Consider the following 57,671-nt stretch of genomic DNA (forward strand, 5'->3'; position numbering starts at 1 on the left):
AGAGTAAGAACCCCACGCACCATTTCCTTCACCTTTTATCTTTTCGTCATTATGTCCAAATTCCACAAATAAATAATCTCCTTTTTTAATAAGTGAAAGAATCTTTTTTAATCGGTTTCCACCTTTAAAAGAACTCAGCGCTGAACCTGAAACCGCATAATTGGCTACCACAACCGTATCGTCAAAATAGTTGGTTATAAATTGTCCCCACGAAGCCCATGGTTCCAAATCCTGATCTGTTACAGTTGAATCTCCTGCTAAATAAACGACTGTGAGATTGTCTTTTTTGGTGATTTTTATACTTTGAATAGTAACATCTCCTAAAAACTCCAGTGTAAGTTTGTCATCCCAATTCAGAATATCTTTTTCTCTGTCTTTAAGGGAAACATTCTGGGTCTCATCAATTTTTGGAGTTCTCACATTTACATTAAAAATTTTGGTTACCGGTTTTCCTTTTTTTATCGAAAACTGATCCAGCATTAATCTTCGTGACTCCGCTTTAATAGTAATATTTGATGCTCTTTCATTACTTCCCATAACTACTTCAATCTGGTAATTTCCTTCTGGAAGTTTTACAGAAAAATAAGTTGGTTTAATCGCAGAAAATGTATTCGGGTTGATTTTTACATTCGATGCCGAATTAAGATCAAAACCATATCCTTTAGCAGCATCATATAGTAAAGGTGTGTTTACAGCTATTCCTTGTTTACTTTTTTGTGTAGTTCCAAAATTAAATAGTTGATTTTCGGTACTATCATTTGGATTAATTTCAGTTAAAGAATCACCATTTAAAGCAAATAAATTTATCTGTATTGCTAAGCAAAAAAATAGACAGAAGGAAGTTTTAAATTTTATCAAGTTTTTCTTTTTTAAAATTATTGTAAAATCAAAACTAACGGTTACTTATTTATATAGTATCCTGTACTATGATGTTAAAAAAATGAAAGAATATAAATTATGATATTGAAAAAATCAGGTAGGTACAGGATGCAATACCATAAAAAAACGAAGAAATTGCGTTTAAATTATCAAAATCATTAGGTGTTTGATAATGATTATGTGCCTCTGAATTATTAAATTTTATGAAAACCAAAAACAATACCATCCCGACTTTTATTGGCTTATTATTGCTGTGCCCTTTGCTAACTATAGGACAGGAAAAAGAAGCTGTGCGTAAAATTCATTATGCTCCTGAAGGGAATAGTTTTGTTTTAAAAAACGGTACGAGAAAATTCAACAGGGCACTTTATGGCTCGAATACAGGTTTTAGAGTTGAAACCGGGGATTTGCCTGAATTTGCGATGTACATGCCGGGAATGGGCGGGAATTTGAAATTTGGTTTAATCAATGGCAACGACAGTAAATGGATTACTGAAGCATCAAAAATCAGTACCAAATATATATTGGGAATGATGCAATATGAAATTCAGGACCCCATTTTAGATAACGGAAAACTGATTGTAAAAGTAGTTGCCTTAAAAGAAAAAGAAGGTTTTATAGTAAAAGTATCAGGCGAAAATGTATCCAAAAAGATAAATTTAGTCTGGGCATACGGCGGTGCAACGGGGAAAAAATTCAGTCGTGACGGCGATATTGGTGCCGACCCTGAGTCGGTGTTTTATTTACAGCCTGAATATTGTACCAATAATAAATATACGCTAAAAAAACAGTCTTTTTTACTGGAATACGGTTCTGAAAGCAATAAAGAGAAAACGGGTAATAACAAAAAACTAACAGGCTATTTTCCGGGTTCTGATATAAAGCTAGCCAATCCAAAACAGCAGAAAACACCTTTGGAATTATACAGTTCCAATCCTGAAAATCTGATGCTTGTTACAGGAAAAAATGCCATTTCAAAAAGCGACATGTTTTGGCTGTTTTCAAGCGAGGATTTAAAATCGGATGTTTCTCAAAAAGGATTATCGCAATTGTATGACAAATCGGTTCAGGAAACATATCTTTTGGCGAATAGAGTAAAGGTTGTAACTCCGGATCCTTACATTAATACATTAGGTTCAGCACTTTCAATAGCAGCCGACGGAATTTGGGAAAGCCCGGCTTATCTTCATGGTGCTATTGCATGGCGCATGTACCTGAATGCGTGGCGTGGCGCTTATACAGCTGATCCTTTAGGCTGGCATGATCGTGCGAAAACTCATTTTACAAGTTACAGTAAATCACAGGTTACGACTCCTGAAAACGGTCCAATTGTTTTGGATACGGTTCGAAATTTTGCACGCCAGAAAGAAGTTTTGGGAACTTCGATGTTTAGCAGTGGTTACATCAGCCGTAATCCGAATAAAAACTCCGTAGCACATCATTATGATATGAATCTGGTTTTTTTCGATCAGATGCTGAGGCATTTTAAGTGGACGGGAGATACTTCGTTTATGAAAGAAATGTGGCCCACAATCCAAAGGCATTTAAACTGGGAAAAAAGAAATTTCGATCCGGACAATGACGGACTTTATGATGCCTATGCAACCATATGGGCAAGTGATGCTTTGCAATACAGTGGTGGCGGTGTGATTCATTCTTCGGCTTATAATTTTTATGCAAATAAAACAGTTGCTGAAGTAGCCAAAAAAATCCAGCAGAATGAAAAGCCCTTCACTTATAAGGCTGATAAAATCTTAAAAGCTTCCAAAGACCAACTCTGGATTCCAAAAAAAGGAATTTTTGCAGAATATAAAGATGCATTAGGAAACAGATTATTGCATGATGTTCCGGGTGTCTGGAGTATTTATCACACTATTGATTCCGAATTATCGAATCCGTTTGAGAGTTATCAGATGCTGAGTTATGTGGATAAGCAAATTCCGCATATCCCTATTTCAGCAGAAGGACTTGATAAAACAGATCTTTATATGATCAGTACAACAAACTGGCAGCCTTATACGTGGTCTATTAATAATGTGGCTCTGGCAGAACAACTGCATACTTCTTTGGCTTTTTGGCAGGGCGGTCAATCTGAAAAAGCTTTTAAAATGTGGGAAAGTGCTTTAGTAGAAAGTATGTATCTTGGCGCTTCTCCGGGTGGTTTTGAACAGCTTATGTATCAGGATGCCATAAGAGGCGAATTGTACCGCGATTTTGCTGACCCGATTGGAATGGCGTCGAGAACTTTGGTAGAAGGACTGTTCGGAATCCAGCCCGATGCTTTGGCTGAAGTACTGACAATCCAACCGGGATTTCCTTCAAAATGGAATCACGCAGCTTTGGATATCCCGGATATTTCAATTGATTTTAAAAGAGAAAACAAAACAGACTCCTATTTCATAAAAAATCAGTTTACAGCAAAAATGAATCTGAAACTGGTTGTAAATGCACCTTTTGACGGAATTAAGGATGTAACAGTTAATGGAAAATCAGTTAGCTGGAAAAATATTCCGGAAAGTATCGGAGCTCCAAAAATTGCTGTTGAAGTACCGTATGATGCTTCTTATGATGTGAAAATTAACTGGAAAGGGGATGTTTTAGAAGATATCAAAACTGTTGCTTCATTAACTGCAGGAGAATCTTTTAGCATAACAACCACTAAAGCAGAAATAGTTTCAGTTTATGACCCCCAGTCTATTTTGAATGAAATTTCAAAAACAAATAAATCATTTCAGGCAATTGCATATGGCAACAAGGCTAAAACATTTTTTATTCAGTTAAAGCAAGGAGATGTAATCTGGTGGCAGTCTGTTGAAGTTGATTTGAAATCTAAAATTGAATCAGAAATTATTCAGTTAAAAAATAACAATGTAGAAATTACACTGAAAAATAATTCGGAAAGTAAAATTGAAGGAAATATAGTTTTTGATGCTTCCGCAAAAGACAATCAGCAAAAGATTTCTCTAGGTACAAATCAGAAAGAAAGTCTTGTTATCCCGTTTGAAAAATTAGTTCCGGGAACCAATAAATTTTCAGTTAACTCGGGTTCAAATACCATAAAAGAAGTAACTTTTACAAACTGGGATATTCCCTTCAGCAATTCAAAAAAACAGGAAAGCGTTTTGCTTTCTTCTTTTTTTAATTCGAAAGTAACAGATGTTTTCAGCGAGAAATACTTGTCTCCAAGACCGCAAACAGTAACCTTGCAGCTTCCAATAAACGGAATCGGAAATTGGTGTTACCCAAATGTTTCTGTAAAACTGGACGACTCAGGGCTGCGTCAAAAAGCAAAATCAAATGGAGAAATTACAACTCCTGAAGGAATTGTTTTCAAAACGTCTTCTGAGGAAAATCTAAAAAATATCATCTTTACATCACAGTGGGATAATTTTCCAAAAAGTGTCAACATCCCGTTAAGCGGAAAAGCTTCGCATATTTATTTTATGGTGGCCGGAACGACAAATCCGATGCAAAGCCGTATCGTAAATGGTGAAATCCAGGTTAATTACACAGACGGAACCTCGGAAATTTTACAGTTGAAAAACCCTGAAAACTGGTGGCCAATCGAGCAGGATTATTTTGTTGACGGACTGGCCTTTACAACAGATGCTCCAAAACCACCAAGAGTCTATTTGAAATCAGGTGAAATTTCAAGAACTTTTAATGATTTCAAAAGTATAAAAGGATATTCAAATTATGGAGTCGATGGTGGAGCCGCAACGATTTTGGATTTACCTTTAAACAAAAATAAAACCTTGAAAAATCTTACTCTGAAAGCAATTGCCAACGATGTGGTTATTGGGCTGATGAGTGCTACACTAATTAGATAAAAAGAATTCAATGTCAATATCAATTTCAAAAATCAATATCAATTTCAAGATTTAATTCAACTCACTCAAAATAATTAACTGCTTTATGAAAAAAATATTCTCCCTGTCTTTTTTGATGTTGTCGATTTCTTTGTTTTCACAACAAAAAATAGACAGGAAAGCATTGGTAACAAGACACAATGTTCACATTACTGCAATAGATACTTTAGCTTCTTTAACTGTAGGTAACGGTACTTTTGCTTTTACAGTTGATGCTACGGGACTGCAAAGTTTTCCAGAGAAATACCAAAACGGGATTCCGCTTGGAACACAGTCTGAATGGGGTTGGGACAGTTATAAAAATACTGAGAATTATAAGTTTTCTGAGACTCTAAAAGACGTAGATCAGTATGGTCGTAAGATTTCGTATTCAACACAAATTAAAGAACCTGCACGAAAAAAAGAAGCAGTCGAATGGTTTCGTCAAAACCCGCATTTATTACAATTGGGAAATATAGGTTTTGAAATCATCAAGAAAGATGGCAGTTTAGTAAAACCGGATGATATTAAAGCTATTAATCAAAAGCTGAATTTATGGTCAGGAAAAATTGAGAGTTATTTTGAGGTGGAAGGCACTTCCGTGAAAGTGATAACGGCTTGCGATCAGACAAAAGATGCTTTAGGCTTTAAAGTAGAATCAGATTTAATTCAGCAAGGGCGTTTGAAAATTCGTGTCCGAATCCCTTTTCCAACAGGACTATGGGGTGATATGGGTACGAAATGGGAAGAAAAACAGGATGTAAGCATTTCAGCCGTTGCTATTGCGGGGACTGAGATGGGGAAAAAATGGGGTGGAAAACAAGATTATAAAAGTAATCTGAAAATCAAAAATAAATCAGAAGCTACCATTACACACGTAATGGACAGTATTTCGTATGATATTAATTTGAAATGGAAAGGCACTGCATCGATTAAAGAAAAAGCAAAACATTATTTTGTTGTAGAGCCTTCAAAAAGCAATATAATTGAATTGAGTTGTTCGTTCATCCAAACAGATAAAAATAAATCTGTAATTCCTTCTTTTGAAGCGATTGAAAAAAGCAGTATCGGTGGTTGGGAATCCTTTTGGGAAAGCGGGGCAGCAGTAGATTTTTCTGAAAGTACAGACAAACGTGCACATGAACTGGAGCGACGTGTGATTCTTTCGCAATACCTGACCAAATTACAATGTACAGGGAAAGTTCCGCCACAGGAAACGGGTTTGACTTATAACAGCTGGTACGGAAAACCACACTTAGAAATGCACTGGTGGCATGGTGTGCATTTTGCACTTTGGGACAGACCTGAATTACTGGAAAAAAGTCTTCCGTGGTATCAGAAAGTTTTTGAAAAGGCTAAAAATATCGCCAAAAGACAAGGTTTTGAAGGGGCAAGATGGCAGAAAATGACAGATTATGATGGTAATGAAAGTCCGTCTTCAGTAGGGGCATTCTTAATTTGGCAGCAGCCGCATTTTATTACCTATGCAGATTTGATCTATCAGGCAAAACCAACAGCATCAACTTTGAATTTATACAGCGAACGTGTTTTTGCAACCGCTGATTTTATGGCTTCATTCGCTAATTACGACAGTAAAAACGATCGTTACGTTTTAGGGCCGGGCGTGATTCCGGCGCAGGAAAGATTCAAAGCCATCGAAACTTTTAACCCAACCTATGAACTTGCATACTGGAACTGGGCATTGAAAACTGCTATTGCGTGGAAGAAAAAATTAAATCAAAAAGTACCTGAAAAATGGGAAGACGTTTTGAAAAAACTATCTCCTTTGCCAATTGCAAAAGATGTGTATCTGGCAACAGAAAGTGCTACAGATTCCTATACCAATCCAGAATTTAAAACGGATCATCCATCGGTTTTAGGAACTTTCGGAATGCTTCCGGAAACGTCTCTTCTGGATAAAAAAATCATGAAAAACACATTTGATTTAGTTTGGAATACCTGGACATGGGATAAAACCTGGGGTTGGGATTTCCCAATGACAGCGATGTCTGCAGCCCGTTTGCAAATGCCTGAAAAAGCGATTGATGCACTTTTTATGAATGTAGTAACCAATACGTATTTAAAAAACGGACATAATTACCAATCGCCAAGACTAACGCTGTATCTTCCGGGTAACGGAGGATTACTAACAGCTGTTGCGATGATGTGTGCAGGCTGGGAGGGAAATACTATCGAGAATCCGGGGTTTCCTAAAGACGGAACATGGAAAGTTAAAAGTGAAGGATTTAAGAAGATGTTTTAATTTTTTTAAAAGGTGCTAAGTTGCTAAGGTTCTGAGATACTAGGTCTTAGTTTTAAGTTCAGTTTGTCATTTCGAGGAACGAGAAATCTCCGTAAGAAACTCCGTAAAGTGAATCGTCAATCTTTGTAGAGCTACTTATGAAGATTTCTCGTTCCTCGAAATGACATAAATTGTGTCAAAAAATCTGCTTTTAGTCAAATAAAAAATAGTTTTTTTTACAATAAACCTTATCTGCTAAAATCAGTCTAAGTATGCATAAAACTTTATAAACCAAAACCAATTATGAAAAATAAAATTTTAGTAACGTTATTCCTTTTGTCGGGTTCAGTTTTGTTTGCCCAAAGACAAATGGAAAGTTTAGACCGTGGCGTAATTGCAATAAAAGATAAAAGTCAGTTTTTTATCAGCTGGCGTATTTTAGGAACAGATACAGATAATCTGGCTTTTAATTTATACCGAAAGAGCGGTTCAAAAAAAGCGATCAAACTAAATGAAAAGCCTATAACCGGGGCTACAAATTTTGTTGATTCCAAAGCAAATCCGAACGAAGAAAATACCTGGTTTGTAAAAACGGTTTTAAAAGGAAAAGAGGCAGAAGCCAAAGGAAGCTTTACGATTACTGCTTCAAGTCCGGACAAGGATTATTTGTCAATTGTGATAAAACCCGTTGAAGGTTACATTCCGAATGATCTTTCGACCGGTGATTTAGATGGCGACGGAAGATATGATCTAATTGTTCACATGACCGGAAAGGGACATGATAATTCGCATACCGGTATTACAGATCCGCCTATATTTCAGGCGTATACTTTAGAAGGAAAATTTTTATGGCAGATTAGTTTAGGGAAAAATATTCGCGAAGGAGCGCATTATACACAGTTCATGGTCTATGATCTCGATGGAGACGGAATTGCAGAACTGGTTTGCAAAACAGCTGACGGAACTACGGACAGTGAGGGAAATGTGGTTGGAGATGCTTCAAAAGACTGGGTAGAAAGAGATCCAAAATCGGGAACTTATGGAAAGATTTTAAAAGGGCCTGAATATCTTTCCATTTTCGACGGACGAACCGGAAAGCTGGTTACAACCACAGATTATATTCCGGAGCGTGGTGATTTGGCTGGCTGGGGCGGACATGGAGGTAGCGGAGGTAATGATACCAAAGGAAACAGAATCGATCGTTTTACAGCTTGTGTTGCTTATTTGGACGGCATTCATCCAAGTGTAGTGATGTGCCGTGGTTATTATGGCAGAACAGTTTTAGCAGCATTTGATTTTAAAAATAAAAGGCTGACTTCAAGATGGGTTTTTGACAGTAAAGACGCTGAAAATCCTTATTCTGGAATGGGAAATCATGGTCTTACAGTTGCTGATGTTGATAATGACGGAAAAGATGAAATCATTTACGGCTCGATGTGTGTAGATGATAATGGCAAAGGATTGTATACAACCGGTTTCAGGCACGGAGATGCACTGCATGTTTCTGATCTGGATTTAGATGTTCCAGGCTTGGAAGCGTTTGGAATCCATGAAATTGAAAATAAAACGACCGGTCCGGGTGTAGCCGTTTTTTCAGCAGCAGACGGAAAAGTTTTGTTTACCGATTCTTTAAATGAAGATGTGGGCAGGGGAGTGGCAGATAATATCGATCCGACAAGAAAAGGTGCACAATGCTGGTGGTCAGGCTCTCCGTTTTTATATGATATGAAAGGAAATAAAATAGGAGATGCACCAAAATCAATCAACTTCCTGATTTATTGGGATGGTGACACTTCAAGAGAAATTCTGAATTCAAATTATATTGACAAATATGGCAAGGGCAGATTGTTTACGGCAACTGGAGCAGTTTCGAATAACGGAACAAAATCAACTCCGGCACTTTCTGCAGATATTTTAGGCGACTGGCGAGAAGAACTGATTTTAAGAAACGAAGACAATACTGAATTACGAATTTATTCGACTACAATTCCAACTGATGTAAAACAATATACTTTAATGCATGATCCTCAGTACCGTTTGAGTATTGCCTGGCAAAATGTAGGGTATAATCAACCACCTCATACCGGTTTTTATTTTGGAAGCGGGATGAAGCCGGCACCAAAACCTAATATTGTTTTGGTGCCTAAGAAGTAATAGTTTCTATTAAATGAATAATAAAAAAGTCCGTTTCAAATTCATGAAACGGACTTTTTAGATTTGTGATTTATTGGGGCAAAAAACAAACCTTGTTTATTATTGAAAACTATTGATAATTATTTTAGATGTTGAAGTCTGGCTGTTTTTAGTCAGTTTTAAAATATACAAACCCGTTTTTAAATTTAAATGAAGTGAATTATCATTCGTTTTACCGGCAGCTTGTTTTTTACCTAATACATCAAACACTTCGTATTGTATAGTTTCATTATCAGCATTATTGATGAAGATATTTCCATCAGAAGGATTTGGATAAACGGCTACTGATTTTAATACATTGTTATCATCAACTGAAAGTACTGGTGGCGTGTAAGTAAAAAGTTCATTTCCAGTTGTACCATTATCACCTTTAAAAAATAATTTTCCGTTTAAAACAGCAATATTATCAATATCAAAAATAGTGTCATCAACTCGTTCAATGATTGTACCATTTGTTCTGTATAAATATTTTAAAGTACCATTTTGACCTGAATAGTATAAATAACTATTTAAAACAGTATAATCCGAAGGGTTGTGGTCGCCAGTTATATTGCTTAAATTTGTAATAGTATTAGCTGCGGGGTCGTAAACCCAAAGTTGATCGCCAGAAGTGCCGTTATCAGCTTCAAAATATAATTTACCATTCCAATTAAATAAACTTGTAGCACCAGTAAGTGATGCTGCAGCGGTTACAGCTACAGTGCCTGCAGTAGTTCCATCTGTTTTCCATAAAATACCAGCTCCGGCTTCAAAATATAATTCGCTACCTACTACGGTAAAGTTGCTAATGCCGGCATTAGTTCCATAATCTGTGATGTTCTTTATAAGCGTAAAGGTATCATTTGCTGGGTCATAAGCATATAACTTCAAACCTAAAGCATCAGTGGTATAACTCATATAGCAAAAGATTTTGTTATTAAAAGGCATAAATATTCCTCCTGTAACACTTTCGACACCTGTACCTACATCAGCTACCTTTACAGTTGTGGTTCCGTTAAATTCATACAATCTATTAAAATCTACAGTATTTACATAGTATACTAAACCATTGAATTCTGCAGGGTTAAATATAAAAGAATTACCTGTGGCTACCGTTCCAGATTCTGTACCATCGGTTTTAAATAAAACATTTCCTGAACCCGTATTCGCTGAAAAATATAAATTTGAATTGTAGCTAAAAAAGCCTGTTGGACTTGAATTGTTACTACCGGGTCTTAAATCTTTTACAAAGGTGGTTCCAGTGGTTGTACCATCGGTTACCCATAATTCTTTTCCTAAATCTACAGCACCAGGGCTATTTGTTCCAGTAGCATCATCGGCTCCAAAATATATTTTATTATTAAAGAATATTAAATTTTCTGGCGAAGAGTTTCCTGTTCCATTATTTATATCTTTTACCAGACTTATTTGCCCAAACGACAGGGCGGATATTAGTAATAAAAAAAAGTATTTGTTTTTCATATTTTATAGGTATTAATGTATTTATAAAGAATTCAATTTTTTTAATGAAATTATAAGAGAATTATATTTTTGTTTTTTTGACTTTAAGTGAAATTAGTAGGGGTATTGAGACTATAAAAGGAAATACTATTACAAGAAAAATTAAGATTGCAGGTTGTTTAAACCGATCCTGCTTTTTTAAGATCTGGAATATGGCAATAGGTGTAAGTATCAGATGTAATAAAACACAAAGTTGATATAGAAATAAGCCTGTTTCAAATTGGTTGATTAATTGATTCATAATAGTTATTGTTTAGGTTTTATTAAAAATTATTTAGGAAGATCCGGAGCCATAATTCTTCTCGTTGGTGTACTTAAGGTTTCAATAAAAGCCAATAAATCACTCATTTCTTCTTTGCTTAAGCTTAACTTTTTAAGCATGGGATCTACTTTTGGGATTAAAGAATCACGTGGGGTTCCCAGGTATTTTTTCTGAACAGGAGAAGGGTTTCCTAAATTGTAAAGTTCTACGACATCCAATAAAGTTGGAAAATGCCCGTGATGCATCCATGGTTTTGTATTGACTACTTCACGAAGCGTAGGCGTTCTGAATTTGCCGATATCTTTAACATCTTTTGTTACGTTGTAACGACCGAAATCTTCATTTTTTGTTCCGAATAAAACCTGTCCGTCATTATGAAACTGGTTGTCACTGAAATAAGGTGTATTGTGACAGTTGATGCATTGTGCTTTGGTTCTGAACAAATGCAGTCCTTTTACCTGCTGATCGGTATAAGCGTCTGATTTTCCGCTAACGAAATGATCGAATTTACTTTTCGGACTGTTGATGGATCTTTCGAATGTTGCAATCGCATACTGAATGCGTTCCAAAGTCACTTTTTTATCTCCAAATGCAGCTGAAAACAAAGGGTTATACCCTTTAATTTTGCCAATTTTACCGACAGCAATTGTTAGTTTTTCATTCATTTCTAAAGGATCACTCACAGGAAACTGTGCCTGATCTTCTAAACTCTTCGCACGGCCGTCCCAAAACAGGGAAGTAGCGTAGGCCGAATTTAAAATGGTCATAGAATTTCGTTTTCCAGTCTGGCGGTCATGACCAAAAGAACGGGTCAGGTTGTCGGTCCATCCTAATTCCGGATTATGGCAGGAAGCACAGGCAATTTGTCCGCTGACAGATAATCGTGGATCAAAAAACAATACTTTTCCCAGACTTTCTTTTTCTTTAGAATACGGATTGTAAGCAGGATAAGGCACAGCAGGAAGCACCCCGATATCCTGAAATTTGGACTTGTCTATGCTTTCATGCAATTCTGCAGTAGGCCATTTTGAGGCATCTCCGCTGGAGTATAGTTTTCGTAATTCCGGAATATCAATATAATCAGGTTCTTCGATGCCTTTGTATGCTGTTAAACTCAACAGTAATATTGCTGCAGGTATTATTATTTTTTTTGCGTTCATAATTTATAGATCTATTGCTGTTCTACAAGGTTCATCTAATGGCGCTACTGTTGGGAAAGTGTTTTTATTGTAAATTTTGTATTTACCGGTAACAGTTCCTCCAAATAGTTTCTCGTTGGTAAGTTTCAGTTCAAAAGAAATTTCAAATAAACCGGTGCTTATTTCTTTATAAGTTCCTTCGCCTTCAATAGAAATAGTGTGGCTATTCCCGTTCGTTCCTGCAATTTTAATGTATTGCGGAATAACGAGTACGGTTCCATTGGTTTTGCTGTTTCCATTTTCCGGGAAAAATTCAAGGGCAGGGTTTATATTAAAACCAGGAGAATTGGCTGCAGTACTGCTAGGATTAATAAACCATCTTTTTAAATTAAAAGAGTTCACTGTATTAGTTCCGGATGGGGGGCGAAAACCTATTTTGAAAGCATCGTGATAAATATCATCATTAGGATTTGCGGTACCTTTATCACTATATAAAACAGCATTTGGATTATCTTTGGTAACCACAACCGGATAAGTCTGTGCATTAAAAGCCTGCCATACACAGGTTCCGCTTCTGTCAAGCCAGTTTACACCATATGTTAAAAAATTTGAAATATTTAAATCATAAAATTTGGAAGCAGGATTCGCTAAAACATCACGAGGTGTTTTTATAGGTTTTTTTATCGTTAAAATAGTATTTCCGTTTGCTATATAATTTGAGCCAGTTTTTAATGTAATTTCAGTTTTATATTCTGCATCATCATTCTGAATATCTTCCAAAAGAGTCAAATGATAGGTAATAAAACTTCTATTATCACCATATTCATCGTGAGTTAAAGAATAATCGAATCCATTCAGAAAACTGAATATTTCAAGATTTTCAATTTCTGACGGAATAAATCCATTAGGAAAGTTTACTTTAAAATCTACTTTTTCACCAACTTCACCTTTAATGGTAAATTGATTTTCAGGAAATGTATAGCTTGTAGCTGCTTCTCCCAAATTAATGGTAAAAATATTGTGGGGAGCCTGAGTGTTTAAATTTCCAATATGAACCAAAGGGTCAGATGCATTTTCTAATTTCAGGGTAATAGTTTGCTTATCTTTCCATCTTTTGTCAAAAGAAACAAAAATAGTATCCGTTAGTTTATTTCCTTCAAAAACTAATTCATTTTCAGGAACCATACTGTAACTGTTTATATCTCCTGATGTTACTGAACTAAATTTAACTGTTACTGGAGATTTTAAAGTTGTAGAAGTTAAAGTAACGGGTACTTTTAGGGTTTTGACCGATTTGTTTTCAAATGTACTTACCGGAAGCAAACCTGTATTTACTGTGGGATATTCCAGAGGTATTCCTGCAGAAGTGGTTAAAAAATTGAAACGTACAAACGGGTCAACGTTTTTAGAATCTAACCTGTAATCATCTTTTGAACAGGAATGAAATAACATTATAATAATACTTAATACAGCTATAATTTTACTAATACGATTCATTTTGTTTCAGATTTGTGTTAATATTAGTGTTGTTGCGGGGGATAGGTAATACAAATTTGAGTGATGGATAATCCATACTGCAATTAAGTGATTGACAGCCATCGTTTCTTGAAATGTTCTTATGGTTTCTGGTTGTATCAAAAAATAAATGTCCCTCAAAACAAAGTTCTTTTCGTCTTTCTAAAAATATAGCATCTTCTAAATTTTCAGAATCGGTTAGCAAGGTTGCATTTGCTCTTTCTCTTATTGTATTGATATCCGTTTTAGCCTGAACGGTGTTATTCAGTTTTAAAGCTGCTTCAGCCCGAATTAAATATTGTTCACTCATTCTAAAAGCAACATACCCCGGATTACCCTGAAATTTTTTAGTGAAATAATAATTTCTGTCTACTAATTGTAAATTAATCAGGGTTTGTAATGGCTGTACCAAAAACAGCTGTTTTCGAAGGTCGTCTGTTTCATATAGATTTATCAAATCTTCTGAAGCAACATAATCACTATAAACAGTTGGAGATGTATATCCAAAATAGAATGATAAAGAAATGTTTGCTGTTCCCTCCAGATTTCTTGGTATTGAAAATTCGAGTAAAATTTCAGAAATAGGTAAATCCGGTTTTTCCCATTGGACAATAAGATTAGCAGAGTTCATTAATGTTACTCCTGAGTTTGTTATAACATCATTAGCTGTTTCATATGCATTTTGCCAGTCATTTTTAGATAAATAAACTCTGGATAACAAAGCTTTTGCATTTATCTTATTAAAATACGAATAAACAGGTCCGTTTTGAAGTAGATTATCTGAATAAAGATCTAATGCTTTTTTTATATCATTTATGATATAGTTGTAAGTATTTGCAGCACTCTCTCTTGATGGATATTGAAGCCCGTTCTTAATAGACTTCTGATTGTAAACAATTCCAGGATGTGAAGCATCATTTGTGTAACTGTAATTCTGGCTGTATAATTGACTCAATAAAAAATGCACATAAGCTCTTGCTGTTAAAGCTTCAGCCTTAATCTGATTTTTTTCGGATTCTGTTGCGTCTGTCAAAGCATCTGTAAATTCTAAAATTAAATTGGCTTCATTTATGGCTTCATAGGCATAGCCATAAAAAGCAGAAAAGTTTGAATTATCAGCAGAATCATCAAAAGAATAGAAGTTTGTGATGGCAGTAGGAACACGAAATTGGCCTTTTATAGTACCGACAGCAGAAGGTGTAATTTTTAAATTACCACCCTGGATGTCAGAATAAACAATAAAAGCCGGAACATTTACAACATCCCTGATATCACCATACATGCCATTTAAAGCCTCTAGAACACCTTTTTTGGTTTTTAGCTGTTCCTCAATAGAAGTTTGTGTGCCTGGTTCCTGTTCTAAAAAATCACTACAGCTTTGTAACAAACAAATAATTCCCAGAAGTATCAGAAACTTAAATTGTTTTATATTTTTAAAATAGTTCATCTTTTTAAAATTTAGTATTAATTCCTAACGAAATAGTTCTCGCCTGAGGATAAGTATAATTAAGTTCCCGTATCCCATTCATTCCTGACGGGCTTTTCTCTTTGTACCAATAAAGTACATTAGACACATCACCAAAAATGGTTAAATTATCCAGAAAAGTATTTTTTACAGGTACGCTATAACTTAAGTTGATATTGTTAATTTTAATATAGGTAGCATCATAAACGTACTTACTCATATTAGGTATTATCGGATTGTCACCCGGGGAAGGCTGTGTAACGATATCTCCCTGATTTCTCCAATAATCATAAGCATTTACAGTCATGTTACGGTTTGATGTTGTTCTGTATTTTGCAATAATATCATCAGAAACAAATTTGTCGCCACCCCATTGAAAAGCACCATTTATAGATAAAGTTATATTATCGTTTAATGAAAACCTGTTACTGAAACCTCCAAATGCTTTTGGCTGGGTATCTCCAATGGGTTCCCAATCTGCTATAGTAAATAAGCTCATATAGGTTCTGGAATCGTAAACCTGGCCATTTTTTCGGATAAGATCCCTGCCTGTTGCCGGATCGATACCAATCCAGTTTACTCCCCAAATTGTGGTAGTACTGTAACAAACTTTTTGAGCAAGTGCCTTATTTGATTCGGAGAATTCACTACCTAAACCGATTAGTTCAGTTACTTTATTTTCAATTGTAGAGATGTTAAACGAGGTTGACCATTTAAATTTGCCTTTTTGAAACCATTTAATTCTGGTTGTAAACTCCAAACCTTTGTTGTACATACTTGCTGCATTTAATTCCAGTGTTCCATAACCATTTTCAGAAGGAATGTCTCTTGCAACAATTAAATCAGACAAATCATCGTAATAATATTCCAGCGATAATTCAATGGCTTTAAATACGTTAAAATCAATACCGGCATTAAATTTTACATTTTTTTCCCAGCTGAGCTGGCCATTTGGGGCATCAGCTACAGTTGCACCGATTCCGCCATTGTATCCATTTTGAGTAATATCATATAAACCTTTAGAGCGATAGGAACCAATTCTTGAATTACCTGTTGAACCATAGCTTACCTTGAATTTTAATAAATCAATCCAGGAGTTCGATATTAAGAAATCCTCATTACTGGTTATCCAGGACAGACCTGCTCCGCTGTTTAAAGCAACATTAGTATCATTACCAAAAACAGAACTTTGATCCCGTCTTAAATTTCCTAAGAAATAGTATTTCTTTTTATAGTTGTAATTGATTTGCGAGAACAAGGATACTCTTGAACCATAACTAATTTCATTTCTATAAGTCTGGTTTGCTTTTGTCTCATCAAAAGCTGTTAAAGGGTCATCATCTTGTATGGCATCTGCAACAGCATTTACAATATTAGGATTTACAAACCCGGTTGCAGAAGAATAATGAAATTTTCCGTTTTCTTCTGAAAGCTCAAATCCTAAAACACCATCTATTGTATGATCCTTATTAATTTTTTTATCAAACAGCATTTGTCCCTGCCAGTTCCATTTAGTAGAATTTCGTTCATTAACAGCTCTTCTTCCCCAATTAAAATGAGTGATTCCATCCAGAATAAAAGTTCCGCTGGTTCGTCCACTTTCATTTTCTCCTGAAAAATATCGATCCTGATTTTTATCTTTATAATCGATCCCAAAAAGAGTTGAGAATTTAAAAGTTTTATTCAATTGATATCCTAAATTTAAGCTTCCTAAAAGACCATAAGTATCTGTTTGATTTTTATTTTGGGCAATAGCGGCTAAAGGATTACCTCCGTTTACTCCTGTTACTCCGGTAATGGTGTAAGATCCATCCTCGTTAAATGGAGACAATGTTGGTATATAAGCATGCGTATAATAAATATTAGGAGCATTCTTTTTAATGTAACTAGGATTTAAGGATAAGTTAAGATCCCATTTAGATACTTTATAACCTAAATTTATTCCTGCATTTAATTGTTTAGTAATGTTTCCTAATTGAGGTTCATCAATATTTAAGTAGGCCAGGTTAGCCCGATAAGAAAACTTTGAATCAGCTCCTGAAACATTAAAATTGTATTTATTATAAATTCCGGAATTATTTAATAAGTCAAACCAATCTGTATTAATACCATTGTAAGGTACAATCGCAGGTGATGAAGAAGTATTTTTTAAATATTCATTTCTAACTTCTGTATATTGTTCTCCGTTTAAATATTTTATTTGGTTAATAGCAGTTGAAACCCCTAGCTGATTTGAAAAGCTAAATTTAGTTTTTCCGATTTTTCCTTTTTTTGTTGTAATCAGGATAACACCATTAGCACCATCAGCGCCATAAATACCAACGGCTGCGGCATCTTTAAGAAAGTTAACACTTTCAATGTTATCAGGTGATATTTGAGCCAAAGGATTTGATAATGCTTCAGAAAAAGCCGATTGTCCATTAAAAAAGGAACTATCAATATATGCTTCTTCAGCCATAATAACCCCATCAACTATAATAAGTGGCTGAGTTGAAGTTCCGGTAATATTACCATTTACAGCCTTTATAGTTCCCTGTCCGCGAATATTGATTTTTACAGGACCTCCAACTCCCGAAGTATTTTCAATCAAAACCCCTGCAATTTGTCCTTCCAGCATTTTGTCAATACTTTCAGATGCTTGTTGTACGGGTATGTCTTTTGCCGTTATAGTTGAAATACTCCCTACAATTTCCTCTTTTAGCTTTTTTGTCCCATAAGAAGATGTAATAATAACCGGATTTAGCTCATCTACAGCTTCTTCCATGTAAAAAGTAAAACTATTTTTATGTCCAACTTCCTGATTTTGAGTTACCATTCCCAGAAGCACAACCTGAAGTACAACATTATTAATGTCTTTTTCTCTTAACTGGTAGATAAATCGTCCGTCAAAATCGGTTATGGCACCTCTCCCGGTTCCTTTTACCATTACAGTAGCTCCTGATAGCGGCGAGCTATCTTTAGCACTTAGTACAACTCCTTTGATTGTTCTTTCTGTTTCGTCTGAACTATCTGCAGAGGCAGGAGCAGAGCTAGTTAATAAAACCTGTTTTTTCTGGATGTAAAATGAAATATTTCTGCCTTTGAATAATTTTGTTAAAACAGTTTCCAAGGAGGCATTATTCACATTGATACTGGCTTTTTGATCAGTATCTATCTTTTTTGCATTGTATATAATCCTAAAATCACTTTGTTCTTCAATAGATTTGATTATCAGATTTATAGGTTCATTATTTAGATGCAGTGTAATCGATTTTTTTTGCGAAAAACCTTTAAAACAGGATAAAAAAATGGCTAAGAAAAATATAATTTTTCTTGAATAATTTTTTGTAAACGTCATATTTTTAGTAAGTTATGGAAGGTTGTTAATGGTAATGGTATTTTGGTTAATTGTGTAATCAAACGGGGTATCACGTTTTAGGAGTTCTAAAATGTTTTCGACACTCGATTCACTAATTTTAATTGTCCCGGTGAAATTCTGTCTGGCTAAATCAGAATTTTTATTAATAATTTCAACATCATAGGTTCGCTGAATTATTTTCGCAATAGTTGAGAACGGGGTATCATGAAAAGTAAGCTCGCCTTTTGTCCATTTAGAATAAAAAGCAGAATCGACAGACTTTGTTGTGATTTTCTTCGTACTGTTTTGCCATGTAGCCATTTGGTTTGGTTTCAGCAATACAGAATTCGATGGATTTTGAGTTTCATACATCTGAATACTTCCTTCAACCAAAACACTATTAACAGAAGGATTTTCAGGATAAGCACTCACATTAAATTTAGTACCAAAAACCTCAATATCTACCTGATTTGAGTTTACTATAAAAGGATGTTCTTTGTCTTTGGCAACTTCAAAAAATGCTTCTCCGGTTAAAAAAACAGTCCTTTTTCCGTTAATACTAAATTGCTCAGGATATCGTAAAGTGGTTCCGGAATTCAAACTTACAACTGTTCCGTCTGAAAGTGTAAGTTTAAATGTCTTTCCATAGGGCACTTTAAGTGAGTTGTATACGACTTCTCTATTCTTTGTTTTTTCAAAGTATACAATTTGCCCCGGAAGTTTTTTTGCAATCAGTTCGCCTTTATCATTTACTAAATTTGTCTGATTATTTTTTGTGATGTATTCTGTTTGTCCGTTGCCTAATTCAAGAACAATTTCCTTTGAAGATTTTGTTTTTTGACTAAAATTATAAGCAATTCTTCCTAAACCAAGCAATACTAAAAATGCAGCAGCATATTGTAAATATTTAGCGGCTTTATTTTTTTGTTTAATTTTAATTACCGGAGTAGTATCAGCTGTAATATCTTCAGCAAGGCCATTAAGCGCCCATGTCTTCTTTATTGTAATAAACTGCTTTTTGTTTTCTTCAGAAGCATCAATCCATTCAAAAAGAGTTTGAATTTCCTGTTCTGAGGCTTCATTGGATAAATACTTATAAATGATTTCTGATGGCATAATTTGAGTTTTAAACTTCTCGTTATTATGAGTACACTTCAGAAATAAAAAACCCTATGGTCAATTTTTAATTATTACAAATAAGGATAAAAATAAGGAATAAATAATCAGATAATTTTGTTTTTAAAATCTTCAAAGCCTTTGTCATGTGGGCTTCAACGGCTTTTAGAGTAACTTGCATTTCTGCTGCAATTTCTGCGTTTTTTTTATTTTCAAAACGTTTTTTGATAAAAACTTCACGCGTTTTGGGAGGTAAATCGTTGATTGATTCGTTAATGATACGTTCTAATTCGGTTAATTCTAAAGTGTCAAACTGAATTGAATTTAAGATTTCAATATCGAGTTCTCTTTCTTTATGATTTAATAGGTCGTTTTTGAATTTGTCTTTAACTTTATTGTGTCTGATGAAGTTAAGACATTTCGATTTAGCGTAAGTATATAAAAAGGATTGTATTCCGTTTATAGAATCAATGTTTTCCCTGTTTTGCCATAAATTAATGAAAGCTTCCTGAGCAAGATTCTCGGCTTCATCCTTATCATAAATGAACTGAATGCCAAAGGATGTAATCCGGCAGAAATATTTATCATAAAAATAGGTAAATGCAGCTTCCTTTCCCTTTTTAAAAGATTCAAAAGTTTCGGATTCAAAGCTGGTGTTACTATTCATTTATATTTTATCTCTGGTAAAGGATTACAAATTATGATCCTAAAGTGGTATTAGGCCAGAAGCTGGTGACAAAGATAAAATATTATTTATATTAATTCTAAATAAAAGAAATAAGTTTTAAAAATTAACATTAAAGACCGTTATATAGTAGTGCTGTTAAATCGAGTTTCTGTCAATAAAATTGAAAGGCACTTTTACTTCTCCTTTTTCTTTGTTTAAAATCATTCTTGCTGCAATTTCTCCCATTTCATTAAAATCAGTAGACATAACAGTTATACCTAACAAGTCTTTTAACGGAGTATCATTGTAGGATATAATACCGATGTCGCTTCCTAATACATATTCTTCGTCCCTGATTTGTTTGACTAAATTAACCAAGTCAGATTCTTCTATAGTGATAAATAAATCTCCTTTTTTAAGGATCATATCATCGTAAACTTCACTTAGAATTTCAAAATTAATCTCGTGTTCTACACAAAATTTCCTGAAACCATGCAAAATTCTCCTTGGATAAGGATAAACAGCTTTTTCCGGATATATTAAAATTAACCTTTTGTATTTGTTGATTTTTGTAAGTCCTTCTTTTAAGGCATTGTAAATATCATTTTCAAAATCCTGATATATTTTGATAACCTCGCTTCCTAATCCAATTTTTATGTTATCCATAATTACCAGTTTGTCCTGTGGTATTCTCTGGATGGCTTTTGCCACTTCATCGGTAAAACTCAAATGTTTTAATTCATCTGTTTTAAAGTGTGTCGTAATAACATAATAATCGTATGCACCTTCAAATTTATCCAGCAGATTTAAAAATAAGGTTTCATCGCAATGGTATATATGTAAGTCAACATGTGCATTTGCTCCTAATGTATTAATAAAAGAGCTGTAGGTTTTCATTTTATACGCACTCAGTTTATTAAACAGGAACAAAATATTGACTTTAGATTCTAATTTCGTTCGGGTAATATAGTATCCTTTTCCTCTTATGGAAGAGATAATTTTACGCTCTTTTAAAATATTATAAGCTTTCTCAACAGTATCCCTTGACATGTAAAACTCTTCACTGAAGTTGTTTATAGAAGGAATCTTTTGATTTATTTTCAGGTTACCGTTGGCAATATTTTGCAGAATTGAATCTACAATTTGCTTGTATTTTGGAACCCTTGAATCTTCATCTATTTTAATTAATTTAATCATGGTTGATATAGTAAAGTCTCACTCAAATGTATTGAGAAGGTATTATAAATTGCATTATGTGTAATAATTTTCTTTAAAAAGTATTAAAAGATATTAATTACGCAGGCGTTTGCTAAAATATGAATTTTAAATTTAAAAAATCACAATAATTCGATTCTTATTGCAATAATTTATGATTTAAAATAAATATAAATTAAGGAAAGGACAGTACAGGATAGTTTTCTTTTTTACATTCTCTTATTTTACCAAACCAATAACTATCAACTTAAACCACAAAAAAAATTAAATGGAATCATTACTCGGAATTATTTTTCACTCCATTGGAGGATTTTCGTCAGGCAGTTTTTATATGCCTTTTAAAAAAGTTAAAGATTGGGCTTGGGAAAGCTACTGGTTAATAGGAGGTTTTTTCTCATGGTTAATTGTTCCGCCAATCGCTGCTTACTTAACAATTCCGAATTTTACAGATATTATTGCTAATGCAGCTCCAAACATAAAAGTGTTGGCATACACAATGGGATTGATCTGGGGAATCGGAGGATTGACTTACGGACTAGGTGTTCGCTATTTAGGAATGTCATTAGGTAACTCAATCACCTTAGGGTTTTGTTCTGCTTTCGGTGCTTTAATTCCGCCAATTTACTACAATTTCAGTCCAACAGAAGGTAAGGAATCAATTAGTGACATGTTTGCAAACACAGGAGGGCAAATGGTTTTGGGTGGAGTACTTATATGTATCATAGGTATTGCTATTTTAGGAAAGGCTGGGATGCTGAAAGAAAAAGATTTTGCAACAGGACACGAAGATAAAGACAAGGATTTCAGTTTAGTAAAAGGTTTAATTATCGCGATTGTATCCGGTATTCTAAGTTCGTTTTTTAATTTCGGAATTGAAGCAGGAAAACCAATGGCTGATGTGGCTAATGAGGCGTGGAAAACATTGAATCCAAATCAGGGCGAATTTTTATTTCAAAATAATGTTACCTATATAGTTATCCTTTGGGGCGGATTAACAACTAACTTTTTATGGTGTATCTATCTTAATTTTAAAAATAAAACTTTTAGTAATTATACAGATACTAAAACACCGATTTCAAAAAATGTACTTTTTTCAGCTATTGCAGGTACTATGTGGTTCCTTCAGTTTTTCTTCTACGGAATGGGAGAAAGTAAATTAGGAAACGGAGCAAGTTCATGGATTTTACATATGTCAACTATTATACTTACTGCCAACTTTTGGGGATTCTACCTTAAAGAATGGACAGGTGTAACTAAAAAAACGTTCAACACATTTTTGTTGGGCATCGGACTCATCATGTTATCTATTGTTGTAGTCGGAATTGGAAACTCTTTATAATAATCAATTAATATATTAAAATGTCAAATATAAACACAAACAATATGACTTTTCAGCATGTAAGCTATCTTTGGGACGATGCTAAAGCTGCAGCACTAGCAGGAGATGAAGTAGCTCTTTTTATCTATCGCTCTAATTTATTAGGAGCAGATTTAAGACTTACGAATTATGGAGGAGGAAATACTTCAGTTAAAATTACAGATAAAGACCCATTGACAGGCGCAAGCTCTGAAGTAATGTGGATTAAAGGTTCTGGTGGAGATATCGGAACATTGACAAAATCAGGTTGTGCAGCGCTATATTTAGACAGGTTACGCAATCTTGAAAATGTATACAGAGGTATTGAGTTTGAAGATGAGATGGTGGAGTTGTTCAATCACTGTATTTTTGATTTAGCTTCAAAAGCACCTTCTATTGATACACCTTTACACGGTTTCTTACCGTTTAAACATATCGATCACTTGCATCCTGATGCTGCTATTGCTATTGCTGCAGCAAAAGACGGAGCAAAAATCACTGAAGAATTATTCGACGGAGAAATCGGTTGGGTAGGATGGCAGCGTCCAGGTTTCGACTTAGGGCTTCAGTTAAGAAGCTGTCTTGAAGAAGCAGAGAAAAAAGGAAAAAAATTACGTGGTATTATGTTAGGTTCTCATGGTTTGTTTACATGGGGAGATACTGCTTATGAAAGTTATATCAACACACTTGAAGTAATCGAAAAGTGTGCTGACTATTTAGAAAGTAATTACGGAAAAAAACGTCCGGTTTTTGGAGGTAAAAAAATTGACAGCCTTCCGGAAGCTGACCGTAAATTAAAAGCGGCAAAAGTGGCTCCGATTTTAAGAGGTTTCTGTTCTTCAGAGCGTCAAATGATTGGTCATTATACAGATGATGCAAGAGTTTTGGAATTCATTAACTCTAATGATTTGTCAAAATTAGCTCCGTTAGGAACGTCTTGCCCGGATCACTTTTTACGTACTAAGATCAGTCCTTTGGTTTTAGAATTAGATCCAAACGAAGATTTGTCTGATGTAGCTGCAATCAAAGCAAAATTAACTCCTGCTTTTGAAGCTTACAGAGCAATGTACAAAGATTATTACAATGCTTGTAAAAAGTCTAATTCGCCAGCGATGCGTGATCCAAACCCGGTGGTGATTTTATATCCTGGAGTTGGTATGTTTACGTTTGCCAAAGATAAAACAATGGCTCGTTTAGCATCAGAATATTATGTGAATGCAGTAAACGTAATGAAAGGTGCAGAAGCTGTCTCTGAATATACTTCTTTGCCACATCAGGAAGCTTTTGATATCGAATACTGGTTGTTGGAAGAAGCAAAATTACAGCGTATGCCAAAACCAAAAGCACTTTCAGGAAGAGTTGCTTTAGTAACTGGTTCTGCCGGTGGAATTGGTAAAGCTATCGCTAAAAGATTTGCAGAAGAAGGAGCTTGTGTTGTTATTAACGATATCAATGAAGAGCGTTTAGAAGGTGCAAAAGCAGAATTCATCAAATCATTTGGTAAAGATGCTGTATCAAGTACTTTATTAAATGTTACTGACGAAGTAAGTACAGAAAAAGCATTAGATGCTGCTTGTTTAGCATTTGGTGGTGCTGATATTATTATCAACAATGCAGGTATCAGTATTTCAAAATCAATCGCTGAACATACTCTTGAAGAGTGGGACAGATTATATGATATTTTGGTAAAAGGACAGTTTATTGTTTCTAAAGCCGGAATCGAAGTAATGCGTAAACAAGGTTTTGGTGGAGACATCGTAAACATTGTTTCTAAAAATGCAGTGGTAGCAGGTCCAAATAATCCTGGTTACGGTTCTGCAAAAGCAGCTCAGGCACATTTAACACGTTTGATGGCTGCTGAGTTGGGTGCTGATAAAATCCGTGTAAACACAGTGAACCCTGATGCTGTTATATCAGATTCTAATATCTGGTCTGGCGGATGGGCTGAAGGACGTGCAAAAGCTTACGGAATTACCGTTGCAGAATTGCCTGCTTACTACGCGAAACGTACCTTATTAAATGAAATTATATTGCCTGATGATATTGCAAACGCATGTTTTGCATTCGTGGGAGGCCTGTTGAACAAATCAACAGGAAATGCCTTGAATGTAGATGGCGGAGTAACAATGGGCTTTTACCGATAAGTTGTTTAGTTTTTTTTAAGTTTATTTAACAAAGTGGTTTTTGTTTTCTAACGTTCGATTCTGTCGGACGTTAGATTTTTTATGACAATCGTATTTTATAAATAAATTTACTAAAACGGATTAAAGAACAAAAAAATATAGCATAAAAGTAAAGTAAAACAAGGTTGGCAATTATGGAAATAGTCCTATATTGTAGACCCTATTAAAAATAAATAAGTATGTTAATTCAATCAAACACAATAGCATCTCATAATGATGGTTTATTAAAAAAACATCAAAATAAATTAGTTTTTACAGCTTCAGAAATTGCTGAAACAGAATCGATTATTCAGAAATTAATCGACTTTCAAATCGCAATTCCATCTTGGGCATTGGGAACTGGAGGAACAAGATTTGGACGTTTCCCGGGTGGTGGAGAACCTCGTTCTATCGAAGAAAAAATTGAAGATGTAGGTTTGCTTCACGCTTTAAACAATGCTTCAGGAGCTATTTCTTTACATATTCCATGGGATATTCCAACAGATCATGCTGCTATCAAAAACCTGGCAGCTCAGCATAATTTAAAATTTGATGCTGTTAATTCAAACACTTTTCAGGATCAGGCAAATGCAGAGCAGACTTATAAGTTTGGTTCATTGCAAAACGTGAATAAAGCTGTTCGTAAACAAGCTATTGCTCACAATATTGAAGTAATCCAACAAGGAATTGCTTTAGGTTCAGAATCGTTAACAGTTTGGTTAGCAGACGGATCTTCTTTCCCTGGACAATTAAACTTCCGTAAAGCCTACCAAAATACATTAGAAAGTTTAGAAGAAATCTATGATGCATTGCCTTCAAACTGGAAATTATTTTTAGAATATAAATGTGCAGAACCTAATTTCTATTCCACTACAGTTGCAGATTGGGGACAATCTTATTCTTATGTAAAAAAATTAGGAGATAAAGCACAAACATTGGTTGATTTAGGTCACCATTTACCAAATGCAAATATTGAGCAAATTGTATCTATTTTGTTGATGGATAATAAATTAGGAGGTTTCCACTTTAATGATTCAAAATATGGAGATGACGATTTAACTGCAGGAGCTTTAAAACCATACCAATTATTCTTGATTTTCAATGAATTGGTTGAAGGAATGGATGCAAGAGGAATGAACCATGCCAAAGATTTAGGTTGGATGATTGACGCTTCACACAACGTAAAAGATCCATTAGAAGATTTATTGCAGTCTGTTGAAGCAATTATGATTGCTTATGCTCAGGCACTTTCAGTTGACAGAAAAGCATTAGAAATTGCTCAGGAAGAGAACGATGTTGTAAAAGCACAGGAAATTCTTCAGAATGCTTTCCGTACAGACGTTCGTGCATTAGTTGCTGAGGCTCGTTTGCGTTCAGGAGCAGCGCTAAACCCTGTTGCATTGTACCGTAGTCTTGACGTTAGAGGAAATCTAATCGGCGAAAGAGGATTAAAAACCGTAGCTACAGGATTGTAATAATTATAAGTTATGAATTATGAGTTGTAAGTTGATTAGTATTATTGCTTATTGATGTTTGATGTAAAAAAACAAAAGACTTAGCCAATAATATTCAACTTTTAAACCCAAAATTATAACTCATAACTCAGAACCCATAACTCAGAACTAAAACAAATGAATGTAGTTGCAATTTTTGATATTGGTAAAACCAACAAAAAGGTATTTTTATTTGATGAAAATTATAAAATCGTTTGGGAAAAATCAGTAAATCTGGACGAAACCGTTGATGAAGACGGTTTTCCCTGCGAAAATATTGATGTACTAAAAGAGTGGATTCTTGATCGATTATCAGAAATAAAAGAGCTAAATAACTATGTTCTGAAAGCTATTAATTTTAGTACTTACGGAGCTAGTTTTGTGTATGTTGATGAAAAAGGCAATTCATTAACGCCTCTGTACAATTATCTGAAAGATTATCCGGAAGAGCTGAAAAATGATTTTTATAAAAAATATAAAGGAGAAGAAGTTTTCGCAGTAAAAACAGCTTCTCCTGTTTTAGGAAGCCTGAACTCAGGAATGCAGATTTACAGGCTAAAAGAAGAAAGACCGGAATTATTTGAAAAAGTGAAATATTGCCTTCACTTACCACAATATCTAAGTTTTCTTTTAACTAATGAAGCTTACACTGATATTACAAGCATTGGATGCCATACAAATCTTTGGAATTTTAAAAAGATGAAGTATCACAAATGGCTTAAAAATGAAGGTATAAAAGAGAAACTTCCACCGATTCATCCCGGAAGAGATGTCATAAAAAAAGAAAATGATTTAGCTATCGGAATTGGTTTGCACGATAGTTCATCGGCAATTATTCCTTATACGATAAACTTTACAGAGCCTTTCGTTTTATTGTCAACAGGAACCTGGAGTATTTCCCTGAATCCTTTTAATAATAAATCTTTGACGTTTGAAGAGCTTAAAAATGACTGTTTGTGCTACATGCAATACACAGAAAAACCTGTAAAGGCGGCTCGTTTGTTTTCAGGCAACGAACATGAAATACAGGCAAAAAGACTGGCAGAACATTTCAACGTACCGTTTGATACTTTTAAAGAGGTTTATTTTGATAAAAAAATTGTATCGAATTTAAGAGCCGTAAATTTTCAAATTGTTTATCCGAAAAAGTATGATTTTGATATTCTTAAGGAATGTCCTTTTCAAAAAAGAGATCTATCTACTTTTAAAACCTATGAAATTGCTTATCATCAATTAATGCTGGATCTTGTCGAACAACAGGTTTTTTCAACTAATTTAGTGATTCATAACAGCCCTGTAAAGAAAATTTTTGTGGATGGTGGATTTAGCAAAAACTCCATTTTCATGAATTTACTGGCTGAAGCTTTTCCGGATGTAGAAGTTTATGCAGCATCAATGGCTCAGGCAAGTGCTTTAGGCGCAGCGTTGGCAATCCATCAAAACTGGAATCCTAAACCTATACAGAATGATTTAATTGATTTGAAATTTTATAAACATTAAGATAAAGTAGCAGATTAAAGGATTACAAAAAAATCTCCTAAATCTGCAAAATCTGCGGGAGATTTTTGTTTCTCGCAGATTTTGCAGATCAAGCAGATTTAATTTTAAAATAAACTGCGTAAAAAAAAGATTACAGCAGAAAAATATAGATTTTGTTTGACACTGATTCTGCAAATTATAGCAAATTAATTTTAAAATCTGCGTGAAAAAATTATAATTACCAAGAATATGAAAATTGGATTATTCATACCGTGCTACGTCGACCAATTTTATCCTAAAGTAGGAATTGCAACCTACGAATTACTAATTAAATTAGGATGCGATGTCCGTTTCCCGATGAAACAGACCTGCTGTGGGCAGCCTATGGCAAACAGCGGTTATGCACATTTAACCAAAGGCTGTGATGCTAATTTTATAGCCAATTTTTCAGAATTTGATTATATAGTTTGCCCCTCAGGAAGTTGTGTTTTGCATGTGAAAGATCATTTGCATGATGAAAAACAGGAAGAATTGGCGGCAGAAATGCGCAAAAAAGTTTTTGAATTAACAGAATTTATTACTGATGTACTTAAGGTAGACCATATTGAAGGCAATTTTCCGCACAAAGTAGGAATGCACCAAAGCTGTCATGGTCAACGGGGACTCAAGCTTTCACAGATGACTGAACTGAATGCGCCTTTTTTCTCCAAACCGGGACAATTATTAAACAAAATAGAAGGTCTGGAATTGGTTTCGTTAAGCAGAAAGGACGAATGCTGTGGTTTTGGAGGTACTTTTTGCGTAACGGAAGAAGCAGTTTCAGTAAAAATGGGGCTGGACAGAATCAAAGATCATGAAAAACACGATGTTGATTATATTACAGGTGGTGACATGTCTTGTTTAATGCATTTGGAAGGAATTCTGAAAAGACAAAAGAGCCATATTAAAACCATTCATATTGCTGAGATATTAAACTCTTCCACAATTAAAATTTAATATTTAAAAGGTATCTATTAGTGAGTTTTTAAATTTTAAAAGACAGTTTTACAATGAAAAAATTAACGCTCTGTTTTGCATTATTACTTTCGCTTATTTTTTTATCGTTTAAAAAAGATCCGTCTTTGGTAACTTTAGAAGAAGTAGTCGTAAAATCGCCTTTTGAAATGTCTTCCATAAAAATTCCAAATTTCAGCAAGTGCAAACAATATTCAATTGTTAATTTTGGAGCTGTTTCAGGCGATAAAAATAAAACTTCAGAAGCGATAAATAAAGCAATTTCCAAAGCGAATGAAGCTGGAGGCGGAATTGTCGTAATACCTGAAGGAGAATGGCTGACAAAAAAAATCCACTTTAAAAGCAATGTAAATCTGCACTTAGATAAAGGAGCGGTTTTACTTTTCTCAGAAGATCCAAACGATTATTTACCGGCTGTCCGTTCTACCTGGGAAGGATATGAATGTTATAATTATTCTCCTTTGATTTATGCGTATCAGTGTAAAAACATTGCCATTACCGGCGAAGGCGAACTGAAAGCTAAAATGGATATCTGGAAACAATGGTTTACCCGACCAAAGTCACACATGGAAAGCCTGAAAAAATTATACAATCTGGCTTCTTACAACAAACCGATGAAAGAGCGCCAAATGGCCAATGATACTGCTCGTTTTCGTCCTCAGTTTATACAGTTTAACCGATGTGAAAACATTTTGATGGATGGAGTTACGATTACTAATAGTCCATTTTGGACAATTCATCCTTTTTTGTCTAAACATGTTGTTCTTAGAAATCTTAAAGTATATGCTCACGGACATAACAATGACGGAGTCGATCCTGAAATGAGTCAGAATGTATTAATCGAAGATTGCGTTTTTGATCAGGGAGATGATGCTATTGCTATAAAATCAGGTTGTGGGAAAAACGCATGGGTATTAAATACACCTTCAAAAAACATTGTTATTCGGAATTGTACCGTAAAAAATGGTCATCAGTTAGTCGCCATTGGAAGTGAACTTTCAGGCGGAATAGAAAATGTTTTTATTGATAATTGTACGGTTGTGGATGGTGCAAAATTAAATCATCTTTTGTTTATAAAAACCAATGAACGCAGAGGCGGATTCGTGAAAAATATTTACATGAACAATATTGTTTCAGGTAAAATTGATGCAGGAATTCTGGGAATTGATACCGATGTTTTGTATCAATGGCGTACTTTAGTTCCAACGATTAAACGCAGGCTTACGCCAATAAACAACGTATATCTGGAGAATGTAAAAGCAACAAATGTGAAATTTATTTCGAAAATTTCAGGTCAGAAAGAACTTCCTGTAGAGAATATATTTCTAAAGAATGTAAGTGCTGATGCTGTTCAGGAAAATCAAAATATTCATGAAAATGTTTTGAATTTTGTAAATAAAAATTGATTCTAAATTTACCAACAGGTTTATTTTAAACTATTAAAAAATGTCTTCAAAAAAAACAATACCACATAGCGAAGCCTCAACACGTTTTAACAAAGATGTAGAACGAGTTAACTGGCATGATGAAACACTTTGGTTTGTTCGTGAAAAACGTGACAGGTCTGCGCATCAAATTCCGGATTGGGAATTGCTGAGAGAAACTGCTTCACAAATTAAAAATAATGTACTCTCGAATATTCATGATTACTTAGTTGAATTTGAAGCTAATGCTCAAAAAAACGGAATAATAGTGCATTGGGCTGCAGACGCCAAAGAGCACAATGAAATAGTGCATTCTATCATGGCGAAGAATAACATTAAGCAAATGGTGAAATCCAAATCCATGCTTACCGAAGAATGCCATCTGAATGATTATTTAGCCGAAAAAGGGATTGAAGTAATCGATTCTGACTTAGGAGAATTCATTGTTCAGCTTCGTAAAGAACCGCCAAGTCATATCGTTTTACCCGCTATTCACCTTAAAAAAGAAGATGTAAGTGAAACTTTCCACGAACATTTGGGTACTGAAAAAGGAAATTTTAATCCTCAATATTTAACCGAGTCTGCACGTCAGACTTTAAGAGATACTTTCCTAACACGTAAAGTAGCTTTGACAGGAGTTAATTTTGCCGTTGCAGAAACCGGTGAATTTGTAGTTTGTACCAACGAAGGAAATGCAGATATGGGTGCTCACCTTGCTGATGTACATATTGCCTGCATGGGATTCGAAAAACTGATTCCGCAGCGTAAACATTTAGGCGTTTTTCTTAGATTATTGGCGAGAAGTGCTACAGGACAGCCCATTACTACTTTTTCAAGTCATTTCAAAAAACCTAGAAAAGGTCAGGAGATGCATATTGTGATTGTTGACAATGGCAGAAGCACACAATTAGGAAGAGAAGATTTTAGAAATTCTCTAAAATGTATCCGTTGTGGTGCTTGTATGAATACTTGTCCTGTTTACAGACGAAGCGGAGGACACAGTTATCATAATGCGGTTGCAGGACCAATTGGTTCTATTTTGGCTCCTAATTTAGACATGAGCAAAAATGCTGATCTGCCTTTTGCCAGTACACTTTGCGGTTCTTGCACCAACGTATGTCCTGTAAAAATCGATATTCATGATCAGTTATACAAATGGCGTCAGGTCTTGGTAAAAGAAGGCCACACGCCGACTGCAAAAACTGTAGCAATGAAAACAATGGCAACTGTTTTGGCAAATCCCACTATTTTTAATATTGCCGGAAAATCAGGAAGATTTGTAATGAAAAACATTCCTGCGATGGTTAATAATAAAATGAATAAATGGTATGATCAGCGAGAAATGCCAGAAGTTCCCGAAGAGTCATTCAGAGAATGGTACAAGAAAAATTCAAGAGAATCTAAAGCTAAGGATAATGAGTAGTAAAGCTGAAATATTAAAGAAAATAAAACAAAATCAGCCGACTGTCATTACAGATTTGCCTGATTTGGATGTTATAAGTTCCGAAAATCCGAATGCTTTGGAAACGTATAAAACCGTTTTGAAAAACATTGGAGGAGAAAGCGTTGAAGTTTCTGGTTATCCCGAAATCTTAGATTTTATCAGAAATAATTACGCGCTTGACAGAAGAATTATTACTACTATTCCCGAGCTTTCGGAAGTTGCATCATTGGATTGGAAAAACGATGATCCACATACACTTCAAAATGTCGAATTAGCTATTGTAAGCGCCCACTTTGGTGTTGCTGAAAATAGTGCGCTTTGGGTTACAGATGATATTTTAGGTCAGCGTGTTGCCCCTTTTATTGCTCAATATTTGGCAATCATTGTAAAAAAAAGTGACATATTAGCAACGATGCACCAGGCTTACGAAAAAATTGGAAATCTGGAGTATGGTTTTGCCACTTTTATTGCAGGTCCTTCAAAAACAGCAGATATCGAACAATCTTTAGTGTTGGGCGCACACGGCGCAAGAGGATTAATTGTATTTTTGCTGGATTAAAAAACTAAATGATAAAAAATTGAAAACAGATTTTGAATTAAACGGGAAAGTAATTATTGTTACCGGTGCTACCGGAATATTAGGTGAAGCTTTTATCAACGGAATTGCTGCTGCAGGCGGAATCGTAGGTGTTTTAGGAAGAAACGAAAAAGTAGCTAATGAAAGAGCTGATTTAATTATAAAAAACGGTGGAGAAGCAATCGCTTTAATTGCAGATGTAACTATTGAAAGTGATCTGATTAAAGCACGTGACCTTGTTCTTTCAAAATACGGAAAAATTGATGGTTTAGTAAATGCTGCCGGTGGAAATATGCCGGATGCCGTAATTCAGTCAGATCAGGATATTTTTAAATTAAACATGGATGCTTTGCAAAAAGTGATGAACCTGAATTTATTCGGAACGCTTTTACCAACACAAATTTTTGGTGAGGTTATCAAAAATAACGAAAGTATTGGAAGCATCGTAAATATTTCGTCTGTAGCAACAGAACAGGCTATCACAAAAGTTCTAGGATACAGTCTGGCGAAATCAGCTATTGACTCTTATACAAAATGGTTTTCTGTGGAACTGGCAAAACGATATGGCGATAAAGTCAGAATGAATTCAATCGTTCCTGGGTTTTTCCTAACAGAACAAAACCGTACTTTATTAACGAACCCTGATGGTAGTTTAACAGAAAGAGGGAATTTAATCATTGCAAATACGCCTTACAAACGTTTTGGAAATCCGGATGAATTAATAGGAGCTTTGGTTTGGTTGCTTAGTGATGCATCAAAATTTGCAACAGGTTCAAAAGTGACAATAGATGGTGGTTTTACAATCTTTAGCGGTGTATAATTTTTAGAAAAGAATAGTATGAACAGAATGATACAAACCTGGAGATGGTTCGGACCAAATGACCCGGTAAGTTTACAACATATCAAACAAACCGGTGCTACCGGAATTGTAACAGCCCTGCACCACATTCCTCACGGAGACGTATGGACGGTTGAAGAAATCAATAAAAGAAAATCCGAAGTTGAAGCCTACGGACTGACGTGGGACGTTGTGGAAAGTATTACGGTTCACGAAGACATTAAAACCAAAACGGGCGACTACCAACTTTATATTGATAAATACAAAGAGAGCATTCGCAACGTTGCTGCCTGTGGAATCAAAATTATTACGTATAATTTCATGCCGGTAAATGACTGGACAAGAACGCAGCTGGATTTCGTAATGCCGGACGGTTCTGAAGCTTTATATTTTAACTGGGTGGATCTGGCGATTTTTGACATTTATATTTTAAAAAGAGAAAATGCAGAAAGCAGTTTCCCTGAAAACATCGCAGCTAAAGCAAAAGAGCGCTTTAATACCTTAAATGAAGAGCAATTACAAGCACTTTCAGACGTTGTTATGTTTGGAATTCCGGGAGAGAAAAAGATGACTGTTGCCGATATGCAGGCAAAGTTAAAACCTTATAAAAACATTGACAGAGCAGCTTTAAGAGAAAATCTGAGCTACTTCCTGAATGAAATTTGTCCTGTTGCTGATGAAGTTGGAGTAAAACTGGCTATTCATCCGGATGATCCTCCTTTTGATATTTTAGGATTGCCGCGTATTGTAAATTCAATGGAAGATTATGATTTTATTCTTTCAAAAGCGCCTTATAAATCGAACGGAATCTGTTTCTGTACCGGTTCTCTTGGAGCTTCAGAAAAGAATGATTTACCGCAAATAGCAAAAGCTCTTGGCGATAAAATACATTTTATCCACTTGAGAAATGTTCGCAGGGACGAAGAAGGAAATTTTTTCGAAGCAGATCACTTAGACGGAAATGTGGATATGTATGCCGTGGTAAAAGAATTATTGCTAATACAAAAAGATAATAATCTTTCTATTCCGTTCCGTCCTGATCATGGTCACCAAATGCTGGATGACTTAGGAAAAGTAAATAATCCGGGATATTCTGCCATTGGAAGATTGAGAGGGCTAGCCGAATTAAGAGGGCTTGAAGAAGGTATTATTCGATCGCTGTAATTGTTTTCAGTTTTGATAAAGTAAAAAATCTTCATTAGTTGTAGATTTTAGAATAAATAAGTCATATAGGTACATTTAAAAATAGATGAACTTATATGACTTATTTCATATATAGAAGATTGTAATTAAAATATAAAAAACATGAAAATTAAAAAAATACACTCTGCTTTAATGATGATTATTTTGGCTTTAAGTATCATTACGAATGTGAATGCACAAAAAGGCAATATCAAAAATGATGTTTTTTGGAATACAAAAGACGGACAGCCACTAAACAGCCAGGGTGGAGGTATTTTTAAATTTTCAAAACCGGTTGATGGAGTGCAGAAATATTACTGGTACGGCGTAAATTATGAAGAAGCGAATATCTACAGAAATGCTCCACATATCACTTTGCCGAATGCTACATTTAAATCGGTTACCTGTTATAGTTCTACAGATTTAGTTAATTGGACATTTGAAGGAGATGTTGTAACCAAAGACGATGTGAATAAGTCAGGTAAAACATGGGTAGGGCGTTTAGGTGTTGCTTATATTAAGGAAATGAATAAGTATGCCATGTTTGTTCAGCATGGTAATGAAGTATTGATTATGCTTTCGGATTCCCCAACAGGACAATTTAACTGGCATCAGAAAATCAATATGGAAAAAATGATTGGAACCAGTAATACCGGAGATCAGACTGTATTTACTGACGAAGATACCGGAAAATCGTATTTAATTTATTCTTACGGAAATGGAAGGAATAAAATATATGTTTCAGAAATTGGTATTAAAGAAGGTAAAGTAAATCTTTTAGACTGTACTCAGATTTTTAAGGGAGAAAGCCGTGAAGGGAACTGTATGTTTAAGCATCAAAATAAATATTACATGTTTGCTTCAAATATTTATGGCTGGGACGCATCGTTTGCATATTATCTGATTGCTGATGATATCAGAGGACCTTATTTACCTGCTAATGATATGTTGGTTACGAATGGAGCTTCAGAAGATTTTGCCCATATCTCACAAACTGGTTTTTTCTTTTCTGTAAAAGGAAGCAAACAGGAAACAATTGTGTATTGTGGAGACCGATGGGCAGATTTTGCAGGCAATGGTTTAGGATATAATCAATGGTGCCCGATGTCTTTTGATGGAAAAATACCTTATTTTAATTCACTTAACTCCTGGGATATTAATGCCAAAACAGGTGAATGGAAGGTTGCTAAAGATAATGATTACATTAAAAACGGCAGTTTTGAAGCTGATCGCAGGCATATTCCAAGTCTTGTTAAACCCGTGCAAATAGAATTAACAGGATGGACTAATGAGATTATTGAGGGAAATAAAATAAGTTTAGACACTGTTACTTCACCTGTTATTAATTATTTTAATACTGAAATTGACAGAAATATTGTCATTGGCGAAAAAAGTTTAAATATTACGGATAAGATTAATTTTAAAAGAAAAACGTTTCAGACAATTACTTCTTCACCTTATGTGAAATTAGAAGATGGATTGTATAGGCTGACTGCCAAAGTAAAGAATACAAAAGGTATCAAGAACTTAGAAATGTATGCTTTAAGCAATGGTAAAAAACAGCAATACAATATAAAGGAAGAAAATGCATCATGGAAAACCATAATCATAAAAAACATACCTGTTAAAGCTGGAAAAATTGAAATTGGTTTTATGACTGAAGGAACAGCAAATGCTTCCTGTCAGGTTGATGATGTTTCATTTGTTAGAGAATAATCTTTTATATTCTATCCGTTTTCAACGGATTTTAATCCTTTGAAGGATGCGTAATATTGTCATAAATGACAAACTGTATCCATAAATATTCTTATGGAAACAATTGTCCTAGCCCCGATAGTAGTGAAAATCCTTTTGTGGCGGGGTTCGCCATAAAAGATTGAAACGGATAGTGGGATCAGCTTCTTAAAAAAGAACATCATTTTTTAATCTAAATTCATTAAACTTTGATAAAATACTATTAATTCCGGTGGTTTTAAAAAGGTATATTTATAAACTTTACACAACCATCAAATTAACCGGAATTATTTATGAAATCTATTGCTCTTAATCGATTTTTTCTCTGTATTATTTTTTTAATATCTCTGTATACTTCAGCGCAAAAGGAGGCTGAACGAGATTTAATTTTAATTGACAAGGACTGGCGTTTTTCTTTTGGTCATTTATACGATACCCAGAAAGATTTTAACCATGCAACAGGTTATTTTTCGTATTTAACCAAAACTGGATTTGGGGATGGTCCTGCTGCGCAAAATTTTGATGACCGTGCCTGGAGAAAATTAGATCTTCCGCACGATTGGGCAGTCGAACAGCCTTTCAGTGAAAAAGGAAGTTTTAGTCACGGATTTAAAACAGCCGGAAAAGGTTTTCCTGAAAAAAGTATCGGCTGGTACCGAAAAAAAATCAATATCCCGGAAAGTGATAAAGGTCGGATCATCTCTTTAAAATTAGATGGTGTTTTTAGAAATTCAAAAGTGTTTTTCAATGGCTATTTTCTAGGAACCGAAGAAAGCGGCTATAACGGATTTGAATACGATGTTACGGCTTATGTAAATTATGGCGGTGAAAATACGATTGTTGTGCGTGCAGATGCTTCTATGGAAGAAGGCTGGTTTTATGAAGGAGCAGGAATTTACAGACATGTATATCTGAAGAAAACTAATCCAATTCATGTAATTGTAAATGGGACTTATGTAACCTCCGAAATAAAAGAAAACAATGCTGAAGTTACCGCTGAAGTCTTTGTTGAAAATAAAGGGAATTATAAAGGTCAAATTGAAATTCTCCAAAGTGTTTTAGATGCTGAAGGAAAACAAATTGCAAACATTTCCCAAAATGGTATTGCGCCTGATTTTTATAAAACGTCCAATTACAGTTCGAAATTACAAGTCAATAATCCATTATTATGGGATATTGAAAATCCGAATTTATATCGCTTGATAACTGAAATTAAGCAGGAAGGAAAATTAATTGACCGCTATGAAACTTCTTTCGGAATCCGTACAATTAAGTTTGATGCTGAAAAAGGTTTTTTCCTTAACGGAAAACCGGTAAAACTAAAAGGAACCAACAATCATCAGGATCATGCCGGAATTGGTACAGCGTTACCAAATGAACTGCAGTATTACCGAATCAAAAAGCTGAAAGAAATGGGATCGAATGCCTATCGTTGCTCACATCATCCGCCAACACCGGAATTGCTTGACGCCTGTGATAAACTCGGCATGCTGGTTATTGATGAAACCCGTTTGATGGGAATTAATGATTATCACCTAAATGATTTGAAACGGATGATGGAGCGTGATCGTAATCATCCGAGTATTTTTTGCTGGTCGGTTGGAAATGAAGAATGGAATATCGAAGGCGGCATTGTAGGCGAGCGCATTACAAATGTGATGCAGGGATTTACAAAAAGTATTGATTCTACAAGACCTGTTACGGTTGGAATAAGCAGTGGTTTCAAAAGCGGAATATCATCAGTGGTTGAAATTATGGGCTATAATTATTTGGGTAACGGAGATATCGATGCGCATCGAAATCAATTCAAACAACAGCCGGGAATGGGCACAGAAGAAGGTTCTACGTTTGCAACACGCGGTATTTATTTTGATGATGAAGCGAAACATTATAAAAGTGCTTATGACAAAAAACCACGCCCAACATTTTACAGCATCGAAGAAGGCTGGAAATTTTATGCTGAAAGACCTTATTTAGCCGGAATGTTTATCTGGACAGGTTTTGATTACAGAGGTGAACCTACGCCTTATGGCTGGCCGTCGGTTACCTCTTATTTTGGAATGATGGATGTTTGTGGTTTCCCGAAAGACAATGTTTATTATTTAAAATCATGGTGGGGAGACAAACCGGTTTTACACATTATGCCACACTGGAACTGGAGTGGAAAAGAAGGCAAAGAAATAGATATCTGGGTACATTCTAATTGCGATGAAGTAGAACTTTTTCTGAACAAAAAAAGTCTTGGTAAAAAGAAAATGGAATTGAATAGCCATTTAGAATGGAAAGTAAAATATGCACCAGGAACTCTTGAAGCAATTGGATATAAAAATGGTAAAAAAGTACTTTCAGAAGTTCAAAAGACGACTGATATTCCTCAAAATATAAAGCTTTCTGCTGATCAGGAAAACCAGGTTAATGCAAATGTTGTAGTTGTGACCGTTGAAACCACAGACAAAAAAGGATTGCATGTACCAACAGCGAATCATGAAATTACATTTTCAGTAAAAGGAGGAAAGATTTTGGGTGTTGGAAACGGGAATCCGACTTCTTTGGAAAAAGACCAGTTTATAGATAATATCGAGCTTGTACCAATTACTAATTTTGAAGAAAAGAAATTGGCTTCGGCAAATACTTCAAATCAGCTTCCAACTGATGAAAACAACTGGAAAGAAGCCTTTAAAGACCGTGATTATAAAAATCAGGCTCCGGCTTATGTGTATCGTGGTAAATTTGAATTAAGCAATAATTTAAGCACAAATACAGTTAATTTCTTTTATAAAAAAATAGGCACAGATGCAGTTGTTTTTGTAAACGGAAATAAAATTGCTGCCAGTGTTGAAGATGATCAAAAGTATGTTTTGAATAGCAATGTTTTAAAGCAGGGAACAAATACCATTCAGATTATTGCACCGCCTTTACAAAAAAATAAAGACTGGGATGTCATGAATACAGATCCGGGAATCATTCAGGTGATAACGCCTGCAGAAACGTGGAAACGAAAATTGTTTAACGGATATGCTCAGATTATCATTCAAAAAGAGGAAAATGCTGCTGAAGTAGTTTTATCGGCTACAGCCAATGCTTTAAATACAGGAACATTAGTTTTGAAAAAGTAGTTTCAGGTTTCAAGTTTCACGTTAGTATACGCAAACGTTGAAACCTGAAACCAAAAAACTTAATTTATTCTTTGAATTGCATAAGTGGACTGGCTTTTATCTCCGGATAATAATTTACCTAATTTAGAGCTAATAACATACACATTGCCGTCTGTTGCCAAAGCAGCAGTGGTTGGGAATTCATCTTTTCCAATGTTGGTTTCACTTATTTTAGATGCACTCGACCAATTGTTTGTGCTGCTAAAAGTATACGTTTTGCCTAATCCTAAACCATTTTCTACAATAACCAAATTATTGTTTTTGTCTAATTCTATTCCGTCGGGAGCGTTAAATGTTGTCCCCGTCACTTCTGTAATGTTTTCAGGATCAGTAAGGGATATTTTCAACAATTTAGAAGTATCTGTTTTAACTGCGAGTAAATAGCCGTCGGGGTGAAAAACAATTCCGTTTAAACCAAATTCATTTGGTTTTGGCTGAAATAAAGTGTTTTCTCTAAATACGGAAGCATTGTAATTAGTATCAAGTTTATAAATAATCGGAGAAAAAGAATCAGTGATATAAATATTTCCGTTGTTATCAACGGCTATATCATTCGGGCAGGAGCCTGTATTTGGGGTAAAATTCTTTAGATCAACTTCTTTTATTAATTCACCTGAGGTAAGATTAAAAATACTGACAGTCGCTATAGTTCCTGCGCTTCCTGTGGTACTTTTTTGCGAAATTCCCAAATCTGCATTGGCTACTATGAGTCGGTTGCGAATTTCGTCAGTGTACACACCTGTTGGTAAAACCAATTTACTGCTTGTAGCAAAAACAGACATTTCACCCTTAGGATTCATTGCATAAACGGCTCCTTTTTGCAGGGAACTCAATAAGAATTTTTGGTTTTTGGAATCATAATCAATTCCTTCAGGATAAAGACCTGAATCTGTAACTGTATATTTACTTTTAAGGGAAATAGAAGTTTCTCCGGATTTTTTATCGCTGTCGCAAGCCATAAAAAGAAGCGAGAATGCTGAAATTAAAATTGTAGTTTTCATTTTTATTAATTTAAATTATTTGTCGGTATTGACTATGCAAAACTGGGACAGAATAAGAGAAATAAAAATGAACTGGTTTAGGAAATAGAGTTGAACCAGTTTAACTTTTTGAAATTTTACGATTGCGTATTTTACTTAAATACTCGGTACTGAAACCTAAATAAGAAGCTAATGCATATTGAGGAACGCGTTTAGCAATTGCTGAATATTTGCTCATAAACTCATCATAGCGTTCTTCGGCGGTTTTGGTTAAATTCGATAAAAGTCTTTTTTGATGAAAAGCTAAAGAACGCTGTGTAATAATGCGTTCGAATTTTTCAAGTTTCGGAATCTCTTTCAAAAATTTTTGTTCGTCTTCGTATTCAATCTGAATAAGAACGGAATCTTCAAGAGCTTCTACAAACAATGTGGCAGGTTCCTGATAGATCAGACTACTATAATCTGAAATCCACCAGTCTTCGATTGCAAATGAAAGTGTGTGTTCTTTTCCATCATTATCGACCAGGTAACCCCTGAATGCCCCTTTAACCACATAACTTTTATGTCTGCATACAAAACCAGGCTGTACAATAAATTGCCTTTTTTTGACTTTAGTTATTTTTAAAAAGGTAGCCAGATGCTTTTTTTCGTCATCAGTTAAATCAACGTATCTGGAAACATAATCTATTACAGGCTGTAAATCTTTCATATAGCAAAGATAAAATTTTTGTTTCAGGTTTCAGGTTTCAAGTTTAACCTCAAAGTTTACAAGAAAAAAAATTTGTGGCTTCGAGAGCATGCTTTTGCTCTGGTTAAAAAAACTTAGTATAGTTATTAACCCTTTGCGTACTTTGCAAGTAAGTCAATAAACTGAAACCTGAAACTAACTTTTTTTTGTTTGATTTTCATAACTTTGCAAAATGAATAATGAAACAGAAACTCAGAATTGCGATTTTACTTCAGATTTAAAGCTGAAGGGCTTTAAAGTGTATCAAATAAATGGAGATTTAAGTAAAATTCCGGTTTACAGTCGTAGAGATTTTTATAAAATTTGTATTAACACCAGTAAAAGTATTATACAATATGCTGACCGCGGAATAGAAACTGACGGTACAATTCTGTTTTTTGGTAATCCGATTATACCTTATTCCTGGGAAATAGTTTCTGGTGAACATGAAGGATATGCTTGTGTTTTTACGGAAGAATTTTTGAGAGCAAAAGATCGTTCAGATACACTTCATGAATCACCTTTATTTAAAATAGGAGGGACTCCAATTTTTTCTTTATGTACTGAACAAAAGAATTTTATAGATTCTTTATTTCAGAAAATGATAAAAGAATATGAAACAGATTATGTTTTTAAAGATGATTTGATGCGTAGTTATATTAATCTGATTATTCATGAATCAATGAAGATGCAGCCTTCAGAAAATTTTTTCAAACATAAAAATGCTTCATCAAGAATTACCTCTTTATTTTTAGAACTTTTGGAAAGACAATTTCCGGTTGAAACAAAAGATCAGCCTCTTGCTTTGAAAACACCGCAGGATTACGCTCAAAGCCTTTCAGTACATGTGAATCATCTTAATCGTTCGGTAAAAGAAATTACCGGAAAATCGACCACAGCACATATTACCGAAAGAATTATTGGAGAAGCAAAAGCTTTACTGCAGCATACAGACTGGAGTATTGCTGATATTGGTTACTCCCTCGGATTTGAGTATCCAAGCTATTTCAATAATTACTTTAAAAGACTTACAGGTACGATTCCGAAATCTCTGCGAGTATAAATTGTTTCAATTTCATAATTTTTTGTTTGAATATTGTTATTTTCAAAAAGGATTGTTGACCTAATTTTGCTTTGAAATTACAGTATTGATCATTGATCAGTTTTTTACAGACTAAATAATACTTCATAAAGCAATTTCTGGCTTTCTTAGATTTAGTTCTCTGATTCTGAAACTTATGATTGATGTATAGTAGTTTCAAGTAAAGTTAATCTCAAAAAAATAACTAAATTTATGTCAACAAATTATTCAGCCGTTATCGAAGAAGGAAAAGTCCCTGGTACATATATGACGGGCGAGGTTTCCTATAAGAAACAAAGCAGTGATATTCATCCTGAAAATACTGTTATTAAGGAAGTTACTTTTGAACCTTGTGCAAGAAGCAACTGGCATAGAAATGAAAGTCTGCACATGCTTATTGCAAAAGACGGAACTGGATATTATCAGGAAAGAGGAAGTGCAGTTCGTATGCTTACTAAAAATGAAGTCGTTACAATTCTGCCGGGAGTTGAGCATTGGTATGGAGCTACTCCGTTTGACAAGTTCTCTTATGTTGCCATTATTACAGAAATTGATAAAGGTCACGGAACATGGTTAGAAAAAGTAACCGATGGAGAATATTATCTTCTAAGCAGTCACTAATTTATTCTAAGTTTTCTAAAACTTGAAACCTGGAACAAAGAAAACTTCAAACAAAACAAAGAAAAACGAGATGGAAACAAAAAATATAAAAGCCTTTGGTACAGAAGCTGCTGAAGCACCATTGAAAACATTAGACATCAAACGCCGTATTGTACAGGCACACGATGTAGAAATTGAAATTTTGTATTGTGGTATTTGCCATTCTGATTTACATTCAGCCAGAAATGAATGGCACGGAACAATTTATCCAATAGTTCCGGGACATGAAATTGTGGGAAGAATTGTAAAAGTTGGTGATCATGTTAAAAATTTTAAAGTAGGTCAATTAGCCGGAGTAGGGTGTATGGTTGACTCCTGTAGAGAATGTGAACATTGTAAAAGTGATTTGGAGCAATTCTGTGATGAAGGAAGTATTTTGACTTTTAACTCTCCGGACGCTCATTTAGGAGGACAAACTTTTGGTGGTTATTCAGAAAGTATTGTTGTAGATGAAAATTATGTATTACACATTTCAGATAAGCTTGATCTTGCCGGAGTTGCTCCGTTGCTTTGTGCCGGAATAACAACGTATTCTCCATTGAAACACTGGAAAGTGGGTCCTGGTCAAAAAGTGGGCATTGTAGGTATTGGCGGTTTAGGTCATATGGGAATCAAATTAGCTAAAGCTATGGGGGCTCATGTGGTAGTTTTTACAACTTCATTATCTAAAACCGAAGATGCTAAACGTTTGGGTGCTGATGAAGTAGTTTTATCTACCGATACAGAACAGATGGCACAATATGCCCGAAGTCTAAATTTTATTTTAGACTGTGTATCGGCAGAACATAGTATTGATGCTTATCTGAATTTATTAAAAGTAGATGGCAATCTGGTTTTAGTTGGCGCACCAATGGAACCGCTCCCAGTAACATCATTCAGCCTTATATTAGGAAGAAGAAGTTTTGCCGGCTCAATGATTGGCGGAATTGCAGAAACGCAGGAGATGCTCGACTTTTGTGCAGAACATAATATTATTGCCGATATTGAATTAATTGGTGTAAACGATGTTAATGAAGCCTATGAAAGATTATTAAAAGGAGATATCAAATATCGTTTTGTAATTGATATGGCTTCTTTGAAAAACTAATACAAAACATTTTTAATATCAAGTAACTGCTTTTTGTTTAAAGAGCAGTTATTTTATTTTATTTACAATTCGTCACTATTTTCAATCTTTTTGATTTCGACTTTTTCTTTTTTAATTGTCTGTCTTAACAAAGCAAAAAGACTCATATAGATATTGGCAACAAAAACCAGCGAAAATCCGGCAATTAAATAGCCTCTTGCATCGTCAATTAAAAGTTTAAAATTACAAATACAGATAAAAAAAATAGTAATATAGTGGCTGAAGCAATATTCGCATGTAAAAAGATAAAAAAATTTCCGAATTAAAATTTTCTTATTGTTTTTAGAACAGTTAACACACCATTCTCTGGGTTCGCGGAATATTTCTTCCTGAGTTACAGTCCAGCTTATGCAGGCAATAGGAATCGCAAGTATAAATAACCAGAAAATTTGAGTCTCTGTTTCCATTCATTCTTAAATTTACGGCATAAAAATAAGGATGAATTTTTATGATTGTTTTATATAATTTAGTTACTAAATTATATAATTGTCTGATTTGTTTCTAAAAAATCTCTAAACCATATTCCTGACTGTTTAATGGTTCTCTTTTGAGTTTCAAAATCTATATGCACTAAGCCAAACCTGGCATTGTAACCTTCAGCCCATTCAAAGTTGTCAGTAAGGCTCCAGACAAAATAACCATCGACTTTATAACCTTCTTTTTTAGCTTTAAGTAACTGCTCTAAATGATCTTGTATATAATGAGTTCGTTTAATATCAAATACTTTTCCGTTTGTAACTGTATCAGGAAATGCAGCTCCGTTTTCGGTAATTATAATTTTTTTAATTCCTTTATACGAATTAAATTTTTGAAGAATATAATATAGGGCAGGCGGATAAATTTCCCATCCCATTTCAGTAGATATGACATTTCTTTTTTCTGCACTTACCAATTCGGCACCAATATATGGAGTAAGCAATGATGATTTAACGATTTCCCTGGTGTAACACTGCAGCCCTATGAAATCAAAGTCAAAAGCCAAATTATGTAAATCATCACCCTGAATATAATTATTAAGTTTTTTAAGAACCGGAAGATCGCCCTGAGGATATCCAAGCCCTAAAATTGGCTCTATAAAAGTTCTGTTTAATAGCGTGTCGACACGTTTAGCAGCCTGAACATCTGCAGATTTATCAGAGAATGGTTCGATATGAGTACAGGAAAAAGTAGTACCAATATTGGCATCAGGAATATATTGCCTTAGTTTTTTGGCACCGGAAGCTGTTGCCAGCGTTACGTGATGAATTGCTTTTAAATAATTGGTAATGCCTTTTTTACCGGGAGCATGAATGCCAAGAAAATATCCTGCACCCGTAAAAACAGAAGGTTCGTTTATAACCATCCAGTTTTTTACGCGATCACCAAAATGCTGAGCACATACTTCTGTATAATCCGAAAACCATGAGGTACATTCTCTGTTTGTCCATCCTCCTTTTACTTCCAGGGCATGTGGTAAATCCCAATGATAAAGAGTGACCCAGGGTTCAATTTCGCATTCAAGTAAAAAATCAATTACTTTGTTGTAATAATCTATACCTGATTGGTTTACAGGATAAACACCAGTAGGCATAATTCGTGACCAGCTAATAGAAAATCTAAAATTAGGAATGTTTAATTCACGGACTAAACTAATATCATCCTTATAGCAATTATAAAAATCACATGCATTTATAGCATGATGCCCGTTTTTTATTTTACCCTTTTGACTGGTGAAAACATCCCATATAGAAGGGCCTTTTCCATCACTTTCATGAGCTCCTTCTATTTGAAAAGCGGCGGTAGAAACACCCCAAAGAAAATCCTGACCAAATTGGTCTTTATTTAAAAATGACTTCTCTAATTTATTCATTCAGATGTACTTTCCTTTATTTTGAAAATTAATGAATGAATGATGAGTGCATTGCTCTTAGAAAAAGCCATTCTTTGAATGAAACCAGAAATTTTAAACTGAAGAATTTCATAATATTTGTTTTATTCAAAATACGGAAATTGATATGAATTAAAAGTAACTTGTAAGTTATCAAATAGTTAACTTATTTTTTTGAGGTTTTGATTAGGTGTTTTCAATTATTGGTATAATTACAAGAATTTTAGATTCAAAAGATTTAATTTGAATAAAATTTTCCCTGTTTGATTTTTATTAACAATAAATAATTTTTGTCAAAACTTCATTAGTTTATATTTGTGAGAAAAAATATAAAGTCTTGAATTTATGAGAATCTGTTCTTTTAGAATATATGTTTTTCTTTTCCTTGTTTTTTCAGGAACATTGTACAGTCAAAATGTCAAGCTGATTACTATCGACCAATTGAATGAGCGAATAAAGACCGGAAAAGACAGCACTTATGTAGTAAATTTTTGGGCTACATGGTGTGCTCCGTGTATCAAAGAGTTGCCTCATTTTGAAAAACTTGGAGCAGAATATAGATCTGATAAATTGGTTGTATTACTGATTAGTGTTGATTTTAAATCCAAACTGAGTTCTGCCGTAGAACCATTCGTAAAAAGAAAAAACCTTAAAAATGAAGTGTTTTTATTAAACGAGAGTAGTCCTCAGGAATATATTGACAGAATTGATCCTGCGTGGTCTGGCAGTATTCCGGCAACTATTTTTATCAAAGGCGATAAACGAAAATTTGTCGAAAGTGAGTTTACCTATGAACAATTATTAACTGAATATAAAAAACTGTAAAACTATTAATCATGAAAAAAATAATCCTTTTATTAATACTGGCACTTTCGGCCTTCTTTTCTCAGGCACAAACGGCAACACTTAAAGCCGGAGATGCAGCACCTGATTTTAAATTGAAAAATGTAGACGGAAAAGATGTTTCGTTTGCAAGTTACGCTAAAGCAAAAGGTTTTATCGTGGTTTTTACCTGTAATACATGTCCGTATGCAGTGGCGTATGAGCAAAGAATTATCGATTTAGACAATAAATTCAGACCTCAGGGATATCCGGTAATTGCAATTAATCCAAATGATCCGGAAGCACAGCCAGATGATACCTTTGTTAAAATGCAGGATTTAGCAAAACAGAAAAAATACCCTTTTCCGTATTTATTTGATGGAGGCCAAAAAGTGACAGATCAATTTGGAGCAAAACGCACACCACACATCTTTATTGTTTCTAAATCATCGCAAGGAAATGTTGTAGAATATGTTGGAGCAATCGATAATGATCCGGAAGGAACTAAAACAGAAAAAATAAAATATGCTGAAGATGTTATTGCTTCCTTAAAAAACAATCAAAAGCCAACTATTACACAAACAAAAGAAATTGGCTGTACTGTTAAAAGAAAAGCAAAAGCTTAAATTTAAAAATGTTAAACAAAAATGCCTCTGAAATATGGAGGCATTTTTGTTTTATAGACTTTTCAACTTTTTCATAAAGGTTGGAAATACGTCGTTAATTTCATCAAAAAGAGGATTTTTTCGATGTTTCAATTTTATTTCTCCAAATAATTTTAACCCCAGTGCAAATTGTGTCGCTTCAGATTCATTATCAAATAAGTTTTTGGCTTTCATTTTTTCAATAATGCTAAATATTTCATCGTGATTCGTAAACTCTATTCCGAGTTCTTTTGCAGGTTGTGTTTCTCCGTTTGCATATTCTTTAAGACTTAAAGTAAGATAATATTTGTTTGATTTTTTTTCCATGATTATTCTATTTTTATTTTAACCATCTATCTACAATGGTTTTAAATGCTTCTTTGTATTGTTCACCAACCGTAATTTCTGTTTTGCCAATAAAAATGGAGTTTTTGCTAATCGTATTTATTTTGTCAAGCGCAACAATAAACGAACGATGAATCCTCATAAATTTTGTCGATGGTAATTTTTCTTCCAATGCTTTTAAAGAGATAAGTGAAAGTACAGCTTTTTCAGAATCAACAAGATGAACTTTTACATAGTCTTTTAAACTTTCGATGTATAACACATCTTTTAAAGAAATTCTCACCCATTGATATTCGACTTTTAAGAAAAAAAACTCATCATCAGTTGCAATAGACTGGTAATGATTGGAAGATTCTTCGGTTATTTGCAAAACTTTGTTGGCAGCACGCAAAAACTCTTCATAACTAAAGGGCTTTAAAAGATAATCGACTGCATTAACCTTGTATCCTTCAATAGCATAATGGTTATAAGCTGTCGTGAAAATAATTTTTGGAATTGATATTGACTGATCCTGTAAAAGCCTGGCCAGTTCCATTCCGGTGAGATTAGGCATGTTTATATCCAAAAAAACAATATCCGGCTGTTTTTCACGAATTAAACTTAAGGCTTCAACCGCGTTATCACAGCTGCAGCTTAATTGTAAAAAAGGCGTCTGTTCAATAAAAGTTTCGACCAGTTTTAAGGCCAATGGTTCATCATCTACTGCTATGCATTTTAATACTGTCATTGTTCTAAAGTTATCTGCAGTTCAACTTCATATTTCCCATCATTATTAACACCGCAATTTATCGAATGTTTATGTGGATAAATGAGTTGTAATCTGCGTTTTGTATTCGTTAAACCAATTCCGCCCGGTTCTGTATTCGATGTTTTTTCGAAGAAAGTATTAAGTACTTCGAATGTGAGATTGGTGTCATTTTGTTTTAGGGCTATGATAATTTCGCTTTTTTCTGTTGCATGTACACCATGTTTAAAAGCATTTTCAACTAAAGGTAATAATAACATTGGTACGATTGGATAATCGTTTAGTTTTTCGGGTATTTCTGTAATGATATTCAACTTACTGTTGGCACGAAGTTTCATTAAGGCGATAAAATCTTTTAGAAATTCTACTTCTTTAAGTAATGTTGTTCTTTCGCCTTCAGTGCTGTAAAGCAAGTAGCGCATCATTCGGCTCAAAGTATGTAATGCATTTCTTGAATCTTCGATATTAGAGTATGTGAGTGAATAAATACTATTTAACGAATTAAAGAAAAAATGCGGATTTATTTGTGCTTTCAGCATCGCTAGTTCCGCCATTGTTTTATCCTGTTCCAGTTTTTGCTTGTGCTGTGCCGCTTTTTGCCAGTATTGTAACATTGCCCAGCTGGTACTAATTCCTAAAACAAGAAGTGTCAGCATAAAAACGTAATTGTCAAAATAGGGATTTCTATATTTAGTAAAACCTAAAACCCGACTGACTTTTGTATGAACATCTGTTTGTGACGTATACAAATAAGCGATAAGCTGCATAACGAAAATTGCCAAAAAAGACCACACCAAATATGGAGATGTATTATTTTTTATAATTGTTTTTGGAACTACAATTTTTGCATTAGAATAAAACAATAATATCAATAAAAACAGTATAATAATCTGCCAAAGCCAAAATTCAGGAGGAAGAACAACCTTCCAGGTAAGGGGAATGTAAAACAACATAATAAAACCCAAAAGTAACCAGCCAAGAATATGCAATCCGACAAATAAATAGGGTCTGAAAAAATTTGGTGCCATTGTAAATTATGATTTATGAAGGCAATATTACATCTTATTTGCATACCATTTTTAAGCAATCGTCCAATAGATAGTTACAATCCATAAAAAGCATTTTAGAGCCGACGAGGCAAAATTTAAACACTTGTTTAATTAATTTAAAAAATCCATCGGGTGTAAGGTTATCTCTATCGATTGTGTCCTGCTCTTCGTCTATTTGAAAAATTTCGTTTGACTTATTTCTTTTATTTTGCTTGAATATAATCGATAATTATACTTTTTTCACAATGAATAAGCAATCATTTTTAAGCATTCTCACAGCATCAATTGTTATCGCATCATGCGGTAAAAAAGATGATAAATCGGCTCAGGCGGGAGGAGCACCGCAAGTTAAGGAATATAAAACCCTTGCTTTACAACCAGAATCTGCAACTTTATACACAGATTTCCCGGCTAGTATTCAGGGACAGCAAAACATAGAAATCCGACCAAGAGTAGAAGGTTATATCGATAAAATATATGTAGATGAAGGTGCAGTTGTAAAAGCAGGACAGCCTTTGTTTAAAATTAGTGCGCCAGAATATGAGCAGGCAGTTCGTACGGCTTCTGCAAGTATTAAAAGTGCTCAGGCCGAAGTAAGTACAGCAAAACTGGCCGTACATAAAGTAAAACCTTTAGTAGAAAAAGGAATAATTAGTAAGTATGAGCTTGAATCGGCACAATATACTTATGAATCTGCGATGGCAAGCTTAGCTCAGGCAAATGCATCTTTGGTTAATGCCAAAGTTAATTTAGGATATACAACCGTAACAAGCCCGGTTAGCGGTGTTGTTGGTTCGATACCCTTTCGTTTAGGAAGTCTTGTAAGCTCTGCGACAGCCGAGCCAATGACAACGGTTTCTAGCATCGGAAATGTATATGCATATTTTGCTTTGAATGAAAAAATGCTGCTGAATTTTACTCAGGAAAATTCCGGAGCATCATTGGCACAAAAAATCAAAAAAATGCCTGAAGTTTCTTTAGTACTTTCAGATGGAACTACTTATGCAGAAAAAGGAAGGATTGAAACCGTTAACGGATTAATTAATACAGAGACTGGTACGGTAAACATCAGAGCGCGTTTTCCAAATCCGAAAGGCATAATTAGAAGCGGAAGCAGTACGACAGTGAGAATTCCAAATGTGGTTAAAGAAGGAATAATTGTTCCTCAGAGTGCTACATTCGAACTTCAGGACAAAATTTTTGCAGTTACAGTAGGTAAAGACGGAAAAACGAAAAACGTTACTATTACCAAACTAGAAAATACAGCAGGTAATTATTATGTAGTAACAAGCGGCTTAAAATCTGGCGATCAAATTGTGTTAGAAGGAGTCGCTTCGCTTAAAGAAGGATCTGAGATTAAAGCAAATAATGTAAGTGCAGAAACGGTTTATGCTGATTTAAAATAAAAAAAAATGTTTAAAATATTTATACAAAGGCCGGTACTTTCGACAGTAATATCCGTTATTATTGTCATCTTAGGAGTTTTAGGTTTGGTAGAGCTGCCTATTTCTCAATATCCTGATATCGCTCCGCCAACAGTAAACGTATCGGCAAGTTATACCGGTGCTAATGCTGATGTGGTTTTAAAGAGTATCGTAATTCCGTTGGAAGAGCAAATTAACGGTGTAGAAAACATGACGTACATGACTTCTACGGCAACAAATGACGGGAATGCTTCAATCAAAATCTATTTCAAAGTAGGAACAAATCCTGATTTAGCAGCGGTAAACGTTCAGAACAGAGTTTCCAGAGCAACGAGTTTATTACCAGTAGAGGTAACTCAGGCAGGTGTAACGGTAACAAAGAGTCAGAGTAGTAACTTGTTGATTTTCTCATTATATAGTGATGATAAAACGTATGATCAGACTTTTCTTCAAAATTATGCTAAGATAAACCTTGTACCCCAAATTCAACGTGTAGTTGGAGTAGGTGATGTAACGGTTTTTGGTGCAAAAGATTACTCTATGAGAATCTGGTTAAAACCGGATATCATGCAGCAATATAAACTGATTCCAAGTGATATTTCTGCGGCTTTAGCAGAACAGAATATCGAAGCGGCGCCAGGAAAATTTGGTGAAAACGGGAATCAGGCTTTTCAATATGTAATCAAATATAAAGGACGTCTGACCAGTGCCAAAGAGTTTGAAGATATAGTTATCAAATCTGTTGGAAACGGACAGATGCTTCGTTTAAAGGATGTAGCTAAAGTAGAATTAGGATCTTTAAGCTATGCATCAACAATTAAAACAAACGGAGTAGAATCTGCAGCTATGGCGATTAGCCAGACCCCGGGATCAAATGCCCGTGATGTAATCAATAATTCTAAAAAACTAATTGAAGAAGCAGCAAAAAGCTTCCCGAAAGGTGTAAAATATACACTTTTGGTAGACGTTAACGAAAATCTGGATGCGTCTATTGAAAAGGTAATCCATACTTTGATTGAAGCTTTTATTTTGGTTTTTATTGTGGTATTTATTTTTCTTCAGGATTTCAGGTCAACATTAATTCCGGCAATTGCAGTTCCGGTGGCTATTGTGGGAACTTTTTTCTTCCTGAGTCTGTTCGGCTTTACTATTAATTTATTGACGCTTTTTGCGATGGTATTGGCTATTGGTATTGTGGTCGATGATGCGATTGTAGTCGTAGAGGCAGTACATGCGAAACTGGACCACGGTTATAAATCAGCTAAAAAAGCGACTATTGATGCGATGAATGAAATTTCAGGAGCTATTATTTCGATTACGCTTGTCATGGCAGCTGTATTTATTCCGGTAACATTTATTACAGGGTCTACAGGGGTTTTCTATAAGCAATTTGGTATAACATTAGCGGTTGCTATTATACTTTCGGCAGTAAATGCTTTGACTTTAAGTCCTGCTTTATGTGCTTTGTTATTGAAGCCTCATGCAGAGGATCATAAACATAAAAGTTATCTGCGACGATTTTACACAGCCTTTAATGTTGCGTTTGATAATGTAACAGGCAGATACAAGCGTTCTGTTCAATTTCTTTCGGTTAAAAAATGGATTGTGTTAGCGTCAATTCTTATTGCTGGTGCAGCATTATTTTATATGATGAAAACCACTCCGTCAGCTTTTGTACCTGCGGAAGATCAGGGAACTGTGTTTGCCAATATTAGTTTACCGCCATCAGCTTCTATGGAACGTTCTGACAAAATTGCCAAACAAGTTGACAGTATTGCCAATACAATTCCAGGGGTCAAAAATACACTTCGTATCGTGGGGCAGAACTTTACAGCAGGAGCGGGTAGCGCCTACAGTATGGTTATTGTAAAATTAGAAACATGGGACAAACGTGATTTAAGTGTAAACGATGTAATCGGACAGCTTTTTGCTAAAACAAGTGGCATCCGTGAAGCCAATATTTTCTTTATTTCACCACCAACCATTCAGGGATTTGGACAAAGTGGCGGATTTGAGTTTCAATTACAGGATAAAGGAGGTCATACTACAGCAGAATTCTTTAAAGTAAATACCGAATTTTTAGAAAAGTTATCTAAACGTCCTGAAATACAATATGCAACAACCCCTTTTAATCCGGGCTTTCCTCAATATATGATGGATATTAATCTGGCAAAAGCAAAAGATGCAGGTGTTTCTGTTAATTCGATTTTGTCGACCATGCAAGGATATTATGGTGGATTGTATGCTTCGAATTTTAATAAGTTCGGAAAGCAATATCGTGTTATGATTCAGGCTTCACCGGAGTTTAGAACGAATACTGAAGGATTGAATAAAATTTTTGTCCGAAATAGTGCAGGTAACATGGCGCCAATTACCGAATTTGTAAAAATGACAAGGGTTTTTGGACCTGAATCCATTTCGAGATTTAACTTGTTTACGTCTATTTCGATTACAGGTGCGCCAAACCCGGGATTTAGTTCCGGAGATGCAATTAAGGCTATTCAGGAAGTTGCAGCAGAAAACCTTCCGGCAGGTTATGGATACGAGTTTTCAGGTTTAACGCGTGAGGAATTAGCTTCAGGAAGTGAAACAATCTTCATTTTTATATTATGTCTGGTGTTTGTTTATTTCTTGTTAAGTGCACAATATGAGAGTTATATATTGCCATTTGCAGTGCTGTTTTCTATTCCGTTTGGACTGGCAGGAGCGTATTTATTTTCCATTATATTCAAATTAAACAGTAACATTTATCTGCAAATTTCATTAATCATGTTAATTGGGTTACTGGCGAAGAACGGTATTTTGATTGTAGAATTTGCTTTAGACAGAAGACGAAAAGGATTACCAATCGTTCAGGCAGCAATTGAAGGAGCCGTAGCACGTTTGCGACCAATTTTAATGACCTCTTTTGCCTTTATTCTTGGACTTGTTCCGTTAATGTTTGCTACAGGTGCGGGAGCTGTTGGGAACAAATCAATTGGTACGGGAGCAGTAGGAGGAATGCTAATAGGTACTGTTTTAGGAGTATTTGTTATTCCGGTATTGTTTATCGTTTTCCAGATATTACAGGAAAAAGTGAGTGGTCCTGCTAAAGATGGCTATGATGAAGAAGATGAAGAAGAAACACCACTATTAGAAGCTCATAAAGAGTAATAATTTAATTTAGAAAAAATGACTCATAGTTCAAATAAATATATTGTTTTACTAACTGCTGCTTTGCTTTTGAGTGCGTGCGCAGTTAAAAAATACGAACGTCCCACTGCGGTCTCGACAGAAAAGCTGTTTCGTGATGAAACTTCTGCAGATTCTATAACAATGGCAGATATGCCTTGGCAAAGTGTTTTTAAAGATCCAAAACTTTCTGTTTTAATTCAGAAAGGAATCGATCAGAACCTAAATCTGAAAAATGCAATCGAAAACATCGTTCAGGCACGTGCCACTTTACGCCAAAGTAAATTAGCCTATTATCCAACTTTAAGTCTTGATGCGAGTGCTACACGTACCAAACAATCAGAAGCAGGACTTAATTTTCCTGCAGGAATTAATATTAATACGTTAACTACAACTTACAAATTAGGTTTGAGTACGTCCTGGGAGGCTGATATCTGGGGTAAATTAAGCAGTTCAAAAAGATCTGCTTTTGCATCCTATCTGGCAACTGATGCGGCCAAACAAGCTATACAAACACAATTGATTTCGGACATTGCCAATAATTATTTTCTTTTGATGTCTTATGATAAGCAATTGGCTATTACAGAAAAAACATTGGAGAGCCGTATTGAAAACGTTGAAACGATAAAATTATTAAAAGAAGGCGCAATTGTAACCGGAGCTGCTGTCGTACAAAGTGAAGCCAATCGTTATGCAGCAGAAGTTTTAATTCCGGATTTAAAACAAAGTATACGTGAAACTGAAAATGCTTTAAATATTTTAATAGCACAAGCACCTGGACCTATCGAAAGAGGAAGTTTAGACGATCAGCCCATACCGGAGAATATCAAAATTGGTATGTCTTCACAATTGCTGCAAAATCGTCCGGATGTACGTCAGGCTGAATTTAATTTCAGAGTTGCTTTCGAAAGTACCAATCTGGCACGCACTTATTTCTATCCAAGTCTTACTCTTACTGCCAGTGGCGGGTTTTCAAATTTAGAATTAAAAGATTTCTTCGATCGTTCAATTTTTTATTCGATAATTGGAGGACTGACGCAGCCAATTTTCAATCACGGACAAAACAAAGCAAGATTGACAACGGCACAATCACAACAATTACAGGCATATAATAATTTTCAACAAAGTTTGTTGGTTGCTGGACAGGAAGTTTCGAATTCTTTGTATGCCTACCAAATGGCAACTGATAAACTGGAATCGAGAGCTAAACAAATTGAAAATTTAGAGAAAGCTGTTGATTATACACGACAGCTTTTAGAATACAGTTCTGCAACCAATTATACAGATGTATTAACGTCTGAACAAAATCTTCTGTCTGCTCAATTGAGTGGTGTAAATGATAATTTGCAAAGACTTCAGTCGATAGTTGATTTATACAGAGCTCTTGGCGGAGGGTGGAAATAATTTAGTAATAATTACAAAACGTCTCGTAATCGAGACGTTTTTGTTTTAAAATATATGTCGCCTAAAAAGCGCTTTTCGTCGATTTTTTTGATGGTTTCGTATAATGAAACGGATAAATCCAAATATTGGCACTAATTTAGATTAATATCTAATGAAATTAATATTTTAAAAACTAAAAACATGAAAAAATTAGTATTCGCCTTAGCACTTTTTATGAGTGTATTGGCTCATTCGCAGGTTTCGGTCAATGTTAATATTGGTACACCTCCAAATTGGGGACCAGTAGGGTATGATGACAGTAGATATTATTATTTACCGGATATTGATATCTATTATGATGTAACTGACAGCCAGTATATCTATCTTAATAACGGAGTATGGGTTCGTGAAAGAAGAGTACCGGCAAGATACAGAAATTATGATTTTTATTCAGGTTACAAAGTAGTTTTAAAGGATTACAGAGGCAATAAACCTTATAGTTATCACTCAAAACACAGAGCATCTTATCCAAAAGGATATGTTGGAAAACCTCAAAAAAACAGAGGCTCAAAACCGGAAAAAAATTATAGATCTGAAGAAAAACAAAAGTCTGACAGACATGATAATGGGAATGGTAAAGGAAGAGGAAATTCTAAAAAAGACAACCATTCACATGGTAATGGTAAACATTAATTAAAACTATCAAAGTAAAAACGCCTCAGTAATTTGAGGCGTTTTGGTTTTATAGTTCTATCTTATCGGGTATAAATAAGCCTGCTATGCTGAGAAGGTTAACCCTTTCGATTTAAAACTTTTAAACAGAACCTGACGTGCATTGCTTACCGTTTCTTCAGTACGATAAATACTGCACCAGAATTTTACCAGAATTTTATATTTCTCTTCAGAAATGGCACTGTAATATATTTGAGGCGTTTTATTCATATTAATCAACGTTAAACTTTTCAAAGCCTCCATTATTATTGTATTAATGTCATCCGGTGAAGTGTCACCACTGATTTCTATTGAAATTTCCACTAATTTAAAATTGTCAGTGTAAGTCCAGTTTGTGATATTTTGCGACAGTAAATTCCCGTTCGGAATAATAATTTCGGCACCGTTTGGAGCATTGATTTTTGTAGTTCGCAATCCCATCGATTTTACCCGGCCGGACTCCGAACTTATTTCAATAACATCTCCCACCTGAATAGGTTTATCAAAAATTAAAATTACGCCGGACACAAAATTATTTACCACATTCTGAAGTCCGAGTCCAACACCAACTCCTAAAGCTCCTAATAAAATACTCAATTTATCCAAAGGCATTCCGGATGCGGCAACGGCTAAAAGATAACCTCCCATTAATACAAGCAGCCTTGTGATTAGTAGTTTTGAATGTTGTCTTTTATTGATCTCTTCTTCATTTTCATCTTCAATTTCGCCAAAAAAATAAGCCACATATTTTTGAAGCAAATGGGCAACCCAGATGATAATAAAAAAGAGCACAATATTTCCTAAAGTAAAAGTAATGCTTCCAATGGTATTTGGATGGCTTAATAATGATCCCAAAGAAGAACGAAGTGCTTCCCAGATGTTTAAATTGGATGCAATAACCACAAGCCACATGTAGCTAATTACAATAATAAATGGTTTTTTTAGTGTATCAGATAAACTTTCATGATCAAATATTTTTTCAAAACCACGTTTAATTCTGATCGTATAGATTTGTAAAATAATGATTTCTAAAATAATCTTCAAAAGAACACTCAATGCCACAATCTGCGTAAGCGAAATAAAAGCGGTAAGACTCAGCATATTAGAAAGTGATACCCTTCCAAAAAGATTATAAAGTATCGATAAACCATTTAATCCTATAAAAATAACGGTGGCCCATTTAAAAAATCCTTTAATATACAATTGCTCTTTGAGACTCTTAATCTGAACCAAACCATAGCGAATCCCGCAGATATTAATGATAATAAAGGCACATCGCTGAAAAAATCCAATTTCTATAAAAAGATCAAGAAAACAAAGCGTGAAGAACAATCCTAAAAGAAAAATCCAATTTTTCATGGCAACATTTGGCCATTTATTTTTGAAAAGGACAGTCAGGAATCCGAGCAGTAAAAGTTGAAGCAATTCTAAAAATAAAGCCGGTGCATACAAATTGCTGACAACGGCAATGCTGAGTCCAATTACACCAACAGGAATTAGTATACCTCTGTTTAAATATTTAAAATTAAAATGAGAGAGGTTTTCGTTATATCCGTTAGCATTTAAGTATTTTAAATTGCGTGAAATGTACCAGCCCAAAAGGATCATAACAAATAACAGCATAATTAAACCGCCTGTACGGTAACTCAAATAATAAGCAGCAACACTTTCTTCTATTATTATTTTGGCTCCTATATTT

At 34.6% G+C, this 57,671-nt stretch carries 41 protein-coding genes (2 of these 41 running past the window's edge); 24 read left to right on the forward strand and 17 right to left on the reverse strand.

From position 1 onward, the window contains the following. Positions 1 to 858, reverse strand: partial view of a rhamnogalacturonan acetylesterase gene (locus tag JE46_RS01625; RefSeq protein WP_236010713.1) — the 5' portion only. Its footprint begins 486 nt before the window's first position; only the first 858 of its 1,344 coding nucleotides appear in the window; its start codon is at positions 856 to 858; its stop codon lies beyond the left edge, outside the window. Between the two features lie 224 nt (positions 859 to 1,082). On the opposite strand from JE46_RS01625, the gene JE46_RS01630 reads away from it, so the two are divergent. From JE46_RS01630 to JE46_RS01640, 3 genes are all read left to right on the forward strand, one after another. Continuing rightward, complete coding sequence (locus JE46_RS01630) at positions 1,083 to 4,709, forward strand: DUF4450 domain-containing protein (protein WP_031453511.1); 3,627 nt, start codon at positions 1,083 to 1,085, stop codon at positions 4,707 to 4,709. An 85-nt stretch (positions 4,710 to 4,794) separates the two neighbouring features. Then, positions 4,795 to 6,990, forward strand: coding sequence for a hypothetical protein (locus JE46_RS01635; RefSeq protein WP_031453512.1), 2,196 nt, complete (start codon positions 4,795 to 4,797; stop codon positions 6,988 to 6,990). Positions 6,991 to 7,272: 282 nt separating this feature from the next. Next, entirely contained in the window at positions 7,273 to 9,123 is a 1,851-nt protein-coding gene (locus JE46_RS01640) for a rhamnogalacturonan lyase (protein WP_031453513.1), read from the forward strand. Positions 9,124 to 9,222: 99 nt separating this feature from the next. Here JE46_RS01640 and JE46_RS01645 read toward each other — a convergent pair whose 3' ends face one another. From JE46_RS01645 to JE46_RS01685, 8 genes are all read right to left on the reverse strand, one after another. Further along, positions 9,223 to 10,623 carry a T9SS type A sorting domain-containing protein gene (locus JE46_RS01645; protein ID WP_031453514.1) on the reverse strand — a complete coding sequence of 467 codons (1,401 nt, stop codon included), beginning with the start codon at positions 10,621 to 10,623 and terminating at the stop codon, positions 9,223 to 9,225. Between the two features lie 309 nt (positions 10,624 to 10,932). Further along, positions 10,933 to 12,084 carry a cytochrome-c peroxidase gene (locus tag JE46_RS01655; protein WP_031453516.1) on the reverse strand — a complete coding sequence of 384 codons (1,152 nt, stop codon included), beginning with the start codon at positions 12,082 to 12,084 and terminating at the stop codon, positions 10,933 to 10,935. Between the two features lie 3 nt (positions 12,085 to 12,087). Continuing rightward, the gene (locus JE46_RS01660; RefSeq protein WP_031453517.1) at positions 12,088 to 13,560 is read right to left on the reverse strand and encodes a hypothetical protein; all 1,473 of its coding nucleotides are present in this window, start codon (positions 13,558 to 13,560) and stop codon (positions 12,088 to 12,090) included. After that, positions 13,547 to 15,025 (reverse strand): RagB/SusD family nutrient uptake outer membrane protein, encoded by a 1,479-nt coding sequence (locus JE46_RS01665; RefSeq protein ID WP_236010711.1) that lies wholly within the window; start codon positions 15,023 to 15,025, stop codon positions 13,547 to 13,549. Before JE46_RS01665 ends, JE46_RS01660 begins: the two co-directional genes overlap by 14 nt. 4 nt (positions 15,026 to 15,029) lie before the next feature. Next, on the reverse strand, positions 15,030 to 18,380 hold the full coding sequence (locus JE46_RS01670; protein ID WP_031453519.1) for a SusC/RagA family TonB-linked outer membrane protein: 3,351 nt from the start codon (positions 18,378 to 18,380) through the stop codon (positions 15,030 to 15,032). A gap of 12 nt (positions 18,381 to 18,392) precedes the next feature. Then, positions 18,393 to 19,496, reverse strand: a complete 1,104-nt coding sequence (locus JE46_RS01675) for a FecR family protein (RefSeq protein WP_031453520.1) — start codon at positions 19,494 to 19,496, stop codon at positions 18,393 to 18,395. Between the two features lie 67 nt (positions 19,497 to 19,563). Continuing rightward, positions 19,564 to 20,163, reverse strand: coding sequence for an RNA polymerase sigma-70 factor (locus JE46_RS01680; protein WP_031453521.1), 600 nt, complete (start codon positions 20,161 to 20,163; stop codon positions 19,564 to 19,566). 156 nt (positions 20,164 to 20,319) lie between these two features. After that, complete coding sequence (locus JE46_RS01685) at positions 20,320 to 21,360, reverse strand: GntR family transcriptional regulator (RefSeq protein WP_031453522.1); 1,041 nt, start codon at positions 21,358 to 21,360, stop codon at positions 20,320 to 20,322. A 286-nt stretch (positions 21,361 to 21,646) separates the two neighbouring features. Between JE46_RS01685 and rhaT the strand changes: the two genes are divergently transcribed. The 12 genes from rhaT (at position 21,647) to galA (ending at position 39,198) form a co-directional block, all read left to right on the forward strand. Next, entirely contained in the window at positions 21,647 to 22,717 is a 1,071-nt protein-coding gene (gene rhaT / locus JE46_RS01690; protein WP_031453523.1) for an L-rhamnose/proton symporter RhaT, read from the forward strand. 20 nt (positions 22,718 to 22,737) lie between these two features. Then, positions 22,738 to 24,879 (forward strand): bifunctional rhamnulose-1-phosphate aldolase/short-chain dehydrogenase, encoded by a 2,142-nt coding sequence (locus tag JE46_RS01695; protein ID WP_031453524.1) that lies wholly within the window; start codon positions 22,738 to 22,740, stop codon positions 24,877 to 24,879. Between the two features lie 218 nt (positions 24,880 to 25,097). Continuing rightward, on the forward strand, positions 25,098 to 26,372 hold the full coding sequence (locus tag JE46_RS01700; protein ID WP_031453525.1) for a TIM barrel protein: 1,275 nt from the start codon (positions 25,098 to 25,100) through the stop codon (positions 26,370 to 26,372). 156 nt (positions 26,373 to 26,528) lie between these two features. Beyond that, on the forward strand, positions 26,529 to 27,890 hold the full coding sequence (locus JE46_RS01705) for an FGGY-family carbohydrate kinase (RefSeq protein ID WP_031453526.1): 1,362 nt from the start codon (positions 26,529 to 26,531) through the stop codon (positions 27,888 to 27,890). Positions 27,891 to 28,118: 228 nt separating this feature from the next. After that, positions 28,119 to 28,865, forward strand: coding sequence for a (Fe-S)-binding protein (locus JE46_RS01710; RefSeq protein WP_031453527.1), 747 nt, complete (start codon positions 28,119 to 28,121; stop codon positions 28,863 to 28,865). 53 nt (positions 28,866 to 28,918) lie between these two features. Further along, the gene (locus JE46_RS01715) at positions 28,919 to 30,289 is read left to right on the forward strand and encodes a glycoside hydrolase family 28 protein (protein ID WP_031453528.1); all 1,371 of its coding nucleotides are present in this window, start codon (positions 28,919 to 28,921) and stop codon (positions 30,287 to 30,289) included. Between the two features lie 40 nt (positions 30,290 to 30,329). After that, a complete protein-coding gene (locus JE46_RS01720; protein ID WP_031453529.1) occupies positions 30,330 to 31,730 on the forward strand; it encodes a lactate utilization protein B in 1,401 nt (466 codons plus the stop codon). Further along, complete coding sequence (locus tag JE46_RS01725) at positions 31,723 to 32,310, forward strand: LutC/YkgG family protein (protein ID WP_031453530.1); 588 nt, start codon at positions 31,723 to 31,725, stop codon at positions 32,308 to 32,310. The genes JE46_RS01720 and JE46_RS01725 overlap by 8 nt, the downstream gene beginning before the upstream one ends. A gap of 19 nt (positions 32,311 to 32,329) precedes the next feature. Then, a complete protein-coding gene (locus tag JE46_RS01730; protein ID WP_031453531.1) occupies positions 32,330 to 33,148 on the forward strand; it encodes an SDR family oxidoreductase in 819 nt (272 codons plus the stop codon). Positions 33,149 to 33,175: 27 nt separating this feature from the next. Further along, positions 33,176 to 34,330, forward strand: coding sequence for a mannonate dehydratase (uxuA, locus tag JE46_RS01735; protein WP_209445148.1), 1,155 nt, complete (start codon positions 33,176 to 33,178; stop codon positions 34,328 to 34,330). A gap of 141 nt (positions 34,331 to 34,471) precedes the next feature. Beyond that, the gene (locus JE46_RS01740; RefSeq protein ID WP_031453533.1) at positions 34,472 to 36,064 is read left to right on the forward strand and encodes a family 43 glycosylhydrolase; all 1,593 of its coding nucleotides are present in this window, start codon (positions 34,472 to 34,474) and stop codon (positions 36,062 to 36,064) included. Between the two features lie 311 nt (positions 36,065 to 36,375). Next, entirely contained in the window at positions 36,376 to 39,198 is a 2,823-nt protein-coding gene (gene galA / locus JE46_RS01745; protein ID WP_031453534.1) for a beta-galactosidase GalA, read from the forward strand. 59 nt (positions 39,199 to 39,257) lie between these two features. Here the strand turns inward: galA and JE46_RS01750 are convergent, their stop codons facing one another. Together JE46_RS01750 and JE46_RS01755 are read right to left on the reverse strand one after the other, a co-directional pair. After that, positions 39,258 to 40,238, reverse strand: a complete 981-nt coding sequence (locus JE46_RS01750; protein ID WP_031453535.1) for an SMP-30/gluconolactonase/LRE family protein — start codon at positions 40,236 to 40,238, stop codon at positions 39,258 to 39,260. Between the two features lie 100 nt (positions 40,239 to 40,338). Further along, the gene (locus JE46_RS01755; RefSeq protein WP_031453536.1) at positions 40,339 to 40,926 is read right to left on the reverse strand and encodes a Crp/Fnr family transcriptional regulator; all 588 of its coding nucleotides are present in this window, start codon (positions 40,924 to 40,926) and stop codon (positions 40,339 to 40,341) included. 211 nt (positions 40,927 to 41,137) lie between these two features. Between JE46_RS01755 and JE46_RS01760 the strand changes: the two genes are divergently transcribed. The 3 genes from JE46_RS01760 to JE46_RS01770 all read left to right on the forward strand — a co-directional run bounded on the left by JE46_RS01760 (position 41,138) and on the right by JE46_RS01770 (position 43,772). After that, complete coding sequence (locus JE46_RS01760; protein WP_031453537.1) at positions 41,138 to 42,007, forward strand: helix-turn-helix domain-containing protein; 870 nt, start codon at positions 41,138 to 41,140, stop codon at positions 42,005 to 42,007. A 231-nt stretch (positions 42,008 to 42,238) separates the two neighbouring features. Beyond that, entirely contained in the window at positions 42,239 to 42,646 is a 408-nt protein-coding gene (locus tag JE46_RS01765) for a cupin domain-containing protein (protein ID WP_031453538.1), read from the forward strand. A 70-nt stretch (positions 42,647 to 42,716) separates the two neighbouring features. Further along, on the forward strand, positions 42,717 to 43,772 hold the full coding sequence (locus JE46_RS01770) for an NAD(P)-dependent alcohol dehydrogenase (protein WP_031453539.1): 1,056 nt from the start codon (positions 42,717 to 42,719) through the stop codon (positions 43,770 to 43,772). Positions 43,773 to 43,834: 62 nt separating this feature from the next. On the opposite strand, the gene JE46_RS01775 is transcribed toward JE46_RS01770, so the two are convergent. Together JE46_RS01775 and JE46_RS01780 are read right to left on the reverse strand one after the other, a co-directional pair. Beyond that, positions 43,835 to 44,218 (reverse strand): hypothetical protein, encoded by a 384-nt coding sequence (locus JE46_RS01775; RefSeq protein ID WP_031453540.1) that lies wholly within the window; start codon positions 44,216 to 44,218, stop codon positions 43,835 to 43,837. A gap of 71 nt (positions 44,219 to 44,289) precedes the next feature. After that, a complete protein-coding gene (locus JE46_RS01780) occupies positions 44,290 to 45,660 on the reverse strand; it encodes a GH1 family beta-glucosidase (protein ID WP_031453541.1) in 1,371 nt (456 codons plus the stop codon). 363 nt (positions 45,661 to 46,023) lie between these two features. Here JE46_RS01780 and JE46_RS01785 point away from each other — a divergent pair, with 363 nt between their 5' ends. Continuing rightward, positions 46,024 to 46,503 carry a TlpA family protein disulfide reductase gene (locus JE46_RS01785; protein ID WP_031453542.1) on the forward strand — a complete coding sequence of 160 codons (480 nt, stop codon included), beginning with the start codon at positions 46,024 to 46,026 and terminating at the stop codon, positions 46,501 to 46,503. A gap of 11 nt (positions 46,504 to 46,514) precedes the next feature. Then, positions 46,515 to 47,126, forward strand: a complete 612-nt coding sequence (locus JE46_RS01790) for a thioredoxin family protein (protein ID WP_031453543.1) — start codon at positions 46,515 to 46,517, stop codon at positions 47,124 to 47,126. 51 nt (positions 47,127 to 47,177) lie between these two features. Here JE46_RS01790 and JE46_RS01795 read toward each other — a convergent pair whose 3' ends face one another. From JE46_RS01795 to JE46_RS01805, 3 genes are read right to left on the reverse strand one after another with little or no spacing between them, the layout of a single operon-like run. Further along, positions 47,178 to 47,471 carry a DUF3861 domain-containing protein gene (locus tag JE46_RS01795; RefSeq protein WP_031453544.1) on the reverse strand — a complete coding sequence of 98 codons (294 nt, stop codon included), beginning with the start codon at positions 47,469 to 47,471 and terminating at the stop codon, positions 47,178 to 47,180. A 13-nt stretch (positions 47,472 to 47,484) separates the two neighbouring features. Then, positions 47,485 to 48,216, reverse strand: a complete 732-nt coding sequence (locus JE46_RS01800) for a LytR/AlgR family response regulator transcription factor (RefSeq protein ID WP_031453545.1) — start codon at positions 48,214 to 48,216, stop codon at positions 47,485 to 47,487. Then, a complete protein-coding gene (locus JE46_RS01805; protein WP_031453546.1) occupies positions 48,213 to 49,262 on the reverse strand; it encodes a sensor histidine kinase in 1,050 nt (349 codons plus the stop codon). Before JE46_RS01805 ends, JE46_RS01800 begins: the two co-directional genes overlap by 4 nt. A gap of 266 nt (positions 49,263 to 49,528) precedes the next feature. On the opposite strand from JE46_RS01805, the gene JE46_RS01810 reads away from it, so the two are divergent. The 4 genes from JE46_RS01810 (at position 49,529) to JE46_RS01825 (ending at position 55,954) form a co-directional block, all read left to right on the forward strand. Continuing rightward, positions 49,529 to 50,689, forward strand: coding sequence for an efflux RND transporter periplasmic adaptor subunit (locus JE46_RS01810; RefSeq protein WP_031453547.1), 1,161 nt, complete (start codon positions 49,529 to 49,531; stop codon positions 50,687 to 50,689). Between the two features lie 6 nt (positions 50,690 to 50,695). After that, on the forward strand, positions 50,696 to 53,860 hold the full coding sequence (locus tag JE46_RS01815; protein WP_031453548.1) for an efflux RND transporter permease subunit: 3,165 nt from the start codon (positions 50,696 to 50,698) through the stop codon (positions 53,858 to 53,860). Between the two features lie 18 nt (positions 53,861 to 53,878). Continuing rightward, a complete protein-coding gene (locus JE46_RS01820) occupies positions 53,879 to 55,282 on the forward strand; it encodes an efflux transporter outer membrane subunit (RefSeq protein WP_031453549.1) in 1,404 nt (467 codons plus the stop codon). A gap of 180 nt (positions 55,283 to 55,462) precedes the next feature. Next, positions 55,463 to 55,954: a hypothetical protein gene (locus JE46_RS01825; protein WP_031453550.1), complete on the forward strand. Its 492-nt coding sequence runs from the start codon at positions 55,463 to 55,465 to the stop codon at positions 55,952 to 55,954. An 84-nt stretch (positions 55,955 to 56,038) separates the two neighbouring features. Here the strand turns inward: JE46_RS01825 and JE46_RS01830 are convergent, their stop codons facing one another. Further along, a protein-coding gene (locus tag JE46_RS01830) for a mechanosensitive ion channel family protein (protein WP_031453551.1) crosses the window boundary here: on the reverse strand, positions 56,039 to 57,671 show its 3' portion. 725 nt of this gene lie beyond the right edge of the window; only the last 1,633 of its 2,358 coding nucleotides appear in the window; its start codon lies off the right edge, out of view — the gene reads right to left on this strand; the stop codon is at positions 56,039 to 56,041.

The sequence above is a fragment of the Flavobacterium chungangense LMG 26729 genome, assembly GCF_000735715.2.
Classification (GTDB): Bacteria; Bacteroidota; Bacteroidia; order Flavobacteriales; family Flavobacteriaceae; genus Flavobacterium; species Flavobacterium chungangense.

Excerpts from the sequence above, each read along its gene's own strand:
- JE46_RS01640 (WP_031453513.1), top strand. The coding sequence starts at position 7,273 with ATGAAAAATAAAATTTTAGTAACGTTATTCCTTTTGTCGGGTTCAGTT.
- JE46_RS01815 (WP_031453548.1), top strand. The coding sequence starts at position 50,696 with ATGTTTAAAATATTTATACAAAGGCCGGTACTTTCGACAGTAATATCC.
- JE46_RS01755 (WP_031453536.1), bottom strand. The coding sequence starts at position 40,926 with ATGAAAGATTTACAGCCTGTAATAGATTATGTTTCCAGATACGTTGAT.
- JE46_RS01765 (WP_031453538.1), top strand. The coding sequence starts at position 42,239 with ATGTCAACAAATTATTCAGCCGTTATCGAAGAAGGAAAAGTCCCTGGT.
- JE46_RS01805 (WP_031453546.1), bottom strand. The coding sequence starts at position 49,262 with ATGGCACCAAATTTTTTCAGACCCTATTTATTTGTCGGATTGCATATT.
- JE46_RS01630 (WP_031453511.1), top strand. The coding sequence starts at position 1,083 with ATGAAAACCAAAAACAATACCATCCCGACTTTTATTGGCTTATTATTG.
- JE46_RS01795 (WP_031453544.1), bottom strand. The coding sequence starts at position 47,471 with ATGGAAAAAAAATCAAACAAATATTATCTTACTTTAAGTCTTAAAGAA.
- JE46_RS01770 (WP_031453539.1), top strand. The coding sequence starts at position 42,717 with ATGGAAACAAAAAATATAAAAGCCTTTGGTACAGAAGCTGCTGAAGCA.
- JE46_RS01700 (WP_031453525.1), top strand. The coding sequence starts at position 25,098 with ATGTTAATTCAATCAAACACAATAGCATCTCATAATGATGGTTTATTA.
- JE46_RS01810 (WP_031453547.1), top strand. The coding sequence starts at position 49,529 with ATGAATAAGCAATCATTTTTAAGCATTCTCACAGCATCAATTGTTATC.
- JE46_RS01685 (WP_031453522.1), bottom strand. The coding sequence starts at position 21,360 with ATGATTAAATTAATTAAAATAGATGAAGATTCAAGGGTTCCAAAATAC.
- JE46_RS01725 (WP_031453530.1), top strand. The coding sequence starts at position 31,723 with ATGAGTAGTAAAGCTGAAATATTAAAGAAAATAAAACAAAATCAGCCG.
- JE46_RS01705 (WP_031453526.1), top strand. The coding sequence starts at position 26,529 with ATGAATGTAGTTGCAATTTTTGATATTGGTAAAACCAACAAAAAGGTA.
- JE46_RS01680 (WP_031453521.1), bottom strand. The coding sequence starts at position 20,163 with ATGAATAGTAACACCAGCTTTGAATCCGAAACTTTTGAATCTTTTAAA.
- JE46_RS01790 (WP_031453543.1), top strand. The coding sequence starts at position 46,515 with ATGAAAAAAATAATCCTTTTATTAATACTGGCACTTTCGGCCTTCTTT.
- JE46_RS01660 (WP_031453517.1), bottom strand. The coding sequence starts at position 13,560 with ATGAATCGTATTAGTAAAATTATAGCTGTATTAAGTATTATTATAATG.
- JE46_RS01655 (WP_031453516.1), bottom strand. The coding sequence starts at position 12,084 with ATGAACGCAAAAAAAATAATAATACCTGCAGCAATATTACTGTTGAGT.
- JE46_RS01720 (WP_031453529.1), top strand. The coding sequence starts at position 30,330 with ATGTCTTCAAAAAAAACAATACCACATAGCGAAGCCTCAACACGTTTT.
- uxuA (WP_209445148.1), top strand. The coding sequence starts at position 33,176 with ATGATACAAACCTGGAGATGGTTCGGACCAAATGACCCGGTAAGTTTA.
- JE46_RS01635 (WP_031453512.1), top strand. The coding sequence starts at position 4,795 with ATGAAAAAAATATTCTCCCTGTCTTTTTTGATGTTGTCGATTTCTTTG.
- JE46_RS01710 (WP_031453527.1), top strand. The coding sequence starts at position 28,119 with ATGAAAATTGGATTATTCATACCGTGCTACGTCGACCAATTTTATCCT.
- JE46_RS01825 (WP_031453550.1), top strand. The coding sequence starts at position 55,463 with ATGAAAAAATTAGTATTCGCCTTAGCACTTTTTATGAGTGTATTGGCT.
- JE46_RS01780 (WP_031453541.1), bottom strand. The coding sequence starts at position 45,660 with ATGAATAAATTAGAGAAGTCATTTTTAAATAAAGACCAATTTGGTCAG.
- JE46_RS01740 (WP_031453533.1), top strand. The coding sequence starts at position 34,472 with ATGAAAATTAAAAAAATACACTCTGCTTTAATGATGATTATTTTGGCT.
- JE46_RS01785 (WP_031453542.1), top strand. The coding sequence starts at position 46,024 with ATGAGAATCTGTTCTTTTAGAATATATGTTTTTCTTTTCCTTGTTTTT.
- galA (WP_031453534.1), top strand. The coding sequence starts at position 36,376 with ATGAAATCTATTGCTCTTAATCGATTTTTTCTCTGTATTATTTTTTTA.
- JE46_RS01675 (WP_031453520.1), bottom strand. The coding sequence starts at position 19,496 with ATGCCATCAGAAATCATTTATAAGTATTTATCCAATGAAGCCTCAGAA.
- JE46_RS01715 (WP_031453528.1), top strand. The coding sequence starts at position 28,919 with ATGAAAAAATTAACGCTCTGTTTTGCATTATTACTTTCGCTTATTTTT.
- JE46_RS01760 (WP_031453537.1), top strand. The coding sequence starts at position 41,138 with ATGAATAATGAAACAGAAACTCAGAATTGCGATTTTACTTCAGATTTA.
- rhaT (WP_031453523.1), top strand. The coding sequence starts at position 21,647 with ATGGAATCATTACTCGGAATTATTTTTCACTCCATTGGAGGATTTTCG.
- JE46_RS01800 (WP_031453545.1), bottom strand. The coding sequence starts at position 48,216 with ATGACAGTATTAAAATGCATAGCAGTAGATGATGAACCATTGGCCTTA.
- JE46_RS01695 (WP_031453524.1), top strand. The coding sequence starts at position 22,738 with ATGTCAAATATAAACACAAACAATATGACTTTTCAGCATGTAAGCTAT.
- JE46_RS01775 (WP_031453540.1), bottom strand. The coding sequence starts at position 44,218 with ATGGAAACAGAGACTCAAATTTTCTGGTTATTTATACTTGCGATTCCT.
- JE46_RS01645 (WP_031453514.1), bottom strand. The coding sequence starts at position 10,623 with ATGAAAAACAAATACTTTTTTTTATTACTAATATCCGCCCTGTCGTTT.
- JE46_RS01750 (WP_031453535.1), bottom strand. The coding sequence starts at position 40,238 with ATGAAAACTACAATTTTAATTTCAGCATTCTCGCTTCTTTTTATGGCT.
- JE46_RS01820 (WP_031453549.1), top strand. The coding sequence starts at position 53,879 with ATGACTCATAGTTCAAATAAATATATTGTTTTACTAACTGCTGCTTTG.
- JE46_RS01665 (WP_236010711.1), bottom strand. The coding sequence starts at position 15,025 with ATGAACTATTTTAAAAATATAAAACAATTTAAGTTTCTGATACTTCTG.
- JE46_RS01670 (WP_031453519.1), bottom strand. The coding sequence starts at position 18,380 with ATGACGTTTACAAAAAATTATTCAAGAAAAATTATATTTTTCTTAGCC.